At 72.2% G+C, this 57,497-nt stretch carries 50 protein-coding genes, 1 tRNA gene and 1 pseudogene (1 of these 52 cut by a window edge); 22 read left to right on the top strand and 30 right to left on the bottom strand.

Annotation, left to right across the window (positions count from 1 at the left end; genetic code table 11):
* The 3 genes from AB0B86_RS05535 to AB0B86_RS05525 all read right to left on the bottom strand — a co-directional run.
* Positions 1–11,066 (bottom strand): SDR family NAD(P)-dependent oxidoreductase (locus tag AB0B86_RS05535; RefSeq protein ID WP_357415582.1); only part of this gene is annotated, 11,066 nt, incomplete at its 3' end.
* Positions 11,067–11,462: 396 nt separating this feature from the next.
* Positions 11,463–12,224 (bottom strand): alpha/beta fold hydrolase, encoded by a 762-nt coding sequence (locus AB0B86_RS05530; protein WP_357415576.1) that lies wholly within the window; start codon positions 12,222–12,224, stop codon positions 11,463–11,465.
* 36 nt (positions 12,225–12,260) lie between these two features.
* Positions 12,261–12,497 carry a hypothetical protein gene (locus AB0B86_RS05525; protein WP_357413405.1) on the bottom strand — a complete coding sequence of 79 codons (237 nt, stop codon included), beginning with the start codon at positions 12,495–12,497 and terminating at the stop codon, positions 12,261–12,263.
* Positions 12,498–12,944: 447 nt separating this feature from the next.
* On the opposite strand from AB0B86_RS05525, the gene dpgA reads away from it, so the two are divergent.
* The 6 genes from dpgA to dpgD are packed head-to-tail and all read left to right on the top strand — an operon-like array spanning position 12,945 to position 20,118.
* Positions 12,945–14,060, top strand: a complete 1,116-nt coding sequence (dpgA, locus tag AB0B86_RS05520) for a 3,5-dihydroxyphenylacetyl-CoA synthase DpgA (RefSeq protein ID WP_357413406.1) — start codon at positions 12,945–12,947, stop codon at positions 14,058–14,060.
* Positions 14,061–14,093: 33 nt separating this feature from the next.
* Positions 14,094–14,807 carry an enoyl-CoA-hydratase DpgB gene (gene dpgB / locus AB0B86_RS05515; RefSeq protein ID WP_357413408.1) on the top strand — a complete coding sequence of 238 codons (714 nt, stop codon included), beginning with the start codon at positions 14,094–14,096 and terminating at the stop codon, positions 14,805–14,807.
* 5 nt (positions 14,808–14,812) lie between these two features.
* Positions 14,813–16,168, top strand: a complete 1,356-nt coding sequence (gene dpgC, locus AB0B86_RS05510) for a (3,5-dihydroxyphenyl)acetyl-CoA 1,2-dioxygenase DpgC (protein WP_357413410.1) — start codon at positions 14,813–14,815, stop codon at positions 16,166–16,168.
* Entirely contained in the window at positions 16,165–17,823 is a 1,659-nt protein-coding gene (locus AB0B86_RS05505; RefSeq protein WP_357413412.1) for a thiamine pyrophosphate-binding protein, read from the top strand. Before dpgC ends, AB0B86_RS05505 begins: the two co-directional genes overlap by 4 nt.
* A gap of 22 nt (positions 17,824–17,845) precedes the next feature.
* Positions 17,846–19,303 (top strand): benzaldehyde dehydrogenase, encoded by a 1,458-nt coding sequence (locus tag AB0B86_RS05500; RefSeq protein ID WP_357413414.1) that lies wholly within the window; start codon positions 17,846–17,848, stop codon positions 19,301–19,303.
* Entirely contained in the window at positions 19,285–20,118 is an 834-nt protein-coding gene (dpgD, locus tag AB0B86_RS05495) for an enoyl-CoA-hydratase DpgD (protein ID WP_357415559.1), read from the top strand. Before AB0B86_RS05500 ends, dpgD begins: the two co-directional genes overlap by 19 nt.
* A gap of 6 nt (positions 20,119–20,124) precedes the next feature.
* Here dpgD and AB0B86_RS05490 read toward each other — a convergent pair whose 3' ends face one another.
* From AB0B86_RS05490 to AB0B86_RS05460, 7 genes are all read right to left on the bottom strand, one after another.
* A complete protein-coding gene (locus AB0B86_RS05490) occupies positions 20,125–22,806 on the bottom strand; it encodes a LuxR C-terminal-related transcriptional regulator (protein ID WP_357415555.1) in 2,682 nt (893 codons plus the stop codon).
* 1,167 nt (positions 22,807–23,973) lie between these two features.
* Positions 23,974–24,047: transfer RNA gene (locus AB0B86_RS05485), tRNA-Ala, on the bottom strand.
* Between the two features lie 270 nt (positions 24,048–24,317).
* Complete coding sequence (locus tag AB0B86_RS05480; RefSeq protein WP_357415552.1) at positions 24,318–25,100, bottom strand: hypothetical protein; 783 nt, start codon at positions 25,098–25,100, stop codon at positions 24,318–24,320.
* Positions 25,101–25,280: 180 nt separating this feature from the next.
* Entirely contained in the window at positions 25,281–25,931 is a 651-nt protein-coding gene (locus AB0B86_RS05475; RefSeq protein WP_357411629.1) for a GNAT family protein, read from the bottom strand.
* Positions 25,932–26,028: 97 nt separating this feature from the next.
* Positions 26,029–27,342, bottom strand: a complete 1,314-nt coding sequence (gene glp, locus AB0B86_RS05470; protein WP_089017844.1) for a gephyrin-like molybdotransferase Glp — start codon at positions 27,340–27,342, stop codon at positions 26,029–26,031.
* On the bottom strand, positions 27,339–28,301 hold the full coding sequence (locus AB0B86_RS05465) for a UTP--glucose-1-phosphate uridylyltransferase (protein WP_357411630.1): 963 nt from the start codon (positions 28,299–28,301) through the stop codon (positions 27,339–27,341). Before AB0B86_RS05465 ends, glp begins: the two co-directional genes overlap by 4 nt.
* Before the next feature lie 9 nt (positions 28,302–28,310).
* Complete coding sequence (locus tag AB0B86_RS05460; protein ID WP_357415546.1) at positions 28,311–30,623, bottom strand: diguanylate cyclase; 2,313 nt, start codon at positions 30,621–30,623, stop codon at positions 28,311–28,313.
* Positions 30,624–30,708: 85 nt separating this feature from the next.
* On the opposite strand from AB0B86_RS05460, the gene AB0B86_RS05455 reads away from it, so the two are divergent.
* Positions 30,709–31,386, top strand: a complete 678-nt coding sequence (locus tag AB0B86_RS05455; RefSeq protein ID WP_357415541.1) for a 5-formyltetrahydrofolate cyclo-ligase — start codon at positions 30,709–30,711, stop codon at positions 31,384–31,386.
* Positions 31,383–31,589: pseudogene (locus AB0B86_RS05450) on the top strand (FmdB family zinc ribbon protein); the annotation flags it as partial. The gene AB0B86_RS05455 and the pseudogene AB0B86_RS05450, both read left to right, overlap by 4 nt.
* Before the next feature lie 14 nt (positions 31,590–31,603).
* Here the strand turns inward: AB0B86_RS05450 and AB0B86_RS05445 are convergent.
* Complete coding sequence (locus AB0B86_RS05445) at positions 31,604–31,828, bottom strand: hypothetical protein (RefSeq protein ID WP_357415658.1); 225 nt, start codon at positions 31,826–31,828, stop codon at positions 31,604–31,606.
* Between the two features lie 238 nt (positions 31,829–32,066).
* On the opposite strand from AB0B86_RS05445, the gene AB0B86_RS05440 reads away from it, so the two are divergent.
* Positions 32,067–32,615 (top strand): flagellar biosynthesis protein FlgA, encoded by a 549-nt coding sequence (locus AB0B86_RS05440; RefSeq protein ID WP_357415537.1) that lies wholly within the window; start codon positions 32,067–32,069, stop codon positions 32,613–32,615.
* 83 nt (positions 32,616–32,698) lie between these two features.
* On the opposite strand, the gene AB0B86_RS05435 is transcribed toward AB0B86_RS05440, so the two are convergent.
* Positions 32,699–32,878 carry a hypothetical protein gene (locus tag AB0B86_RS05435; RefSeq protein WP_357411634.1) on the bottom strand — a complete coding sequence of 60 codons (180 nt, stop codon included), beginning with the start codon at positions 32,876–32,878 and terminating at the stop codon, positions 32,699–32,701.
* 106 nt (positions 32,879–32,984) lie between these two features.
* Between AB0B86_RS05435 and AB0B86_RS05430 the strand changes: the two genes are divergently transcribed.
* The gene (locus tag AB0B86_RS05430) at positions 32,985–33,317 is read left to right on the top strand and encodes a hypothetical protein (RefSeq protein WP_357411635.1); all 333 of its coding nucleotides are present in this window, start codon (positions 32,985–32,987) and stop codon (positions 33,315–33,317) included.
* A gap of 17 nt (positions 33,318–33,334) precedes the next feature.
* Here the strand turns inward: AB0B86_RS05430 and AB0B86_RS05425 are convergent, their stop codons facing one another.
* The gene (locus AB0B86_RS05425; protein ID WP_357415656.1) at positions 33,335–33,817 is read right to left on the bottom strand and encodes a DUF2231 domain-containing protein; all 483 of its coding nucleotides are present in this window, start codon (positions 33,815–33,817) and stop codon (positions 33,335–33,337) included.
* Between the two features lie 203 nt (positions 33,818–34,020).
* Between AB0B86_RS05425 and AB0B86_RS05420 the strand changes: the two genes are divergently transcribed.
* Both AB0B86_RS05420 and AB0B86_RS05415 read left to right on the top strand, forming a co-directional pair.
* Complete coding sequence (locus AB0B86_RS05420; RefSeq protein ID WP_357411636.1) at positions 34,021–34,449, top strand: Fur family transcriptional regulator; 429 nt, start codon at positions 34,021–34,023, stop codon at positions 34,447–34,449.
* Positions 34,450–34,509: 60 nt separating this feature from the next.
* Positions 34,510–35,373: an oxygenase MpaB family protein gene (locus AB0B86_RS05415; protein ID WP_357415532.1), complete on the top strand. Its 864-nt coding sequence runs from the start codon at positions 34,510–34,512 to the stop codon at positions 35,371–35,373.
* A 20-nt stretch (positions 35,374–35,393) separates the two neighbouring features.
* Here the strand turns inward: AB0B86_RS05415 and AB0B86_RS05410 are convergent, their stop codons facing one another.
* The 11 genes from AB0B86_RS05410 to AB0B86_RS05360 form a co-directional block, all read right to left on the bottom strand.
* Positions 35,394–36,221 (bottom strand): PD-(D/E)XK nuclease family protein, encoded by an 828-nt coding sequence (locus AB0B86_RS05410; protein ID WP_357411691.1) that lies wholly within the window; start codon positions 36,219–36,221, stop codon positions 35,394–35,396.
* A gap of 136 nt (positions 36,222–36,357) precedes the next feature.
* Positions 36,358–36,972: a MarC family protein gene (locus AB0B86_RS05405; RefSeq protein ID WP_357415528.1), complete on the bottom strand. Its 615-nt coding sequence runs from the start codon at positions 36,970–36,972 to the stop codon at positions 36,358–36,360.
* A 41-nt stretch (positions 36,973–37,013) separates the two neighbouring features.
* Positions 37,014–37,886 (bottom strand): PHP domain-containing protein, encoded by an 873-nt coding sequence (locus AB0B86_RS05400; protein WP_357411639.1) that lies wholly within the window; start codon positions 37,884–37,886, stop codon positions 37,014–37,016.
* A 62-nt stretch (positions 37,887–37,948) separates the two neighbouring features.
* Positions 37,949–39,205, bottom strand: coding sequence for a hypothetical protein (locus AB0B86_RS05395; RefSeq protein WP_357415515.1), 1,257 nt, complete (start codon positions 39,203–39,205; stop codon positions 37,949–37,951).
* Entirely contained in the window at positions 39,202–39,984 is a 783-nt protein-coding gene (locus tag AB0B86_RS05390; protein WP_357411641.1) for a SigE family RNA polymerase sigma factor, read from the bottom strand. The genes AB0B86_RS05395 and AB0B86_RS05390 overlap by 4 nt, the downstream gene beginning before the upstream one ends.
* A gap of 103 nt (positions 39,985–40,087) precedes the next feature.
* The gene (locus tag AB0B86_RS05385; RefSeq protein ID WP_357411642.1) at positions 40,088–40,963 is read right to left on the bottom strand and encodes a PH domain-containing protein; all 876 of its coding nucleotides are present in this window, start codon (positions 40,961–40,963) and stop codon (positions 40,088–40,090) included.
* Positions 40,964–40,969: 6 nt separating this feature from the next.
* Positions 40,970–41,128, bottom strand: a complete 159-nt coding sequence (locus AB0B86_RS05380; protein ID WP_007455302.1) for a hypothetical protein — start codon at positions 41,126–41,128, stop codon at positions 40,970–40,972.
* Positions 41,129–41,244: 116 nt separating this feature from the next.
* On the bottom strand, positions 41,245–41,922 hold the full coding sequence (locus tag AB0B86_RS05375; RefSeq protein ID WP_357415507.1) for a DUF6758 family protein: 678 nt from the start codon (positions 41,920–41,922) through the stop codon (positions 41,245–41,247).
* 80 nt (positions 41,923–42,002) lie between these two features.
* The gene (locus AB0B86_RS05370; RefSeq protein ID WP_357411644.1) at positions 42,003–42,626 is read right to left on the bottom strand and encodes an RNA methyltransferase; all 624 of its coding nucleotides are present in this window, start codon (positions 42,624–42,626) and stop codon (positions 42,003–42,005) included.
* A gap of 51 nt (positions 42,627–42,677) precedes the next feature.
* Positions 42,678–43,193: a hypothetical protein gene (locus tag AB0B86_RS05365; protein WP_357415503.1), complete on the bottom strand. Its 516-nt coding sequence runs from the start codon at positions 43,191–43,193 to the stop codon at positions 42,678–42,680.
* Between the two features lie 110 nt (positions 43,194–43,303).
* Positions 43,304–43,819, bottom strand: a complete 516-nt coding sequence (locus AB0B86_RS05360; RefSeq protein WP_357411646.1) for a MaoC family dehydratase — start codon at positions 43,817–43,819, stop codon at positions 43,304–43,306.
* Positions 43,820–44,366: 547 nt separating this feature from the next.
* Between AB0B86_RS05360 and trxA the strand changes: the two genes are divergently transcribed.
* The 3 genes from trxA to AB0B86_RS05345 all read left to right on the top strand — a co-directional run bounded on the left by trxA (position 44,367) and on the right by AB0B86_RS05345 (position 46,244).
* Positions 44,367–44,729 carry a thioredoxin gene (gene trxA / locus AB0B86_RS05355; RefSeq protein WP_074316526.1) on the top strand — a complete coding sequence of 121 codons (363 nt, stop codon included), beginning with the start codon at positions 44,367–44,369 and terminating at the stop codon, positions 44,727–44,729.
* 148 nt (positions 44,730–44,877) lie between these two features.
* The gene (locus AB0B86_RS05350) at positions 44,878–45,318 is read left to right on the top strand and encodes a hypothetical protein (protein ID WP_357411647.1); all 441 of its coding nucleotides are present in this window, start codon (positions 44,878–44,880) and stop codon (positions 45,316–45,318) included.
* Positions 45,315–46,244, top strand: coding sequence for an HTTM domain-containing protein (locus tag AB0B86_RS05345; protein WP_357415496.1), 930 nt, complete (start codon positions 45,315–45,317; stop codon positions 46,242–46,244). The genes AB0B86_RS05350 and AB0B86_RS05345 overlap by 4 nt, the downstream gene beginning before the upstream one ends.
* Here AB0B86_RS05345 and AB0B86_RS05340 read toward each other — a convergent pair.
* Positions 46,208–46,627: a DUF393 domain-containing protein gene (locus AB0B86_RS05340; protein WP_357411649.1), complete on the bottom strand. Its 420-nt coding sequence runs from the start codon at positions 46,625–46,627 to the stop codon at positions 46,208–46,210. The two genes, AB0B86_RS05345 and AB0B86_RS05340, sit on opposite strands and share 37 nt — an antisense overlap.
* A gap of 92 nt (positions 46,628–46,719) precedes the next feature.
* On the opposite strand from AB0B86_RS05340, the gene AB0B86_RS05335 reads away from it, so the two are divergent.
* Together AB0B86_RS05335 and AB0B86_RS05330 are read left to right on the top strand one after the other, a co-directional pair.
* Positions 46,720–48,786 carry an intein-containing Rv2578c family radical SAM protein gene (locus AB0B86_RS05335; protein WP_357411650.1) on the top strand — a complete coding sequence of 689 codons (2,067 nt, stop codon included), beginning with the start codon at positions 46,720–46,722 and terminating at the stop codon, positions 48,784–48,786.
* Positions 48,787–48,805: 19 nt separating this feature from the next.
* Positions 48,806–49,213, top strand: a complete 408-nt coding sequence (locus AB0B86_RS05330; protein WP_357411651.1) for a CoA-binding protein — start codon at positions 48,806–48,808, stop codon at positions 49,211–49,213.
* 157 nt (positions 49,214–49,370) lie between these two features.
* Here AB0B86_RS05330 and AB0B86_RS05325 read toward each other — a convergent pair whose 3' ends face one another.
* Positions 49,371–50,567, bottom strand: a complete 1,197-nt coding sequence (locus AB0B86_RS05325; protein WP_357411652.1) for an acyl-CoA dehydrogenase family protein — start codon at positions 50,565–50,567, stop codon at positions 49,371–49,373.
* Positions 50,568–50,745: 178 nt separating this feature from the next.
* Here AB0B86_RS05325 and AB0B86_RS05320 point away from each other — a divergent pair, with 178 nt between their 5' ends.
* Positions 50,746–51,228, top strand: coding sequence for a DUF4190 domain-containing protein (locus AB0B86_RS05320; protein ID WP_357411653.1), 483 nt, complete (start codon positions 50,746–50,748; stop codon positions 51,226–51,228).
* Between the two features lie 13 nt (positions 51,229–51,241).
* Here the strand turns inward: AB0B86_RS05320 and AB0B86_RS05315 are convergent, their stop codons facing one another.
* On the bottom strand, positions 51,242–52,147 hold the full coding sequence (locus AB0B86_RS05315) for an SDR family NAD(P)-dependent oxidoreductase (RefSeq protein WP_357411654.1): 906 nt from the start codon (positions 52,145–52,147) through the stop codon (positions 51,242–51,244).
* A 119-nt stretch (positions 52,148–52,266) separates the two neighbouring features.
* Here AB0B86_RS05315 and AB0B86_RS05310 point away from each other — a divergent pair, with 119 nt between their 5' ends.
* Positions 52,267–52,794: a DUF4190 domain-containing protein gene (locus AB0B86_RS05310; protein ID WP_357415483.1), complete on the top strand. Its 528-nt coding sequence runs from the start codon at positions 52,267–52,269 to the stop codon at positions 52,792–52,794.
* Positions 52,795–52,870: 76 nt separating this feature from the next.
* Here AB0B86_RS05310 and AB0B86_RS05305 read toward each other — a convergent pair whose 3' ends face one another.
* The gene (locus AB0B86_RS05305) at positions 52,871–53,827 is read right to left on the bottom strand and encodes a CoA ester lyase (RefSeq protein WP_357411656.1); all 957 of its coding nucleotides are present in this window, start codon (positions 53,825–53,827) and stop codon (positions 52,871–52,873) included.
* A 125-nt stretch (positions 53,828–53,952) separates the two neighbouring features.
* Here AB0B86_RS05305 and AB0B86_RS05300 point away from each other — a divergent pair, with 125 nt between their 5' ends.
* Positions 53,953–54,777, top strand: a complete 825-nt coding sequence (locus tag AB0B86_RS05300; RefSeq protein ID WP_357411692.1) for an SDR family NAD(P)-dependent oxidoreductase — start codon at positions 53,953–53,955, stop codon at positions 54,775–54,777.
* 11 nt (positions 54,778–54,788) lie between these two features.
* Entirely contained in the window at positions 54,789–55,094 is a 306-nt protein-coding gene (locus AB0B86_RS05295) for a hypothetical protein (protein ID WP_357415479.1), read from the top strand.
* 8 nt (positions 55,095–55,102) lie between these two features.
* Here AB0B86_RS05295 and AB0B86_RS05290 read toward each other — a convergent pair whose 3' ends face one another.
* Both AB0B86_RS05290 and AB0B86_RS05285 read right to left on the bottom strand, forming a co-directional pair.
* Entirely contained in the window at positions 55,103–56,479 is a 1,377-nt protein-coding gene (locus tag AB0B86_RS05290) for a hypothetical protein (protein ID WP_357411658.1), read from the bottom strand.
* Positions 56,476–57,003 (bottom strand): SigE family RNA polymerase sigma factor, encoded by a 528-nt coding sequence (locus AB0B86_RS05285; protein ID WP_357411659.1) that lies wholly within the window; start codon positions 57,001–57,003, stop codon positions 56,476–56,478. Before AB0B86_RS05285 ends, AB0B86_RS05290 begins: the two co-directional genes overlap by 4 nt.
* Positions 57,004–57,238: 235 nt before the next feature.
* Between AB0B86_RS05285 and AB0B86_RS05280 the strand changes: the two genes are divergently transcribed.
* Positions 57,239–57,497 carry the 5' end (the start) of a hypothetical protein gene (locus AB0B86_RS05280; protein ID WP_357415475.1) on the top strand. It continues 386 nt past the right edge of the window, so the window shows 259 of its 645 coding nt (coding positions 1–259); the start codon lies at positions 57,239–57,241; its stop codon lies off the right edge, out of view.

The raw sequence follows: 57,497 nt of genomic DNA, 5'->3' as shown, positions 1-57,497 counted from the left end.
ACCGGAAAAACCCCATACAACTCCCGACCCATCCCCAACCGCTGCGCACCCTGACCCGCAAACAACACACCCAACCGACCACCCACCACACGACCCGACACAGCCGGCCTGACCAAACCAGCCTTCAACTCAGCGACATCCCGACCAACCACCGCCGCCCGAAACTCAAACCCCGCCCGCCGCGTCACCAACGCCCGACCCACAGCGGCCGCAGACACCGGGCCGAAATCGGCGGCGGTCAGGCGCGCGGCCTGGTCGGCGACGGCCTGCTCAGTGCGCCCGGAGAACACCCACGGCACCGGCATGCCCGCCGGGCCGGGATCGGGCAGGAACCGCTCCGGCGCGGGCGCCTCCAAAACGACATGCGCGTTAGTGCCACTGATACCGAACGACGACACCGCCGCCCGACGCGGACGGTCGAGTTCCGGCCACTCCCGCGCCGAAGTCAACAACTGCACCGCACCCGCCGACCAATCCACAAACGGCGACGGCTCATCCACATGCAACGTCCGCGGCAACACACCATGCCGCATCGCCATCACCATCTTGATCACACCACCGACCCCAGCAGCCGCCTGAGTATGACCAACATTCGACTTCAACGACCCGACGAACAACGGACCTTCGACGGGTCGGTCACCGTAGACAGCGATCAACGCCTGCGCCTCGATCGGATCACCCAACCGCGTACCAGTGCCGTGGGCTTCCACCACGTCCACGTCAGCCGCCGTCAGACCCGCACTGTCCAACGCGGACCGAATCACTCGCTGCTGCGACGGACCACTCGGCGCCGTCAATCCATTGCTGGCACCGTCCTGGTTGACCGCACTACCGGCGATCACCGCGAGCACCCGGTGGCCGTGCCGACGGGCGTCGGACAGGCGCTCCAGCAGCACCATTCCGACGCCCTCACCCCAACCCGTGCCATCGGCGGCGGCGGAGAACGCCTTGCACCGGCCGTCGACCGACAAGCCCCGCTGCCGGCTGAACTCCACAAACGTCAACGGCGTCGCCATCACCGTCACACCACCAGCCAAGGCCAACGAACACTCACCCCGCCGCAACGCCTGCCCCGCAAGATGCATCGCCACCAACGACGACGAACACGCCGTATCAACCGTGACCGCCGGACCCTCCAACCCGAACACGTACGACACCCGACCCGACGCGACGGAGGTCGCCACGCCGGTGAGCAGGTGGCCCTCGACGCCTTCGCCGCTGGTCGCTGTGGCACGCAGGCCGAAGGCGTAGTCGTTGCTGATGACCCCGGCGAAGACAGCGGTGTCGGTGCCGCGCACCGACACCGGGTCGATCCCGGCATGCTCGAACGTCTCCCACGCCGTCTCAAGCAGCAGCCGATGCTGCGGGTCGACGGTCAGCGCCTCCCGGGGCGGCATGCCGAAGAACGCAGCGTCGAAGTCGGGGGCATCGTGCAGGAAGCCGCCCCGCATCGCGTACGTAGTGCCCAGGTGGTCCGGGTCGGGATGGTAGAGGCGGTCGAGGTCCCAGCCGCGGTCGGTCGGCATCGCGGTGGTGGCGTCCACGCCGTCGGCAACCAGTCGCCACAGCTGTTCGGGTGAGGCGACGCCGCCCGGATAGCGGCAGCTCATGCCGATGATGGCGATCGGGTCGTCGGAGGCGGGCGCGGCCACCGATCCGGTCGGCGCGGCGGCCGGCGGCCCGCCGAGCAGGCTGAGCACGTGCTCGGTCACCGAGTCCGGGCTGGGATAGTCGAACACGAGCGTGGCGGGCAGCCCTACGCCGAGGTCGCTGGCGAGCGCGTTGCGCAGTTCGACGGCGGTGAGCGAGTCGACACCGAGCGCTTTGAAGGTCAAATGCGGTTTGATCTCGGCTGCGGAGCCGTAGCCGAGCACGGTGGCGGTCGCGACGCAGACCGCCTCGGCGACGGCGTCGCGGCGGTCTGCCTCGGGCAGCCGTGCGGCGAGCACAGACAGGTCGGCGCTGGCGGCGGCCCGCCGCGACGGCACCCGGACCAGGCCGCGCAGCAGCGGCGGGACATCGGCGCGCCCCGCAAGCGTGCCCAGCTGCAGGTTCGCCGCGACGACCACGGGCTCGGCCCCGGCGAGGACGCGGTCGAGGGCGGCGAGGGCGGCGTCGGTGGCCAGCGGCGCCATGCCGGTACGCCGGTCGACGGCGCTCGGTGTGAGCCCGGCGGTCATGCCGCTGGCCTCGGCCCACAGCCCCCATGCCAGCGACGTGGTGGGACGGCCGTGGACGGCGCGGGCGTGCGCCAAGGCGTCGAGCGCGGCATTGGCTGCGGCGTAGTTGGCCTGGCCCGGGTTGCCGAAGGTCGCCGCTGCGGAGGAGAAGAGGATCAGCGGCGCGTCCCCGGCCACGGTGGCGAGGTGCCGCGCCGCGTCGATCTTCGGACGGAGCACCGTGTCGAGCCGCGCGGGCGTCTGTGCGGCGAGGATGCCGTCGTCAACGACCCCGGCGGTGTGGATAATCGCGGCGAATCGGCCGCCGCTGCGGGCGACCAGGTCGCGTACGGCGTCGGCGTCGGCGACGTCGCAGGCGATGACCTCGACGCGAGCGTCGAGGTCGTCCAGCTCGGCGACGAGGGCGGCGGCGGTGTCGGCGGCCGGGCCGCGGCGGCTGGCCAGCACCAGATGCCGCACCCCGTAGGCGGTGGCGAGGTGGCGGGCGACGATGCCGGCGAGGGTGCCGGTGCCGCCGGTGATCAGGACCGGGCCGTCCTCGATCGGGGCGGGCATGGTCAGCACGAGCTTGCCGGTGTGCCGGGCCTGCTGCATGTATCGGAACGCCTCGGGGGCGCGGCGGATGTCCCACGCCGTGACTGGCGGCGGGGTCAGGACGCCCTGCCCGGCGAGGTCGACCAGGCGCGCGAGCAGTTTGTCGATCCGGTCGGGTCCGGCGTCGGCGAGGTCGAGCGCCTGATACGCGATTCCGGGGTGTGCGGCGGCGATCTGCTCCGGGTCCCGGATGTCCGCCTTGCCCATCTCCAGGAACCGGCCGCCGCGCGGCAGCAGCCGCAGGGTGGCGTCGACGAACTCTCCGGCGAGGGAGTCCAGCACGACGTCGACGCCCACGCCGCCGGTCGCGGCGAGGAAGCGGTCGGCGAAGCCAGTGTCGCGGGTGTTGCCGATGCGCTCGTCGGCCAGGCCCATCCCGCGGAGCACTTCCCACTTGCCGGGGCTGGCGGTGCCGAACACGTCGGCGCCGAGGTGACGGGCGATGCTGACGGCGGGCATACCGACACCACCGGCGGCCGAGTGCACCAGCACGCGTTCCCCCGGCTGGACCGCGGCGAGGTCGGTCAGGGCGTACAGGGCGGTGAGCATGCCGACGGGTGCCGCCGCGGCCTGCGCGAACGACCAACCGGCCGGAATCGGGGCGACCACGCGGTGGTCGGCCACGGCGACGGGCGCGAACGCGGCCGGGAACAGGCCCATCACCCGGTCGCCAGGGGTGAACCCGGTGACGGCAGCGCCGACTTCGACCACCACACCGGCGGCCTCGCCGCCGAGGGCGAGCCGGTCCGGGTACACGCCGAGGGCGAGCAGCACGTCGCGGAAGTTGAGCCCGGCGGCCCGTACGGCGATGCGGACCTCGTGCGGCGCCAGTGGCCGCAGCCCGTCCGGGTGCTCGACGAGGTCGAGCCGGTCGAGGGTGCCGGTGGCCAGCGACTCCAGCCGCCAGGACGCTGCGGCGGGCAGGGTCAGCGTGGCATTGGCAGAGGTGCGAATGAGCCGGGGTACGAGCAGGCGCCCGGAGCGCAGCGCGATCTGCGGTTCGCCGCTGCCGAGGGCGGCACCGAGCGCGACCGTTGACAGGGGTGCGTCGTCGGTGTCGACGAGGACCAGGAGGCCGGGGTGCTCGGACTGGGCGGAGCGGATCAGGCCCCAGACCGCGGCGCCGCCGACAGTGGCGGGCGGTTCGGCGTGGTGCGTGCCGACTGCGGCCCGGGTGAGCAGCACCAGCCGCGCGCCGTCCAGGGCATCAGCGGCGAGGAACTGCTGCGTGAGCGCGAGCGCGTGGGTCGTCGCGGCGCGGACGCCGTCAGCGGTACGCAGGTCGGCGACGACGGCGTCGGCGGCTGTCACGGCGGCCAGGTCGGCGTGCCCGGTGACCCGGTCACCGCCCTCCGCCTCCAGGCGGGTGTCGCCGAGCACCGCCCAGGTCCGGACGGTGTGCCCGCCCGTCTGCACGACGCTCCACTCGGTTCGGTAGGTGGTGTCGGCGGCCGCGGTCGAGCGGCCGCCGGTCTCGACGGCGCGCAGGGTCAGCGACGCGATCACGGCGACGGGCTGCCCGGCGGGGTCGGTCACGTCGACGGCGACCGTATCCGGACCGAGCGGGGTGATCCGGACCCGGCAGGTCGTGGCACCGGTGGCGGCCAGGCTGACGCCGCTGAACACGAACGGCATCCGTGCCTGCCGGGCCCCTGCGGCGGGGGCGAGGTCCAGGGCGTGCAGCACGGCGTCGAGCAGCGCGGGGTGGATGCCGTACCCGGTGTGGTCGAGCCCATCGGGCAGGACGACCTCGGCGAGCACGTCGTCGCCGTGGTGCCACGCGGCGCGCAGGCCCTGGAGCCGAGGGCCGTAGGCCAGCCCGTCGGCCACGCGCGCGGCGTAGAAGCCGTCGACGGCGATCGGCTCCGCGCCGTAGGGCGGCCATGCCTCGGCGGCGCGGGCCGGCTGCGGGCGGTCAGGCACGACGTTTCCGGTGGCGTGCCGGGTCCAGCCCGCCTCGTCCGAACCGGACGGGCGTGTGTGCAGGCTGATCTGGCGGCTGCCGGAGTTGTCGGCGGGGCCGGTCCACAGCTGCAGGTCGAGGTCGGCGACGACGTCGACCGGCGTTTCGATGACCAGTTCCTCGAGCCGCCCGCAGCCGGCCCGGTCACCGGCGTGCAGCGCCAGCTCGACGATCGCGGTGCCGGGTAGCAGGGTGCGGCCGGATACGACGTGGTCGGCCAGCCACGGCTGGGTACCGGCCGACAGTCGGCCGGTGAGCAGCAGCCCGTCCGGTGCGGCGACGGTGGCACCCGCGCGGAGCAGCGGATGCGTCGCGGCGGTCAGGCCCAGGTCGACGGGGTCGCCGAGGGCTGCCCCGGCCTCGGTGCGCAGCCAGTAACGGCGACGCTCGAAGGGGTAGGTCGGCAGCGTGAACCGGTGCCGGGGGCCGCCGCCGAGCAGCGATGCCCAATCGGGCGTTACCCCTCGGGTGTACGCGGCCGCGACCGCCCCAAGCAGCGTGCGCACCTCCGACCGCCCCTTGCGCAGCCCGGCGATCAGGTCCGCCTGGTCTGGGGTGACGCTGTCGCGCCCCATGGCGGTCAGTACCCCGTCGGGGCCAAGTTCCAGCACTGTCGCGGCACCGGTCCCGACCGCCGTACGCAGCCCGTCGGCGAACCGTACCGCGTCGTGCACGTGCCGCACCCAGTAGTCGGGCGAGCCCAGCTGCTCGGGGGTGGCCAGGTGCCCGGTCACGTTGGACACGACCGGAATCTGCGGTGCACGGTAGGTCACCGAGGCAGCGACCTTCCGGAACTCGGCGAGCATCGGCTGCATGTGCGGAGAGTGGAACGCGTGGCTGACACGAAGCCGGGTGGTCCTGCGGCCCTGCGAGGCGAACTCGGCCGCCACCGCCTCCGCCGCGTCGGCGTCGCCGGAGACGACCACAGCCTGCGGGCCGTTGACGGCCGCGATCGCCAGCGCCCCGGCGACCCCGGCCAGGGCGGCCCGGACCTCCGCCTGCGTGGCGGCGATCGCGATCATGGCGCCGCCGGGCGTCAGCTGCCCCATGAGCCGGCCCCGGGTCGCGACCAGCAGCGCGGCGTCGGGCAGCGACAGCACCTGCGCCAGGTGCGCCGCGGTCAGCTCGCCGATCGAGTGCCCGATCAGGACGTCGGGGACGATGCCCCACGCCTCGACCTGCCGGAACAGCGCCACTCCCAGCGCGAACAGCGCCGCCTGGGTGAAGTCGGTCCGGTCGAGCAGCGCCGCCTCGGCCGATCCCTCCTCAGCCCACATGACCTCGCGCAGCGGCCGGGGCAGGTGCCGGTCCAACTCGGCACAGACCTCGGCGAGCGCCGCCGCGAACAGCGGGAACCGCTCGGCCAGCTCCCGGCCCATCCCTGGACGCTGGCTGCCCTGGCCGGTGAAGGCGATGGCCAGGCCGCCTGCGGCGGTCGTGCCGCGGACCAGTCCGGTGGCAGCGGTCTGCTCGGCCAGCGCGGTGAGCCCGGCGACCAGCTCGTCCCGGTCGGCGGCGACGACGGCGGCGCGGTGTTCGAAGGCGGTACGCCCGACGGCGAGCGCGGCGGCGAGGTCGGCCAGCGGGAACTCGGCGCCGGACCCCGCCCCGGCCGAAGCGGCCGCACTGCCGCCAACGGCACCAGCGTCGACACACAAGTCGGCGGCGAGCAGGTCGAGCAGCCGCCGGGCCTGCTCCCGCAGTGCGGTCTCACTGCGTGCCGACACGGGAGCCACCACGGTGGACGGACGGGCGGTCGGTGCGGCGGCGGTCTCCGGCGGCGCCTGCTCGAGGATAAGGTGGGCGTTGGTCCCACTGACCCCGAACGAGGAGATTCCGGCGCGGCGGGGACGCTGGACCGGCGGCCATGGCGTGTGCTCGTGCAGCAGTTCCACCGCGCCCGCCGACCAGTCCACGGCCGTGGTCGGCGCGTCGACGTGCAGCGTCTTCGGCAGCTGCGCGTACTGGATCGCCTGGACCATCTTGATGACCGCGCCGACACCCGCCGACGCCTGCGCGTGCCCGATGTTCGACTTAATCGAGCCGAGCAGCAGCGGCCGCGCCCGGTCCTGCCCGTAGGTCGCCAGCAGCGCACCGGCCTCGATCGGGTCGCCGAGGGTGGTGCCGGTGCCGTGCGCCTCGACCGCATCCACGTCGGCGGTGCGCAGACCCGCGTCGGCCAGGGCTTGCCGGATCACGCGCTGCTGGGCGGGGCCGCTCGGGGCGGTCAGGCCATTGCTGGCCCCGTCGGAGTTGACCGCGCTGCCCCGCACCACCGCGAGCACCTGGTGGCCCTGGCTGCGGGCGTCGGACAGCCGCTCCAGCACGATCAGCCCGGCGCCCTCGGACCAGCCGGTGCCGTCGGCGGCGTCGGCGAATGCCTTGCAGCGGCCGTCGGCGGCAAGCCCGCTCTGGCGGCTGAACTCGATGAACGTCTCCGGGGTGGCCATCACGGCGACGCCGCCGGCCACCGCCAGTGTGCACTCGCCACGCCGCAGCGCCTGCACGGCCAGGTGGATGGCGACAAGCGACGACGAGCAGGCCGTGTCGACGGTGATCGCGGGCCCGGCCAGCCCCAGCGTGTACGCGATCCGCCCGGACGCGACGCTGCCCGCGTTGCCCGTGCCGAGGTATCCCTCCAGTTCGTCGGGGATGGCGCCGAGCCCGGTGGCGTAGTCGTGAAACATCAACCCGGCGTAGACGCCAGTGTCGGTGCCGCGCAGCGAGGCGGGGTCGATCCCGGCCCGTTCCAGCGCCTCCCAGCCGATCTCCAGCAGCAGCCGCTGCTGCGGATCCATGGCCAGGGCCTCGCGGGGACTGATGCCGAAGAACGCCGCGTCGAAGTCGCCGGGGGCGTCGAGGAAACCCGCGTGCCGGGTGGAGATGGTGCCGGGGGCGCTGCCGTCTCCGGCGAACAGACGGCCGAGGTCCCAGCCGCGGTCGGCCGGGAAGTCGCCGACCGCGTCTACGCCGTCGGCGACCAGCCGCCACAGCTGCTCAGGCGTGTGCACGCCGCCCGGGTAACGGCAGGCCATACCGACGATGACGATCGGGTCGTCGTCGGCGGCGCGGGGCCGCAGCACCACGTCGGGCCGGGTTGCGGCGCCGAACAGGGCATCCTCGAGGTGGCGGGCGACGGCGGCCGGGGTCGGATGGTCGAAGGCGAGCGTCGCCGGCAGCCTCAGCCCGGTCGCGGCCACCAGGCGGGCGCGCAGCGCCACTGCGGTCACCGAGGTGAAGCCGAGGTGCGTGAACGCCCGGTCGGCGGCGATGGCTGCCGGGTCGGCGTCGAGCAGGGCGGCGGCGTGCGCGCCGACCAACTCGGTCAGGGCGCGCAGCCGGGCGCGGGGCGGCAGGCCGGACAGGCTCGCCCGCAGTTCGACGGCGGCTTGAGGGTCGGCCGGGTCGGCGGCGGAGCGGTCGCGCAGCAGCGGTCGCAGCGGTGCCGCCTGCGGATCGGTGCCGAGCGCAGGGTCGGGACGCAGCGCGAGCAGGCCTGTCTGTCCGGACCAGAGCACGTCGGCGGCCGTCTCCACGTCCCGATCGGTGAGACCGGCGAGTCCGGGCACGGCCGGTTCGCTCTCGGCGAGCGGGGCGAACCCGGCGACGCGCACGTGCGGCGGCAGCCCGGCGACCGCGTACGCGATCGAGGCGGCGTCCCGTGGCGCGACCGGCATGCCGGGCAGACCCACCGGCGGCGTGCACAGGGTCACCGCGATCCCGGTGTCGCGGGTGAGTTCGGTCAGGTGCCCAGCCAGCTCGGCGTCGACGGCAGTCCGGACCACGTGCACGATCCCGGCAAGCGGGGCGTCGGTGCCGGCTTCGGCGAGCAGGCGGGCGGCGCCGACCGCGGACGCGGGCACGGCAGCGTGGACCCGTACCTCGGCGCCGAGACCGGCCAGTTCAGCGGCCAGAGCACGCGGGCTCTCGAGCAGGTCCTCGGTGGATGGTCCGCCGACGCAGAGCGCGAGCGACCGCAGCCGATGCCCGGCGACGAGGTGTCGGGCGAGCACCCGGCCCAGCCCGCTCGCCGCCCCGATGACCAGCACGGTGCCGTCAGCAGTCCGGGTGCCGGAAGCACGAACATCCGGCGCGCCACTGTCCACCCCGGCCGTGCCGGAGCCGACAGCGTCCGAGCCGACGGCGTCCGGGTCAACCTCGATGGAGGCGGGTACCGGCCCGAGCAGAGGTGTGAGCAGGCGGCCCGCGCGCAGTGCGAACTCCCGCGCGTCCGGTGTGGATCCGGGCACGACGGCCGGGTCGCCTCCGGTCGCCCGCCGCGGCACCTCGGCGAGCACCCGGGTCCAGGCCGCGACGTCGGCCTCGGCGGTGTTCGCCGTGTGGCCCGCCGCGCTCGCCGAGCCCTGGGGTGTCGCGGGCAATGCAAGATCAACGGTGAGCGCCGTGTGGTCCCGGTGGCGCAGCCAGGCACGGACAGCGGCAGCGGCCGGCTCGACCCGCTCGCCGGGCGCCGCCGCAGTGCCGCCGCGGGTGACCACGACGACCGGGGCGGGCAGCTCAGGCAGGCCGTCGGCGGCGAGCAGGGCCAGTGTGGTGGGCAGGTCAGGGGTTTCGGGCAGGCTGAGGGCGTACCCGTCGAAGGTGCCCGCCGCCAGCGCGGCCGCGACGGTCGGCACGGCCGTGACGATGCCCCCGGCCCGGCGCACCGCCTCGGTCAGCGCGGGCTCGGCTGCGCCGATCACGGCCCAGCGGCCGCCGGCCGGGGCCGCCGCAGCGGGTGCTGCAGGTGCTGCGGGTGCCCAGCGCAGCCGCCACAACTGCTCGTGATGGCTCGCGCCGCTGCCGCGCAGCCGGGACGGAGTGTCCAGCAGCAGGCGCCGGCTCACCTTCCCCGACCCGGTACGCGGGATCGTCTCGATCTCGCGGACCTCGTCGGGCACCTTGAAGTAGGCGAGGCGCTCACGGCAGGCCGCGACGGCGGCGGCCGGTGACCAGCCCTCGGCGGCGGGGACGACGTAGGCGACGGGCACCTCTCCGAGCACGTCGTGTGGGCGACCGGCGACCGCGACGTCGGCGACGCCCGCGACGGTACGCAGCACCGCCTCGATCTCGCCCGGGTGGATGTTCTCCCCGGCCCGGATGATCAGCTCCTTGAGCCGGCCGGTGATGGTCAGGCGGCCTTCGGCGTCACGCCGGGCCAGGTCCCCGGTGTGGTACCAGCCGTCGCGCAGCGCCTGCTCGGTCTCGCGCGGCCGGCCGTGGTAGCCGAGCATCAGCGCGGGCCCGGCGACCAGCACTTCGCCCTCGTCGCCGTCGGGCACGTCGCGGCCGGTCCGCGGGTCGGCAAGCCGCACGGTCACCCCGGGTACGGCGGTGCCGCAGGTCCCGGCGGCCAGGGTGGCGTCGGGGTGGCTCATGGTGATCGCGCCGCAGGTCTCGGTGCTGCCGTAGGTGTCGACCACGGGCACGCCGAAGGCCGCCGCCATGGCCGCGCCGAGCGACGGTGTGGTGACCGCGCCGGTGACCAGGCAAGCCCGCAGCGCGGGCACGCGCAGCCCGGTCTCGCGCACCGCCGCCAGCAGGTGGTGGTACATCGCGGGGACGCCGACGAGCAGGGAAAACGGCTCGGCACGGACGGCGTCGAGCACGTCCTGCGCGGCGAAGCCTGTCAGAATGCGTGCGGTGGCGCCGGTGGCGGTGACACCGAGGACGCAGAGGATGTGCGCGAGGCTGTGGAACAGCGGCAGCGGCCACAGCAGCCGGTCTTCGGCATGCAGCCCGAGCACGCCCTGGTAGGACGAGCGCACTGACCACAGGCAGGCTGCCTGGGTGGAGACGACGCCCTTGGGTAGGCCGGTGGTCCCGGAGGTGTAGAGCATCCAGGCGGGCTCGTCCAGGCGCAGATCGTCGCGGGCGGGGCGGGGCGGTTCGGTCGTGGCCAGGCACTCGAAGGAGGCGGTGCCAGCGACCGGGGCGCCGACGAGCACGACAGTGCAGCCGGGGCGGGCGGCGACCAGGTCGAGGTGCGCGGGGTCGGTGACGACGACGCGGGCACCACTGTCGTCGAGGATGTGGGTGATCTCGGCGGGCGCGGCCTGCGGGTTGATCGGAACGCCCACCCCTGCGGCCCGGGTGACGGCGAGGTACGCCTCGACGGTCTCGACGCGGTTGCCGAGCAGGATCGCGGCGCGTTCGCCCCGCTGGAGTCCGGCGGCGGCCAAATGCCCAGCGATGCGGCCGGTCCGGGCGGCCAGGTGGGCGTAGGACACCGCGCGATCGGCGTCGGCGTAGGCGATCCGTCCCGGTCGGTCCAACGCGTGGCCGAGTAGTAGCTCGACTAGCGGTCGGCTGTCCTCGACATGCGCCACACCCACACTCCTCGCCTAGACGGATCGTTGCGTCGGTCGGCCCGGACACGGTTCATCGATTTCGGTTGCCGATCCGACAAGCTCGCTCGTGCGGGCGTTGCCCTGACTTCTGGTCGGAACGTAGACACCGCAAATGCGCAGCTACAACCCCTAGCCGTCCCCTAGTCCAGAGCCCTTAGGCGAAGCCCCTTACACCCTTGCGACGCGCCGTCAATCGAGAGAAATCAATGCGCCATGGAGGGCGAGGTTCATCTACGCGTTACCTGAGTCGTGTGATTTACGTCAGATGCTCCTTCGCGGAGCATCCCGGTACCGGCCCAGCGCCGGGGACCCGCAGGGCACACCCGACCAGGGCTGTGGGTATGGGTAGCCGCAGAGTTGCGGCGGCCGTACTGCTCACCTCTCGGGGAGCAGGACGTTCGAGATGAGGTCGACGACCTTCGTCGGCTGGTCGGACATGAAGAAGTGACCGCCGGTGAAGACCCGCACGTCGCAGGCACCGGTGGTGTGGGCCTGCCAGGCGTACGCATCCTCGATGCCGGTCGTCGGATCGGCGTCGCCGACCAGCACCGTGATCGGACAGCCGAGCACAGGCCCCTCCAGGTGCCGATAGGTCTCGATCGCCCGGTAGTCGGCCCGCAGCGCGGGCAGGATCGAGCGCAGCATGTCCTGGTCGGCCAGCAGCCGGGAGTGGGTGCCGTTGAGGCGCTGCAGCTCGGCGACGATGCCCTCGTTGGTCAGCCGGTGCACGTGCTCCTGGCGCCAGTTGGCCGGCGGGCGCCGCCCGGAGGCGAACAGGCGCACCGGCGCGATGCCGGCGCCCGTCTCCAGCCGCCGGGCCAGCTCGTACCCGACGATTGCGCCCATGCTGTGCCCGAAGATCGCGATGGGATGCTCGCCCAGGCTCGGCTCCAGCGCGGCGAAGACGCCGTCGGCCAGGTCGGCGATGCTTGCCAGGCACGGTTCGAAGCGGCGGTCCTGGCGCCCTGGGTACTGCACCGCGAGCACCTCGATGGTCGGGCTGAGCGCCTCGGAGGCCGGGAAGTAGAAGCTCGCCGAGCCACCGGCGTGCGGCAGGCAGATCAGGCGCAGGCGGCTGTCGGCCGACGGGTGAAACCGGCGGATCCACTGCGCTTGGCTGATGAGGTCCTGGCTCATGGGTGCGGTCTTCCTCCAAGGCCCCTGACGGGAGGCCTACGACGGGTCGCCGACGACGTTCGGATCGACGGATTCGGGCAGCAGACGGTCGCAGATTAGGTTTACGAAGCGGGTGTGGTGTTCGTCGATGAGGAAGTGCGGGAAGCAGACCAGTCTGATCCGGCACCCCTCGGCGGGGTGGAAGCGCCGCAGCCACCGAGCATGGTCGCTCTCGACCGGGCCGGCGGTCGACCCGAGCAACAGCGACAGGTGGGCACCGCGCGGCGCCGCCACGGTGCGGTGGGTTCCAACCGTCTCATGATCACCTCGCTGAAGAGCACCCGGTGGCGGGCGGCACCCGACCCGTCCGCAAACCGGGACAACGTCCGTTGTGGAGTGCAAGGCCGAACATGTCCATTGCCTACCGGATCAGCATGGCGATTCCACAGCTTCAATCAAGCCCCTAGCCATCCCCTACCTCCTGGCGGCCCGCTGCTCCGGGTCGCAGAGGGGGGCCCGGCCGGCGCCTCGTTCCGGCCTTCTCCCCTAGACCCCCTATCCGGCGGTGCGGAACAGCTCTCACCACAACAATGGTGTCGCTGCCCGGAAATGCTGCGGTAGCGTGCCGTCAGCGGCCGCAGGAATGCGCCGGATCCCTTTCCCATTCCTTTGCCGGGCCCCGATTCGCCGGCCGCGGAAAAGGCTGAACCCACGGACGGCGACGAGCGACAGGGCGGTCACATGACACTGGACGAGCAGCTGGCACACGTCGGAGCCCCCTTCCGCAAGGGCACCGCCCCGGCCGGTGAACTGACCGGTCCCAGCCTGTTGAGCGTCGCCACGGCGGTGCCCGAGAACTCCTATTCCCAGCGCGATCTTCTCGACCTTTTCGGCATCGAGGACCAGCGAATCCGCGGGGTCTTCCTGAACAGCGCGATCGACCGGCGATACCTCACGGTGCCGCCGATCGGCGCGGACGGCCGTCCTCGGATGGAGAGCCAGGGCGAGTTGCTGGCCAAGCACAAGCGGCAGGGTGTCGAGATGGGCGCCCGCGCCCTGCAGTCCTGCTTGAAGCAGATCAACGCCGCGGTCACCGACCTGGGATACCTGGTCTGCGTCTCGTCGACCGGCCTGCTCACGCCCGGGTTCAGCGCCCTGCTGATCCGAGAGCTGGGCATCCCGGCCGAGTGCAGCCGGCTCGACGTGGTCGGGATGGGCTGCAACGCCGGGCTCAACGCGCTGAACGCGACCACCGGCTGGGCGTCGGCCAATCCGGGCGGCCTGGCCGTGATGGTCTGCATCGAGGCGTGCTCGGCCGCATACGTCTTCGACGGCACAATGCGCACCTCCGTGGTGAACAGCCTCTTCGGCGACGGCGCGGCTGCCCTGGCGGTCTGCCGGGATCCGGGCCGCGACGGGCCGCAGGTGCTCAAGTACGCCAGCTGCGTCATCCCGGAGGCGGTCGACGCGATGCGCTTCGACTGGGACGACAGTCAGGGCAGGTTCAGCTTCTACCTCGATCGCGACATCCCGTACGTGGTAGGCGCGCACGCCGAGAAGGTGGTGGCCGACCTGCTACGCGGCACGGGTCTGCGGCGCAGCTCGATCGCCCACTGGCTGATCCACTCCGGCGGCAAGAAGGTGATCGATTCGGTGGCCGTGAACCTCGGCCTCACCCGTCACGACGTCCGCCACACCACCAGCGTGCTGCGCGATTTCGGCAACCTCTCCAGTGGATCGTTGCTCTTCTCCTACCGCCGGCTCCTGGACGAAGGCGTGATTCGCACCGGCGACTACGGCGTGCTGATGACCATGGGTCCCGGATCGACCATCGAGACCGCCCTCGTCCGCTACTGATCCTCTCGACGTGCACACGGATTGGACTTGAACATGTCAGTCACGGATTTGGCTCCGGAGGCCACCGCCGAGGAGTTCGCACTGACGATCGACAGCGGGCAGCCGTTGTCGGGGACGCTCATCGCGGACCTGGCCGGGCTCTGCGACCAGGTGGAGGATGCCGGCGGCGACGCGACGGTGACGATCCGGCTGACCGGCAACGGCAGGCCCGGCGACTGGCCGGGGCCGGTCGGGATCGACCTAGTGAGCCGCTGGGAGAAGGTGTTGCGCCGGCTGGAGCGCTCGCCCGCCGCTGTCGTCGTGGTCGCCGACGGGCCCTGCGCCGGCAGTGCTCTGGAAGTGCTGCTGATCGCCGACCATCGGGCGGCGACCCCACAGTTCCGGATCGTTCCGCCGATGACCGACGGCAGCCCGTGGGCCGGCATGTTCCTGTACCGGCTGGTGAACCACCTCGGCGGGGCGCACGCCCGACGGATCGTGCTGTTCGGCGCGGGCCTGTCCGCCGTCGAGGCGCTGGACCTGGGCCTGCTGGACGAGATCGTCACGGACCCGGCCACCCCGGCCGTGGAGCACCTGGACGGTGTGGCCCGCAGCGAGCTGGCCGTGCGCCGGCGGCTGCTCCTCGATGCTGGATCCACCAGCTTCGACGAGGCCCTCGGCATGCATCTGGCGGCCTGTGAGCGCGCGCTGCGCCGCGCTACCCGTGAAGCCGACACGCCGGCAGCGGCGGCACGGGAAGGGGCGTGACGGCGATGACGACGGGTCTCTCCACCGCGTGGCGGGCGGTGCCGCCGATGTTCACCGGCTCGCTGTTGACCGACGCCGCGGCGCTGGCGGAGTTCACCGCCGAAGCGGATCAGGCGCTGGCCGCGCTTCCCTCCCGCCCGGACCGCCACCCGGACCAACACCAGCTCGCCGCCGACATTTTCACCGACCAGCGCCGCGCCCGCACCACGTTCCTGCGCTGGCACGCCGAGCAGGTGTACCGGGAGCTGACCGGCGGCATGCGCGAACATCGCCGGATCACCGAGTTGGTCTTCGCGGCCGCCGACGCGTTCCCCGGGCTGGTGCCGACGCGAACGCAGATGGCCGCCGAGCGGGAATTGGGACAGGGCGACAAGGACGGCCGGGAAATCGATCAGGGCATCTTCCTCGCCGCGCTGCTGCGCAGCCCAGCCGCCGGGCGGCATCTACTGGAGGCGATGCGGCGGCCCACCGTACGGGCCCGCACCCTGCTCAGCCAGTTCACCCGTACCGGGACCGCCGAGATTGGCAGTGTCCGGCTGGAGCGGATCGGCGGGGTCGCGCACCTGACGATGGCCAACGGCCGGTTCCTCAATGCCGAGGATGACCAGCTCGTCGCGGACATGGAGATCGCCATCGACCTGGTCTTGCTGGACGACCGGGTCCAGGTCGGCGTGCTGCGCGGCGGCAAGATGACGCATCCGCGCTACCAGGGCCGGCGGGTGTTCTCGGCCGGCATCAATCTCGTCGACCTGCACCAGGGCCGGATCACCTACCTCGACTTCCTGATGGGCCGGGAGCTGGGCCTACTGCAGAAGCTGATCCGTGGGCTCTTCGTCGACGAGGTGTGGCCGCGGCCGCAGGCGGAGAAGCCGTGGGTCGCCGGGGTGGACGCCTTTGCCATCGGCGGCGGCATGCAGCTGTTGTTCGCGGTGGACCATGTGGTCGCGGCGGCGGACGCGTTCTTCAGCTTGCCGGCGGCGCAGGAGGGCATCGTGCCGGGCATGGCCAACCTGCGGTTGACCCGGCTCGCCGGTGGCCGCCTCTCCCGGCAGGTGATTCTCTCCGGCCGCCGGATCTGGGCGCACGAGCCGCAGGCCGCGCTGGTCTGTGACGAGGTGGTGGACCCGCACCGGATGGACGAGGCGGTTCGCGTCGCCGCCGCCAAGCTCGCCAGCCCGGCCGTGGTGGCGAACCGTCACATGATCAGCATCGCCGAGGAGCCGGTCGACGTCTTCCGCGCGTACGCCGCGGAGTTCGCGCTGGAACAGGCGCTGCGGTTGTACAGCGACGACGTGATCGGCAAGGTGGGGCGATTCTCGGCCGGCACGTCCGGTGCAGCGGCCGCCCGGCACGACTCATGAGACCCGTCGACGCCATGCTCGACGTCCTCGCCGACGAGGGGGTCACCACCGTCTTCGGCAATCCAGGAACGACGGAGCTGCCGTTCACCGAGGCGCTCGCCCGGCGGGATGGCTTCTCCTACGTACTCGGGTTGCAGGAGGGCTCGGTCGTCGCGATGGCCGACGGCTACGCCCGGGCCACCCGACGGCCGGCGTTCGTCAGCCTGCACGTCGCGGCGGGGCTTGCCAACGGCTTGGTCGGCCTGCTCAATGCGAGTCGATCGCGTACCCCTCTGGTGGTGACCGCCGGGCAGCAGGACCGGCGGCACCTGGCCAGTGACCCGATGCTCTCCGGCGACCTGGTCGGACTGGCACGGTCGGCGGTGAAACAGACCTTCGACGTGCAGCACGCGCATGACCTGCCGCTGCTGCTGCGGCGCGCGTTCGCCATGGCCGTGCGGCCCCCGGCCGGCCCGGTCTTCCTCTCCATCCCGATGGACCTGCTCGAGGAAGAGGGGCCGATCGAGCCGCCCGCACCGCGTTCCCGGCTGGCAGGGCTCGGTGTCGCCGCCGGGGTCGCCGAGGCGGCGCAACTGCTGGCCGGGGCCCGGCGGCCCGCGATCGTCGCCGGCGACGGGGTGAGCCGCGACGACGCGGTCGCCGAGATGGTCGCCGTCGCCGAGGCGCTCGGCGCGGTCACCTTTCACCAGCCGATGCACGACCGCGTCGACTTCCCCACCACCCACGACCTGTACGACGGCATGCTCGACGCCCGACACAGTGCGATCCGGCACCGCTTGACCGGCCACGACGTGGTGTTGATCGTCGGCACACACGCGTTCATGGCGCACCACTACACGCCCGGTTCCCCGATCCCGCCGGACACATCGGTCGTGCAGCTCGACTGCGACCCCGCGGAGCCGGGCCGCAACTTTCCCGTCGCCCTCGGCATGGTCGGCGGCATCCGGGCGACGCTGGCCGAACTGGCCCGTGAGCTGCGCGGCCGGGTACCGGTGGCCGCCGAGCGACGGGCCGAGATCGGGAGGCGCACCGCCGCGCACCGCGATCGGGTACGCGCCGAGGCGCTGGCCGGATACGGCAAGGCACCACTGGACCCGCTCGCGGCCGTGCACGCCATCACCACCGGGCTGCCGGCGGACGCCGTGGTGGTCGAGGAGGCGATCACCTCGGGAATCCTGCTGCGCTCGGTGCTGCCGCTGGAGCGGCCCGGATCGTACGTACACACGGCCGGCGGCGGCCTCGGCTCCGGAATCGGCGCGGCGATCGGCACGCGGATGGGCGACCCCGGCCGACCGGTGGTGGCGGTGCTCGGCGACGGCTGCACCATGTTCGGCCTCCAGGGCCTCTGGAGCGCCGCTCGCTACGGCGTGCCGGTCACGTTCGTCGTCATGAACAACGGCGAGTACCGCACGCTCAAGGAGACGATCGACCGGCGCGGCCACCTCACCGGTGCCGCCGACCCGTACCTAGGCCTCGACCTGGGCCCGCCCGAGCTGGACTTCACCCGGGCGGCCGAGTTCTTCGGCATCCGTGCGCTGCGCGTGCACAGCGCCGACCACCTCGCCGAAGCGGTGGCCAAGGCCGCCGTGGGCGACGAGGCCGTCCTGATTGACGTACCCGTCACGCGGCACCGCACCAGCCGGTTAGCGCCGTGACGTCTGATCGGAGAGGAAGACGATGACTACCCTCGTCGATGTCGGCGCGCTCGCCGGCACCGTGTTCAGCGGCGGCTGGCACGCCGCCGCACAGACCGCGACGGTCCGCGAGCCCGCGACCGGTGCCTCACTCGGCACCGTGGGCGTGGCCGACGCCGCCGACATCACCCGTGCCACAACGCTGGCCGCGGCGGCACAGCCGGCGTGGGCCGCTGTGCCCCCGGCCGAGCGGGCCGCGCTGCTGCGCCGCGCCGCGACGGTGCTGGAGGCGCACCGCGGCGAGATCGAGCAGTGGTTGGTACGCGAGGGGGGCGCCGTCGTTCCCAAGGCCCAGAGCGAAGTGGCGGCTGCGCGGGACGAGCTGTGGGAGGCAGCGGCGCTGCCCACCCAGCCGCACGGCACGCTGCTGCCCACGCCGGCCGGCCGGGCCAGCGTGGCCCGGCGGGTCCCGCTCGGCGTGGTCGGTGTGATCAGCCCGTGGAACTTCCCGCTGCTGCTGAGCCTGCGCGCGGTCGCCCCCGCGCTGGCGCTGGGCAACGCGGTGGTGCTCAAGCCGGACGTGCAGACCGCGGTGAGCGGCGGTTACGTCGTGGCCCGCATCTTCGAGGAGGCCGGGCTCCCCGGCGACGTGCTGCACGTGCTCGCCGGAGATGCCGAGCCGGGTCGGGCGCTCACCGAGGACCCGCGGACCGCCATGATCGCCTTCACCGGTTCCACCGCTGTCGGCCGTGAGGTGGGTGCCGCCGCCGGACGGGCCCTCAAGCGCGTCTCTCTGGAACTGGGTGGCAACAACGCCTTCATCGTGCTCGACGACGCGGACCTCGAGGCCGCGGCGTCGGCCGGCGCGTTCGGCTCGTTCTTCCACCAGGGTCAGGTCTGCATGACGGCGGGCCGGCACATCGTCGCCGAGCAGGTGGCCGGCCGGTACGTCGAGCTGCTCGCGGAGCGGGCCCGGCGGATGACCGTGGGCGACCCGTGGACTGAGCAGGTCCAACTCGGACCGATGATCAACGATGCGCAGCGGGACCGCGTCCACCGCATCGTCACCGACACCGTGGCGGTCGGTGCGGTGCTGCACTGTGGCGGCACATTCGAGGGTCGGTTCTACCGCCCGACGGTACTGGGCGGGGTCACCGCGAAGATGCCGGCGTTCACCGAGGAGATCTTCGGGCCGGTCGCGCCGGTCATCGTGGTGCGCGACGATCAGGAGGCCGTGGCGGTCGCCAACGACACCGAGTACGGCCTGGTCGCGGCGATCCAGACCGGCTCGGTGCCGCGGGCGCTGGCCCTGGCCGAGCGGCTCGCCACCGGCATCGTGCACGTCAACGACCAGACCATAAACGACGAGGCCACCGTGCCGTTCGGCGGCCGGGGTGCCTCCGGTAACGGCACCCGGTTCGGCTCGCAGCACAGCTGGGACGAGTTCACCCAGTGGCAGTGGGTCACCGCGCGGAGCACTCCGTGTCCGTACCCGGTGTGACGCCCGGCGCGGGCCCCGCGGAGGAGCGCCGGGTTCTGTGCACCCGGCGCGATCGGGTGGCGTACGTGACGCTCAACCGTCCTGCGGTGCTCAACGCGATGGACGTGCGGACCCACGAGGAGCTGGGCGCCGTCCTGGACGACATCGAGGCCGACGACGACGTGTGGGTGGTGGTGCTCACCGGCGCGGGCGACCGATCGTTCTCGGTCGGACAGGATCTCAAGGAGCTGGTCCAGCGCACCGAGGCGGGCGTGCCGCCGTCCACGTTCGGCGCCCGCGACCTGCCGGGGCACCCCCGGCTGACCGAGCGGTTCGGCTTCGCCAAGCCGATCGTCGCGCGCGTCAACGGGTACGCGTTCGGCGGCGGCTTCGAGCTGGCCCTGGCCTGCGACGTCGTGGTGGCTGCCGAGCACGCCGCCTTCGCGCTGCCGGAGGCACGGTTGGGCCTGATCCCCGGCGCGGGCGGGGTGTTTCGGTTGACGCGTCAGGTGCCGTACCGGATCGCTCTGGGGCACCTGATGACCGGGCGGCGGATGCCGGCCGCCCGGGCCCGGGAGCTGGGTCTGGTCAACGACGTGGTGCCGACCGCCGAGCTGGACGCCTGCGTCGACGGCTGGGTCCAGGACATCCTGGCCTGTGCCCCGCTCTCGGTACGCGCGATCAAGGAGGCCGCGCAGCGCTCCGCCACCATGCCCCTGGAACAGGCCTTCGGCACCCGCTTCGGGTGGGAGGAGCGGCGCCTGCGCAGCGCGGACGCACAGGAGGGCGCCCGCTCCTTCACCGAGAAGCGCACGCCCCGTTGGACCGGCACCTGATGCTCGTCAGCCGCCCGACGCGCTCGCCAACTCGCCCAATGGACCGATCTGCAGACTGGTCGGCAGATCGGTCCGGCTCTTCACGCCGAGCTTGCGGTACACCCGGGTGAGGTGCTGCTCCACAGTGCTCGTCGTGATGTGCAGCATTTCGGCGATCTGCCGGTTGGGGAGGCCCTGCGCGGCCAGCTCGCCGACCCGGCGTTCGGCTTCGCTGAGGGCGGTGGGGCCGCCGCGGTCCGGGCCGAGGGCCGCCGACCAATTTCCCGCGTCCGGGTACAGGCCCTGGGCAAGAGGGCTGGCCTGACATTCCTGCGCGACGCGACCGGCTCGGCGCATGGTGATCCTGGCTCGGCTGGAATCGCCGATGCTCTTGTAGGTGGAGCCGAGATCGGCCAGAGCGTGCGCCAGCTCCAGCCGGTCCCCCGCCGTCTGCAACGCCCGGACCGCGTCGGCCAGCAGCCGCGGACGCTCGCGGACGTCGGCGGTGGCGGCCAGGTGGCGCAGGGCCCGGCCGAAGACCCGGCCGTCGTGGCTGTCCAGGCGGCTGACCTGCTGGTCGAGCAGCTCGCGGGCCTCACCCTGGCGGCCCAGCCTGAGCAGGGTCTGGGCCGCGTCCAGCCGCCACGGCACCGCGGCCGGCGTGTCCGCGTCCCAGAGACGAAGCGTCTCCCCCAGCGTCTGGAAGTCGCTCAGAGCCGCGTACGGACGGCTGAGCGCCAGTTGCAGGTGACCGCGGGCCCGTAGATAGCGCAGGCCGAAGGGGGTCTGCAGCAGCGCGTCGGGCATGGGAGGGCTCAGGTGCGCGGCGGCCTCCTCGAAGCGGCCCATCTCGGCGCTGGCGGTCAGCAGGCAGGCCAACGGGGCTCCGACCACCACACCCCAGCTCATCGGGGACAGCTCGGTGAGCGCGGTGGCGGCGAGGCCGGCGGCCGCGGGCAGGTCGCCCTGCAACAGCGCCTGGTCGGCGCGAACGGCGGCGTGCAAGCCGCGCCAGACGCCAGCGCCGCGACCGGCCGCCTCGGCCAGCATCGGCATCCAACTCGCCGAGGTCGCCTCGGCGCGCTCCGGGTCGACGAGCGCCCACAGTGCCACAGTCATCGGTGCCAGGGGGGAATCGTCGAGCTGTTCGCCAGAGCGCAGGTGCTCGCCGAGGATCAGCGTCTGCTGATCGGCCTCCGGACCGGGCCGCGCGGCGTCACCGTGGCGCAGCATGGGATAGCACCGTTCCAGGTAGTCACGCAGGGTCCGCAGGTCGGCGGCGGTGTTCGCGTCCGGTTGCGGTTCGCCGGCGAGCTGGTCGAGGATCTGCGCCGCCTCATCCACGCGCCCGTGCCAGAGAAGTTGCTGCACCGGCGCCACGACGTGCCGCCCGGTCAGGCGGCCCTCGGTGATGGCGATGGTGAGGTGCCCCAGATGCCGGACGGCCCGGGCCGGGTCGACGCGCCATTCAGCCTGGGCGAGCACGGAACGGGTGACCGCCCGCTGGGTGTCGTCTACGGACGCGCGGTGGGCGAGTTCGAGACAGTCGAGCGCGAAGCCCAGCTGGCCGCTGGTGCGGGCGCTGTCCGCCGACTCCTGCAGGATCGCGGTCTCCCACGGCTCCTTGCTGTCGCCCGCGGCCACCAGATGGTGAGCGACCGCCGTGGGTTGCCCGCCCTGATGGTGCAGTGCCTGGGCCGCCCGGCGGTGCAGGTGCTCCAGGTGTTCCGGGGGCATGTCGTCGAGCACGGCCTGGCGGGCGATCGGGTGCCGGCACTGCCCGTGCAGCAGGATGCCGGCTTCTTCGAGCAGGTCCAGGACGGTCTTCACGGCACCGGCCCGGGCGTCCGAGAGCTGGGCCAGGACCGCCACGGAGGCGGGTTCCCGCATTATCGCGACGGCCCGCGCGACCGCCAGCACCTCCTCGCCGCAGCGGTACAGGTAGGACACCACAGCATCGGCATAGGTCTCCCCGACCGCGAGGCGCGAGGGCTGCCCGGTGGCGGTCGCGAGGTCCGACGCCTGCCAGTCCTCGGCAAGGGCCTGGGCGAGCAGCGGGTTGCCGCCGGTGACCGCGTAGGCGCCAGCCGCGATGCTGTGGGCCACGTGCGGGTCGAGCTCGTGGGCGAGCAGCGCCGCCACGCCCTCCTCGGACAGCATCGGCAGGCGTAGCTGGCGGCAGTCCGGCTGGCGCAGCATCTCCGTGCGAGCCTGTGCGTATTCATGGCCGCCCGCCCGCGTCCGATTGTTGAGGACGAGCATGATCGGGAAGTTGCGCACCCGGCGGGCGATGAAGAGCAGGCATTGCAGCGACACGGAGTCCGCGAGGTGCACGTCGTCCACGCCGATGAGCAGCGGCAGAGAGGCGGCGTTGGTATGCACGATCCGCCACACGGTGGTCAGGATCTCCGGCAGCGCTTGTGGATCGGACGCCATCTGCCTGGCCCGTTCCCGCTCCTGTGGATCGACGTCGACACCTTGCAGGATCTGGTCGACCACACCGAGCGGAAGGTGCTGCTCCGCGGGGGACCCGGCGGCGCTGACGAAGCGGGACCGCGACCCGACCCGGTCCGCGAAGGCGTACAGCAACGCGGTCTTGCCGGTAGCCGCGAGACCTCTGATGATCGCAAGGCCGCCCGTTCCCTGGCTGCATCGATCGAACTGCTCCGACAGCTCGGCCATCTGGACGTCACGCTCGATCATCACCATCTCGCACCATTCCCCCGAATTATGCGTATCTGTCAATGCAGCAGGGACCATGCCTGACTTCGGGCTGCCACACCTCTGCGGAGATGTGTGACGGGAAACTGCTCATGCACCATCACCGCACCAGCGAAATGTCTCCCTGCCGTGCACAGCTTGCCATGCCGGTCATTGCGGAGGGGAACACCTTAAAGGGGGACACCTTAAAGCGCACGAAGTTGTCCTTGGCCACGGAAACGGTGCCCATCGTCCGAGACTCCCATGCAAGATGATCTACATATGCTGGCAGAAGCCCCGGCGGCACACCAGCCAAACGGCCAGGTAGCCGCACCAATCGGCGCAGCACAAGTTTTCACGCGGCGTCGACAAGAGGACGCATCCGAGGCTGTCGGGGTGGCCGGATTTGAACCGACGGCCTCTTCTTGACGACCATTGCCCTCGCGGTTGTCAACGATGAGCTGCAACAACGCAGCGTGATTGATCGTGCGCTGCCTGGAAACCACCTTCACGCTCAAATTGATTCCGGACTGAAGGTCCGCCAGGGGCCTGGCGATGTTCGAGGCGTTGCTTGAGGGGACGCCAGATTGTTCGGCATCTCCTTGCAGACCTGGGGCCGGACCAGTAACGGGACGAGGAGTTGCCGATGCCGTGACCCTCGGAGTCGACGTTGATGGTCAAACGGGACCGGTCCCGCGCCGACAGGCTCGACGGTGACGTCGACGACGGCCCGGATCGGTCCGTCAATTCCTCGGACGCCCCACGTACGCGGCGGGTCGAAGTGCGCGACTTCGGAGCTGCGCGCCCGGTCGGCGCCGCCGATGCGCCAGGTGGTCGTGCACCGTGCTCCCACCGCCGGGACGCCGGGACAGGTACAGCAGCCAGCCTTCGTCGTGGGCGACGCCGTCACGTACGGACTCCGTGTCGGTCGAGGTGGTGATGTTCGAGCTCGAGCCGTGCGGCCGCTCAGCTCGGACACGGCAGCAAGGAGCTCACCGGGAAGCACTACATCCAAAGTCCGCGCTCGCCCGGGACAGCCCTCCTCGCGTGGACAGGCCGCCCGACGCGCGTGGCCGTCCCGGGCGTTTGTGGGGGGCCGGGGGTGATGCAAACCGCATAGACAAACGCAAGGCCCTGACCGGCATTCCCGCTGGCCAGGGCCTTGCATAAGAAATGTGGAGCTGAGGGGATTTGAACCCCTGACCCCCTCGATGCGAACGAGGTGCGCTACCAGTCTGCGCCACAGCCCCCCACCGGCGAACCGGCTTCGGTCCCACCCGGCTTACACCGGGCGGGCCGGCAGCAAGGCTAACAGGTCACCGGCCCTCACCGCGAATCCGCCCCCGGCACGGCGCCCCACCCAGGGCGAAGATCCACTCGGGTTCCCGGAAATCGGGGCATCCAGGACGCCGCGACACCCCACCTTGCAGAAAGCCGTGTCGATCAAGCCGCACGACAGAGCACGGCCCGCACGGCAGAGCCCACACGCCCGGCACGGGCCCGGGCTCGCCTGGTGGTGGTCAGGCGCCTCGGCCGGCCTCGTAGGGGCGCCCGCGGAGTCCGCCGGCCCGGCGGTACGAGACCGAGCCTCCGTTGACGGCCGCCGGCAGGTCACCTGGCCGGTCGAGACCCATGGCGGCTCGGCGTACCCCCTCGCGCTGGGCGGCCAGGCGGCGCTGCGCCTCCCGGCGGGCCGCGGCGCGGCGGGCCTGCTCCCGGCGCACCTCGGCCTGCCGGGCGGCCAGCCAGGCGGCTTCCCGGGCGCGGGCGCGGCGGCGGCGGCGTCCCGCGAGGGCCTGGCCGCGCAGGTGGACGACGTACAGGGCGAGGAGGAGGAAGGTGACCGCGAAGCCGATCCAGAAGCCGGGGCTGGCGAACAGCACGCCGATCAGCTCGACGACGTTGAGCAGCAGCAGCGCGGCGAGCACCCGCCGACGCCGGTACACCGCCGGGGTGTGCTGGCGGCGGGGCGGCGAGCGGCGGCGGGACCGCTTCGGCGCGGGTGGCACGGCGCGTAGGCGACCGGAGCGACGGCCCGCCGGAGGCGCGGAGACCGGTGCGGTCAACGCTCCCGTAGTCGCATCCTCGCTCAGTGTGACGACAAGCGAGCGCGGCGGGTGTACCGGTCGCCGCCCCGGGACAGTACGGCGCCGCCGGCGGCGCTGGAGCACCCGCGCCGTCGACTGCGCCCGCTCCGCCACCAACCGCTCGGTGGCGTCGTACCGGCGAACCAACGCCGGGGCCAGTGCGAGCAGGCCGGCGGCGGCGAGGACGGCGAGGAGCACCGAGGTCGGCACCCTCACCCCTCCCGTCGCCGAATTCGAAGCAACCGCTCTCCGACCGCAGGATCTTCCACCGATCACGCCTAGGTGCGTGGATCGTCCGGCCGGAGAGCGTTCGCCGCAACTTGCAGTTACTTGAGGTTACGGCGCACCGACCAGGAAGCCGGCGCGCCGCGCCGATCCCGTCCGTGGGACAGCAGCTCAGCGCGCGGCGGCGCGTACCCGATGCCAGCGGGCCAGCAGGCCGCCCTCGGCGGCGATCTCCTCACTCGTCATCGCGTATCCGATGTGGTCCCGCCAGGCGCCGTCGATGTGCATGTAGCGCACGTGGTACGACTCCTCACGGAAGCCCAGCTTTTCCACCACCCGCCGCGACGGCCGGTTCTCCGGACGGATGTTGACCTCCACCCGGTGCAGCCCGCCCGGACCGAACGCGTGGTCCACGGCGAGAGCGAGCGCCGTCGGGATCACCCCCTGACCGGCGACCCGGGCGTCCACCCAGTAGCCGACATAGCCGGAGCAGAGCGCCCGCCGCACGATGCTGCCCACGTTGATGTGCCCGACCAACCGGTCCCGGTCGGCCTCGCGCAGGCAGACCGCGAACGGCATGCCGTCACCCTCACGGGCCGAGCGCCGCTGGTCACGGAGCACCCAGCGGAACGCCGCCGGTGAGTTCAGCTCGTCCCAACCGCCGGGCAGTGACGACTCCCAGGGCGCCAACCAGGCCCGGTTGGCCCGCCGGATCTCCGACCACGGCACCGCGTCGGAGCGCCGGTAGGGGCGCAGCAACACCGGGCCGTCCGCCAACTCCACCGGCCAGCCCGGCGCCCGCGGGGGTCCGAAGAGACTCACAGGCACAGTCTCCCGCGCGCGACCGTGTCGCGCGCAAGTGGACCCACCGCGACGACCGGACGGCTGTGCGACGCCCGAATGGCCGGTCGGGACACCGTCACCGGCGGCGGTCCAGCAGCAGCACGTCCACCGTGGATCCGGCCGCCGCGGTGGTGACCCGCTCACCGAGCACCAGCAGCCCGTTCGCCTCGGCCAGCCCGGAGAGGGTGAAGGGCCCACCGCTGAGTGGCTGCACCGTGTACCCGCCGCCGCGCCGCTCGGCGACGTGCGCGGGCCGGAACTCGCGCAGCCCGCCCGGCGACGACACGGTCTCCAGCAGGTGCGCCCGCACGCTGGGTCGGAACACCGGCTCGGCGCCGGCGAGCAGTTGGATGGCGGGGCGGGCCAGCACCTCGAAGCCGATCAACGCGGCGCCCGGGTCGCCGGGCAGGCAGACCACCGGCACCTCCTCGGCGCCGACGGTGCCGAACCCGAGCGCGGTGCCGGGATAGAGCGCCACGTCGGTGAACGTGACAGGCCCGGCCCGGCCGCCCTCGCGGCGGGACAGGATCCGGCGCACCATGTCCCCGGGGCCGGTGCCGGTGCCCCCGGTGGTGATGATCAGGTCGGCGCGCAGGGTCTGGTCCTCCAGCAGCCCGCGCAGCCCCTCCGGGTCGTCGTCGCAGATCCCCACCCGGTACGCGAGTGCGCCCACCTCGGCGGCGGCTGCGGTCAACGCGTGCGAGTTGGCGTCCACCACCTGACCGGGCTGGCTGCCCCGGCCCACGTCGACGAGTTCGTCGCCGGTGGCCACGATGACCACCCGCGGGCTGGGCCGGACCACCACGTGCCCGATGCCGGTGGCGGCGAAGACCGCGACGAGCGCCGGGGAGACGTACGTGCCGGCGCGGGCGAGCAGGGTGCCGGCGGGCAGTTCCTCACCGGCGCGGCGTACCCCGTACCCCCGTTTGGGGGTGCGGAAGATCTCCACGGCGGCCATGCCCTGGTCGGTCCACTCGACCGGGACCACCACGTCGGCGGCGACCGGCAGCGGCGCCCCGGCGGCCACCGAGAAGCACGAGCCCGGGGTGAGGCGGACCGGCCGCCAGCTCGCCGCCCCGAGATCGCCGACGACGTTGAGCCGGATCGTCCGCCCACCGGGCGTGCCGGAGGGGGCCGGGACGTAACTCGGGCCCCGGCCCCCTCCGGAAATGTCCTCCCAGCGGGCCGCGTAACCGTCCACGGCAGCCTGGTCGAAGGCCGGGAAGGCGTGCGGCGCGACGACGTCCTCGGCGAGGACGTTGCCGTGCGCCTGGGTGAGGTCGAGGTCGAGTGGCGGCAGCGCGCGTAACCTGCGCAGCACGCTGCCCAGGTAGTCGGCGAGCGGCGTCAACTCGTTCGCGGCCGCCTCGGCGTCGGCCGTCGCTGTCATGTACCAGATCCGCCTGCCGCGTCGGCCTTGACGAAGTCGGCAAGCCAGGACCGGAACTCGCTGCCCAGGTCCTCACGCTCGGCGGCGATCTGCACCACCGTCTGGAGGTAGCCCAGCGGCATGCCGGTGTCGTAACGGGTGCCCCGGTAGACGATCGCGTGCACCGGGGTGCCCTCGGTGCGCAGCAGCTCCATCGCGTCGGTCAGCTGGATCTCGCCGCCGCTGCCCGGCTTGGTCCGCCGGATCGCGTCGAAGATCTTGCCGGGCAGGACGTACCGGCCGAGCACCGCGAGGTTGCTCGGGGCGTCCTCGGGCTGGGGCTTCTCCACCATCCCGGTCACCTTGACCACCTCACCGATGTCGGTCAGCTCGGCCTCGGCGGGCTCGACGGAGGCGATACCGTACCGCTTGGTCTCGGCCGGGTCGACCTCGAAGAAGGCGAGCACCACACCGCCGGTGCGGGCCTGCAACTCGAGCATCGCCGGCAGCAGCGGCTCCGCCGGCTTGACGAACTCGTCGCCGAGCAGCACCGCGAAGGGCTGGTCGCCGACGTGCGACTCGGCGTACCCGACGGCGTGGCCGAGCCCGAGCTGCTCGGGCTGCCGCACTGTGTAGATCTCGGCCAGCTCGCTGGGCCCACGCACGGCGGCCAGCCGCTCGGTGTCGCCCTTCTCCGCCAGCCTGGCCTCCAGGTCCGGACGACGATCGAAGTGGTCCACCATCGATGTCTTACCCCGTCCGGTGATCAGCAACACGTCGCCGATGCCAGCCTGGGTGGCTTCCTCGACGATGTACTGCAACACCGGCCGGTCCACCACCGGCAGCAACTCCTTGGGCACCGCCTTGGTGGCCGGCAGGAACCGGGTGGCCAGTCCGGCGGCCGGGATGACGGCCTTGACCGCCAGGGGACGGCCGGTTGCGGCGGCCGTCGATGAGGGGTTCGCTGAGTGCTCCGACATGCCGCGAGACTATCGGCCACGGCTCTGCCGCGGCGGGTGTGGCCCAGAAGACGCGCCGCCACCCGACCCCGGCCGGGCGGCATCCGGGCCGGCGCGGGCCGCCTCCGCGTCGATGTCCGCCGGGTCGTCGGCCGGGTCGGACCGGGCGTGCCCGGGCGACCCTTCCGGTACGCCCGCCACCGGCTCCGACCGGGCGGGCCCGCCCGGCTCCCGGTTGACCTGCACCGGCTGACCGGCGCGCGGCAGCCCGTCGGGTGGGCTCACGGCACCGGCGAGCACAGGTATCTCCCGGGTGGCCACGTCCGGGCGTACCTCGGCGACCCGGTAGGTGTCGCGGCCGGCCGCCTTGGCGGCGTAGAGCGCGTCGTCGGCGGCTTCCAGCACCTCCCGCCCGGTGCTGCCGTTGTCCGGATAGACGGCGATGCCCACCGACACCGTCACCACCACCGGCCCGGCGTACGCCTCGACGGCGATCGGCGTCTCGCGGACCGCCGCGCCGAGCCGCTCGGCCACGATCGCCGCGCCCCGCGCGTCGGTCTCCGGCAGCAGCAACACGAACTCCTCACCGCCCTGGCGGAAGGCGAGGTCCACCTCACGGATCTCGCCGCGCACCCGCCGGGCGAACTCGGCGAGCACGGTGTCCCCCGCGGCGTGCCCGTACGTGTCGTTGACGTCCTTGAACCGGTCGAGGTCCAGGGCGAGGACGCTGAGCATCCGCCCGAAGCGGCTGGCCCGCTCCACCTCACGCCGGATCGACTCGCGCAGGTAGCGGTAGTTCCACAGCCCGGTGAGCGGGTCGGTGAGGGAGAGCCGCTGGGCCTCCTCGTGCACCCGGACGTTGTCGACCGCCACCGCCGCGTGGCTGGCGAAGGTGCGCAGGGTGGCCAGGTCGTCGTCGTCGAACTCGTCGGCGCCCAGCCGGTCGTAGAGGGCCAGCACACCGAGCGCCACCGCCACGCCGGCCTCGTCGGTCGGGCCGGCGGATCCGCTGAGGGTGGTCGCGCCCGGGGTGGCGAACGGGACAGCGACGTAGGTGCGGCAGCGCGGCTCGATGGACGGGGTGTCGGTCGGCTCCGCCGTACCCCGTTGTGGTTCCCCGGTGGCGGCGACGGCACCGACCACACCGACCCCGACCGGCACCCGGAGTGTCGGCGGCCCGTCCGCGTCCGTCTCGGGCCAGCGCCCGGCCAACCCCTCGGTGCACTGCGCGACGAGCATCCCGCCGGTCTCCACGAGCAGCACCGCGCCGGCCCGCGCGCCGGTGGCGCCGATGGCGCTGTGCAGGATCACCCGGAGGATGCGTTGCAGGTCGTGGGTGCTGGCCAGAGTGTCGCCAAGCACGGCGAGGTGACCGCGGAGCTGGTCGCGGTTGCTGGTGAGCGCCGCGACGTAGGCACCGGTCTCCCGGGTCATCCGGTTGAACGCGGCGGCCAGCCGGCCCAACTCGTCGCGGCTGCGAACCGGCACCCGGGCGGTCAGGTCGCCGTGTGCCACCCGGTCGACCGCGCCGGCCAACTCCATGAGCGGCCGGGTGGTCATCCGGGCCAGCCGCCAGGCGGTCAGTACGGCGAGCAGCGCGGCCACCACGACCACCCCGATCAGCGTGGCGTGCAGCCCCGCGGGGCGCTCGCTGGGCACGGAGACCACGAGTGGCAGCGGCTGCGCGTCGGAGGGCCCGATCCTGCGCACGTACCGGCCCTGGCTGGTCTCGGTCACCCGCTCACCGTTGACGGCGCTGGCGGCGGCGAGCACCGCGTCGCGTACCTCGCGGGACTCGGTCGTGTGGGTGACCCGGGCGGCGCTGGCGCTGCCGTCGAGCAGGGTGACCGCCACTCCGGTCACCGCCGCCAGCCGGGCCACGAAGGCCGGGTCGACAAGTTGCCCGGCGGTCACCGTGCCCAGCAGCGCACCGGCACGGTCGTGCAGGTCGACGTGGGCGGCCAGCGCGCGGACCGGGCTTGTCGCCGACGTGGTGGGGCCGGAGCAGTCCCGCCACGGGGTCGACGGCGCCCCGGGCGAGAGGTAGCTGACCTGGCCGTGCACATCACTGATCAGAACCGCGGCGACCAGGCCCCGGCCGATCAGTTGGGCCGCCGCGACTGCCGGATCGGCGCTGAGAGCCACCACGTCGGCGGTGGCGCGCAACTGCTGGCACAGCGCGTCGATCGAGGTACGCACTGTGGACGCCGCCACCGCCAGGCGCTCGGTGGAGCGGCTGCGGTCGACGGCACTGACTGTGGAGGCGACGAAGAGCGCGCCGAGCAGGACCGGGCCGAGCACCACCACGAGGAAGGCTGCCGTCAACCGCCCGCGTAGCGTCACTCGGTCCCCCCGGAAGTTCCGCCTCCGTTGCTTGCGATGCTGACACAGTGCAACCGCTAGAGAGGCGTTGCGTCAGGAGTGTTGCGTGGCGGAATTTTCTGATGAAGCAGAAGTGACCCGGGAGGCGAAGCGGAACGCCCGCGTCGAACTGCTCGCCCGCCGCCGGTCACTGAGCGGCCCCACCCGGGCCGTCGCCGCCGGGCGCGTGCAGGCCGAGCTGGTCACGCTGGTACGCCGGCTGCGCCCAGGCCGGATGGCGGCGTACGTGCCGGTCGGCTCGGAACCCGGCGGCGCGGATCTGCCGGAGGTGCTGCGTGCGGCCCTCCCGGTCGACGCCGAACTGCTGCTGCCGGTCCTGCGCACCGACCTGGATCTGGACTGGGCGGCGTATTCCGGGCCCGGAGCCTTGATCGCCGCCGGTCGGGGTATCCGGGAGCCGGCCGGTGCCCGGCTCGGGGTGGCCGCCGTGGCGGAGGTGGATCTGGTGCTCGTACCGGCTCTCGCTGTCGACCGCCTCGGCCGGCGGCTCGGGCGTGGCGGCGGCTCGTACGACCGGGCCCTCGCCCGGGTGCCCGAGTCGACGCTGACGGTGGTGCCCCTGCACGACGGCGAGCTGGTCGAGGTGCTGCCCGTGGAACCGCACGACCGTCGGGTCCGCGCGGTCGTCACCCCCGCCGACGGGATGCGTACGCTTGACGCCGGCCCGGGTGCGCCGCACGGTGTCGCGCCCCACACGTCCGCTGGACGAACCCGGGGCGAATGACGCACCATTGGCACTCGAATAGGTCGAGTGCCAACTGGCTGAGCCCAGATCCGGAGGAGAACGTGCCCACGTACCAGTACGCCTGCACCACGTGCGGTCACCAGCTCGAGGCGGTGCAGTCCTTCTCTGACGAGCCGCTGACCGAGTGCCCGGCGTGTCAGGGGCGGCTGCGCAAGGTCTTCAACTCGGTCGGCATCGTCTTCAAGGGTTCGGGCTTCTACCGCACCGACTCGCGGGCGTCCGGCTCCGAGGTCACGGCCGGCGGCACCACCGGCAAGTCCGCCAAGTCCGAGTCATCGTCCTCAGGCGCGGACTCCGGGTCGTCCTCCTCGTCGTCCTCGTCCTCGTCGTCGGGCTCGTCCTCGTCGTCGGGCTCGTCCTCGTCGTCGGGCTCGTCCTCGGCCGGGTCGTCGGGCTCGTCCGGCGGGTCGAGCGGTGGCAAGGCCCCGGCGGCCAGCTCCGCGTCCTGACCGGCAGGCGCCGACCAGCCGGCGGCCCGCCCCGGTGGGCCCGGCGCGGCCCGCAGGCCTAGCAGATCGAGGCGGCCGGCGGGCGTTGTCCACAGGCCGTCCGGTTATCCACAGGCAGCGGCGAACGGCCGGCTGAGCAGGGCGTGAGCCGCCTAGTCTGCCGCCCACGGGTCGTCAGTGCGACGCCCGTAGGTGGGAGGCGGCAGAGCGATGGGCGATCCGGACTCCGCGCGGGCGTTACGTCCGCTGCGTCGACCCAGGCTGCCTGCCAGGCCTGCCCTGTTCCGGGCCGGCCTGGTCGCCGCCCTGCTCGGCCTGGCCGCCGCCGTGCTGCACACCCCTCCCGGATGCCCGCCAGCCGCCGCGCCCGGGCCCGCCGCCGTGCCGACGAGAGCAACCGCCACCGCGGGACAGCCCGCCGACGGCAGAGCAACCACCGACGGCAGACCGGACGGGAGCGGCACGGGTGGCCCGTTGCCGCTGCCGAGCGGCGCGGTCGGGGTGCCGGTCCGGTTGGCCGAGCCGGCCACCCTGGCGGTGGTCCGCCGGGGATCCCGGGTCGACCTGCTCGCGGCGGCACCCGGCGGGGCGAGCCCGGACGCGGCGTTACTCGCTCCCGCGGCGCTGGTGTTGGACGTGTTGGGCGCCGACGTGGCCGACGGCTCCGCGGCGCTCTACCTGGCGCTCCGCCCGGACCAGGCGCAACGCACCGTCGGGCTGCCGGAGGGCACCCGCTTCGCAGTTGTCGTACGCAACTGAATCACGCGGTCGAGGCGGGCGGCACCACCGTCTCGCAGGGTTCCTGTTCGAGATGATCGACGAGGGCTGGGCCGCGCCGGGCGTCAGTCCCAGTGCGGGGGGCGTTCGGCGAGCAGCCAGTCGTCGTTGCCGGCGGCCCGTTCGCCCCAGCCCTGGTCCGTGTCGTCGGAGGTCTGCTCGGGCAGCACCACGAAGTCTTCGCTCAGGTCGACGGTGCGGTCGTCGTCGGGCGCGGCCTGGGTGCCGGGGTCCATGGTGCTCACGAGCGGCAAGACTAGCGCAGCGGGATCGGCTGCCGGCCGGTCGCCAGCGGTGGCGCGTCGTGCAGAAGCGGACGGGCCGCCGGCCGCGTTGGTAGCGTCGGACGGCGTGACGACCCCCAGCGGTGGCAGTACCCCGGACGACTACTGGCGACGGCCCGGCACCGGTGACGAAGCGGCGACGGTGCAGCCCCCGGCCGCGTCCACAGACGCCGCCGCGGGTGGCTACGCCGGTCCGCCGCCGACCGTGCCGCCGCCGACCGGTTGGCGTCCACCGGTACATCTTCAGCCGGCACCGCCCCGACGACTGCCACCGCAGGACATGACCGAACTCGACGTGGTCGAGCAACGCGCACAGCGGGTCACGTACGGCTTCGCCGCGGGGGCCGGTGTGGTGCTGCTCGTCGTGGTCTGCCTGCTCTGCTCGCGAATCATCTTCTGAGCGGCCGGCAGAGCAGATCAGAGGGTGGTGCCCCAGACGGCCTCGGCGCCGCTGTGGCCGGTCAGGTAGACGTAGACCAGGGCGGCGATGGACAGGGCCACGACCGCCACCGCCAGCACGGGGGTGACCAGCGCCGGCAGCCGCGGCACCCGGGGGTGCCCACTTGTCACCACCAGCAGCAGGATGGCCGCGATCCCGAGCGGCACCACGATCCGGAACAGGATGTCGCCGTAGCGGGAGTGGTCGAAGATCTGATCGAGGATCGGCCCCTGGAAACCCCTGGCGACGAGCGCGTCGGTGAACGCCTCGCCCGACTCGACGGCCACGAACGCGGTCACCGGCGCCACCACGGCGAGCAGGCCCAGGGCCCAGTCCAGCCGGTGCCGCCACCGCGGCAGCCCCACGTACGCCATGGCCAGCACCGCCAGCAGCGGCACGAACACGACAACCGCGTGGACCACCAGGACGTGCCCCGGCAGACCCAGGATCTCCTCGAACATCGAACCCTCCAGGTGGATCATGGTCAGGAGAGGGCCAGCGTACGGTCCGCCGGCCGTACGCAGGCTCTCGACCGGTCACACGCGCCACGCGTCGATCGGGTTCACCGGCTCGGGCGACGGACCTGATCTTCCCGGGCTGTGTCGGTGACCACCCGGACCGGGCGACGGTTGTCGATGCCGGTCGCGCGTGCTGTCATTGGCGCATGTCCGCCGCCGAGGAGTTGCTGCGATCGAAGGGCCTGCGGGTCACGCGGCCCCGCCTCGCCGTGCTCGACGTGCTGGCCGGCGGCGGCCACCTGGAGGTCGACGAGATCAGCCGGCGCGTTCGGGAACGCCTCGACTCGGTCTCCACCCAGGCGGTGTACGACGTGCTCGGCGCGCTGTCCCGGGCCGGGTTGTCCCGCCGGATCGAGCCGGCCGGCGGTCCCGCCCGCTACGAGGCACGTGTCGGCGACAACCACCACCACGTTGTCTGCCGGGGCTGCGGCGAGATCGCCGACATCGACTGCGCGGTGGGCAGCGCACCGTGTCTGGAGCCGAACGTGTCGCACGGGTTCGAGGTGGACGAGGCGGAAGTGACCTTCTGGGGTCTCTGCCCGGCCTGCCGGGCACGCCGCTCCGCCGACGGGTGACCCGACGGCATCGACGGGACGTGTCCCACGGGGTCGGCGCGGGCGTGGCACTCTTGGGCGGTGGACTCCGATGACCTCGGCCTCTTCGGTCCAGGTTCGGTCACGTGGAAGGTGCACGAGGAGCCGATCCTGATCGTCGCCGGCCTGCGCTCGCTCTACCTCCAGGCGTTGCACCCCCGGGCGATGGCCGGGGTCGCGCAGAACAGCAACTACCGCACCGACGCCTGGGGCCGCCTGGTCCGCACCGCCACCTACGTCGCGACAACCGTCTACGGGACCACTGCCGAGGTGGAGACGGCCGGAGCCCGGCTCCGTCGGCTGCACGGCCGGCTGCGGGCCACCGACCCGCAGACCGGTGAGGAGTTCCGGATCGACGAGCCCGACCTGCTGCGCTGGGTGCATGTCACCGAGGTCGAGTCGTTCCTCAGCACCGCCCGGCGGGCCGGACTGCCGCTGACCGACGACGAGGTGGACGGCTACTACACCGAACAGCGTCGTTCGGCCGCCCTTGTCGGTCTGGACCCGGCCTCCGTGCCGGGCACCGCGGCCGAGGTCACTGACTACTACCGGGCCGTGCGCCCGCAGTTGCGGATGACCAGGGAGGCCGCCGAGACGGCGCTCTTCCTCACCGCCCCGCCGCTGCCGTGGAAGCTCAGCCTGCCGGCCCGGTTGGGGCTCACTCTCGGCCCGCCACGCTGGGCGTACCTGGGGATCGCCGGCACCGCCTTCGCACTGCTGCCGGCCTGGGCCCGCCGGATGTACGGCGGGCTCGGTCTGCCCACCACCGCGGTGTCGGCGGACCTGAGCGTGCGGGCGTTGCGGCTCGCGCTCGCCGCAGTGCCCCGTCGCTATCTGGAGGGGCCGTTGATCCAGGCTGCCAAGGAGCGGGCCGCGCGTCGCGCCGCCACCCCGCTGGCCGGCTGACCGGCCGCCGCGACCGGAGGTCAGCCGTCGACGTGCCGCTCCATGGCCGCCCACGGCTCCTTGCCCGGCACCTGTGCCCCGGTCGGGCAGTGTCGCCGGAAGTCGCACCACCCGCAGCGCGGGCCGGGTGCCACGGGAAAGGTCTCGTCCGCGTCGGCACCGTCCGCCACCGCCCGTTCGGCGGCCATGATGTCGCGGGCCGTCTGCTCCGCGCGGGTCAACTGCCGGGCCAGCGAGTCGACGGTGTGGTCGTGGCTGGCGACCGTGCCGGTCGGCAGGTGGTGCAGCTCCACCCGCCGGCAGGGCCGGCGGAACACCCGCTCGGCGGCGTACGCGTAGAGCGCCAACGCCTGCGAACCGCGGGCGTCGTCGCTGTCCAGCCCGGTGCGGCCGGTCTTGTAGTCGACGATGACCAGCTCGGGCCCGTCCGGCCCGGGACGCGAGTCGATCCGGTCGGCTCGACCGTTGAACGCCAGCACGGCGGTCTTGACCGCCACCACCCGCTCCACGCCGATCGGGTCGGAGTCGGCCTCAAGCGTGTCGACGTACGCCTCCAACCAGCCCAACGCCCGCCGGTAGGCGGCCCGCTCCTGCTCGTCGTCGCGGTAACCCTCCCGCACCCAGGTGCCCTTGAGCAGGGTGGCCAGCGCTTCGGGTCGACGCCGGTCGGTGGGCAGCGCGTACCAGTTCTTCAGGGCGGTGTGCACGCTCGCACCGAGCGAGTTGTGCGCCCACGGCGGGCCCTTGGGCGGGGCCGGCCGGTCGACGTAGGAGTAGCGGTAGCGGCGCGGGCAGTCCGCGTACGCACCGAGTCGGCTCGGTGTGCAGACGAACAGGCGCTCCGGCATGCCCTCGAAGCCGAGCTGCTCGGCACCGCCGGCACGCTGTCGGGGAGCCCGGCCACCGGCCGCCGGCCGTCCCGCTGAGGAGGATGGTCGCACCCCGTGATCCTGCCACCCACCCCCGACATCGGGCGTACGCCGGTCAGGTCATGTTCACGTACTGCGTGACGAAGGCGAACACCGCGTCGGCGATCAACTGGACGGCGATCGCGGCAAGCAGCAGGCCGGCGATCCTGGTCAGCACCTCGATCCCGCCCGGTCGGAGGATCTTCACGATGCCGCCGGAGAAGCGCAGGACGATCCAGACCGCGAGCATCACGGCGAGGATCGCCACGGCGATGGCCGTGAAGTCGCCCCACCCGTCGGCCTGCTGAACGAAGAGCATGGTCGCCACGATCGCGCCCGGACCGGCGAGCAGTGGGGTGCCCAGTGGCACCAGGGCAATGTTCGAGGTGGCCTCCGAGCTCGGGCCGTCGGTCTTTCCGGTGAGCAGTTCCAGGGCGACGAGCACGAGCAGCAGCCCACCGGCCGCCTGCAACGCCGGTAGGTCGACGTGTAGGTAGTCGAGCAGGGTCTGCCCCGCCACCGCGAAGACCACGATCACGCCCAACGCCAGCGTGACGGCCTGCCAGGCGGCCCGGTTACGGTCCCGGGCGGGCAGCGGGCCGGTCAACGCCAGGAAGATCGGCATCATGCCCGGCGGGTCAGTGATCACCAGCAGGGTCACGAAAACCTCGCCGAACAGCTTGAGATCCACGTGATCAACCTAGCCGCGGCACAGTGGGCGAAATACCCGGATCAGCCCGAAGCGACCTCGGTCACCCCAGCGGCCACGATCCGCTCGTACGCTTCGACGCTCGTGGTGAAGGCACCGAGTTGGACGGTCTTGTGGGTGCCGTGGAAGTCCGACGAACCGGTGACGAACAGGCCCAACTCGGCGGCGAGCGCCCGCACGTGCTCCCGCTCGGCCGGGCTGTGGTCCTCGTGGTCGGCCTCAAGCCCGGCCAGCCCTGCGACGGCCAGCTCGGCGATCAACTCGTCGGGCACCACCCGACCGCGCCGACTGGCCCGGGGATGGGCGAAGACCGGCACTCCGCCGGCCGACCGGACCAGGTCGATCGCCCGGAACACGTCGATGTCGTCCTTGGGCAGCCGGTAGCGTTCGCCCAGCCAGTCCGGGCCGAACGCCTCCCGGGTGCTATCGACCAGGCCGGCCCGGATCAATGCCTGCGCGATGTGCGGGCGGCCCACAGTGCCGCCGCCGGCACCGGCCAGGATCTCCGGCCAGCTCACGTCGATGCCGTCGGCGCGCAGCAACCCGACGATCCGTTCGCCGCGCTCCTCCCGGGCGGCCCGCACCCGCCCCAGCTCGGCCACCAGTTCCGGGTGCTCCGGGTCGAACAGGTACGCGAGCAGGTGCAACGGCACCGCCGGCCGGGTGCCGGACCATCGACAGGACAGCTCCGCCCCGCGGATCAGGCGCAGTCCCGGCGGCAGCGCCCGCACGGCCGGCGCCCAGCCGGCGGTGGTGTCGTGGTCGGTGATCGCCAGCACGTCCAGCCCCGCCTCGGCGGCAGCCCGAACCAGCTCGGCCGGGGGCAGGGTGCCGTCGCTGGCCGTCGAGTGGGTGTGCAGGTCGATGCGCGGCGCGGAGCCGGTACGCGAGGTCACCGTCCGACGCTACCGAGGAACACCCGAGCCCGGCTCACGAAGGTCACCTCGACCGGGGTGGGTCAGAAGCCGGCCACCAGGATCGGACGGTCCCCGGCCGGCACACCGGAGACCGCGGCGGGGCTGGCGGGTATTCCGGCCCGCACCCGGCCGACGTCGACCCGGACCAGCTCGCCTGCCGGGTCGAGGTAGGCGGCGTGGGACTCGTCGGTCCAGACGACAGCGCCGGTGATCGGTGGCCCGGCCGAGACGGCGGTCGGGTTCGACCCGAGCCGCCGGAGGTCGATCAGCAGCGCCTGCCTGGCCTTGCCGACCAGCCCGTTCACCAGCAGCCACCGCCCGTCGGCGGAGATCTCGCCGGCTCCGTCCTGGCTGAGCTGCGGCCCGCAACCGGTCTCGACCGGGTTCAGCCGGGTCGGGTCGAGCGCGGCCAGGCAGGTCCGACCCGTGCCGGTGGAGATCTGCCCGACGAGCCGCCCGTCGGGCAGCCCCCCGTAGAAGTTGAGGGTCTTCTGCTCGACGGCCCCGGTCAACGGCCCTGCGGCGGGCCGCCAGAGAGTGTGGCCGGCGTCCGCCGGGTCGGGTCGGACCAGCACGCTGTCGCCGACGAACCGGACGGGCACCGCGCCGGCGGGCGCCGCGGTGCGCGCCGCACCGATGAGCTGACCGCCGACCACCCCAGCCACCAGCAGGTCGCCGCCGTCCCGCCAGGCGACCTGGCGGCTGTCCGGGGCCAGGACGATCGGGCCCGCTCCGGCCAGCAGCACCTGCACCAAGCCGTCGTTCTGCACCATCCAGAGCGAACGGCCTGCGGTCTTCTGCGTGCTGACCACCAGCCAACCGCCGCCGCCGGGTAGGAGCTGGGCCCGTTCGGCAGGCCCGACGTCGGACAGCACCAGTCGTCGTCCGTCCGCGTTGACAAGGATCTCGCTGCCGAGCGCGGCGAGCGACGGCGCGGGCGAGGGAACGGCGCCCGGAACGCTTGCCGTCGGCATCGGCCGACCGGACGGATCCGGATCACCAATCACCACGATGGGCGCCCCGTCGCGCCCGGTTTCGGCACCGAGCTGTGCCATGCCGGCGCTGAGCAGGACGGTGACGACCGCCGCGACGGCGAGGCCGGCAGCGGTACGCCGACGCCGGATCCGGTTCGCCCGGCGGATGGCCTGGCCGGCCGGGTCGACGCCCAGTGGGCGGGCAAGGGCGACCTGGTGCGAGAGAGTCTCCCGCACCGCACCTTCCAGTTCGTCAGGCGGCACCTGGTAAGAACGCCGCGGCCCGTCCGTCAGGTTGTCGGACTGACCTGGCAATGCGCTCACTGCTGCTCCCCGGGGCCGGTGCCGACGGGCACGACCACCGGGGCGGCGGGAAGCACGACCTGCGGACCGGTCGGTCTCGGCGCGGCCGGGCGGACGGCGGGGCGGGGCACGGGTCGACCGGCCGGCTGCCGGCCGCTGGACGGGGCGGTGGCACCGGTGGCCGGGACCGGTCCGCTCGGTGCCCCCGGGCCGCCGCGCCGGGCAGCACCGGCAGCAGCCGGCCGACCGGCAGCGCCAGCGCCAGCCGAGCGACCGGCGGCACCGGGAGTGGCGGTCAGGTCCGGTGCGTCGGCGCCCATCCGACGACGCAGCGTGGCAAGCGCCCGGGATGCCTGGCTCTTCACGGTGCCGGGTGAGATGTCCAGCATCGCGGCGGTCTGCGCCTCCGACATGTCCTCGTAGTAGCGGAGCACCAGCACCGCCCGCTGCCGACCGGGCAACTCCCGGAGGTGCCGCCAGAGCAGGTCCCGGTCGAGTTGCTGCGAGATCTCGTCGACGCCGGCCCGTTCCGGCAGCACCTCGGTGGGGCGTTCACCGTGCCAGCGTCGCCGCCACCAGCTTGTCGATGTGTTGACCATCACACGCCTGGCGTACGACTCGACGGCCTCGATTCCGCCGAGCCGCTTCCACGCCAGGTAGGTCTTGGTCAACGCCGTCTGGAGCAGATCCTCGGCAGTGGCCCAGTCTCCGGTGAGCAGATAGGCGGTGCGTAGGAGCGCGGCGGAGCGGGCCGCGACGAACTCGCGGAACTGCTCCTCCAACGGGTCCCTGCTCGCCACCGCCCACCTCCGCACCCCAGCCGTCCTGGCAGAGTGCCACGTCAGAGGCGTTCCGGTCCATGACGAAAGGTGCGCACTTACTCCGATGTTCGGTCGGAAACCTTCACGCCCCGTCGTCGGCCTTGGCCTCGTCGGCCTCCTTGCCGAGCCGAGCCTCGACCGCCTGCGGCTCGTACATCTCCTCGACCACACGCAGGTAGAGCTCGTTCGGGTTGGGCAGATTCTTGACCTCGCGGAGCGCCTGCTCCTGGCCGGCGGACTCCAGCACGAAGGTGCCGTAGTTGAGGGCGCGACCCGTCGGCGTCTGCTCGTACTTCATGTCGGTGACCCGGACCAGCGGCATCATCGCCACCTTGCGGGTGACGATGCCGTTGACCACCATGACCCGCTTGTTGGTCAGGATGAAACGGTCATACCACCAGTCGGCGACCTTCCACGCCACCCACCCCATCACCGCGAACCAGAGCAGCACGGCGATTGTGGTCAACGCGCCCACGCCGTTTCCGGCGAGGAAGCCGGAGAGGTAGCCGAGCACGAAGGTCGCCGCGACGCCGATGAGCAGCGGGTTGGTGAGGTGGATCCAGTGCCGCTTCCACTCGCCCCGGTAGCGCTCGGTGGGGAAGAGGTAGCGGGCGACAAGCGAGCTGGGCTCGTCCTCCAGGGGCAGCACCCGCCGGGGAGTCGCGCCTGTCGCGTCGGCCCGCAACCCGGCCAGCTCGTCCTCGGAGATCTGCGGCTGCTGGTAGCCGGCCTCCGGGTCACGAATCCACGATCGACCCGAACGACCCTGGCCGGCATAGCCAGGCCCGTCGCCGTAGCCGACGTCGTCCGAAAGGGACGGACCGTCGGACAGGCCGGGACCGGCCCCGTAGTCCGGGCCGTCATCAGGCCCGATCCGCGGGATCGGCTCAGTGTCGCGCTCGCGACGCTCCCGGTCGGGGTCGTCCGGGTCGAAGGGTGGACCGGAAGGGCTGCCCATCGGCGGTTAAGCGACGAGACTGGTGAAGAAGTCGCCGAACCCCTGAGCGATATCCATGATCCCGCCGCCGAGCGACTTGAACACGTCCGCCGCAGAGTTTGGCCGGTAGGCGACGAAGAAGATCAAGAATGCGATTCCGGCCCAGGTGAGGACCTTCTTGACCATGGCGGGCCATCCTCTCGCGCGGCGCCGGGTCCCATTACCGCAGCGGCACCCAGAGTATCAGTGTGGTGTCGTACAGTGAATATCTGCGTCCGTTCTCCGTCAATCCGGGAGACTTGTCAAGCCCTCCCGGGTAGGTACGGAGACGGTGCGCCGTACACGAGCTCGGGCGGAGTCCACTCGGTCAGGTCGTGTAACACGACATCTTCCGCGAGCAGATGACCCGCACTCGCCGGCCAGGCTATCGCATGGAGCCACATTCCCCGAGCTTCGCCGGCGTACGCGCTTCGATCCGTTGGAGAATTCACCAACCACAGTGGAGTCGGATGACCGCCGACCCGGATCCTGGCCTGGCCCACGTGGTCGGGATGACCTGGCCCCGGGTCGGTGAGCGCGCCGGCCAACTGCGGTCCCGGATCCGGCCCGGCCAGTCCGGCGAGCCGGGTGCCCAGGCCGACGCCCGGCTCCTCGGCCACGAAGACCAGGTCCGCCGGGCCACCGCCGAGTGGCGCCGGGCCCGCACAGGCCACCGCTGTCGCCCGCACGCCCGTCCGCTCGTCCCCGGCGTACGCCACGCCGGTGAGCGTCCAGCCGGGCGGCAGCGGCCACGGGCACCACAACGGGGTCGCCGGCGGGTCCGCGGTCGCGGTGATCCGCTCCACCACGCTCGCCACGATCTCCGCTCCGATGTGCTCAGGCACGTGCAACGGCGGCACCGGGCCGCAGCGCAGACACCTCGAGTCGGTGTGCATCAGATCCGGCGCCCGCACCGGGCTCCCGCATCTCGGACAACTCACCGCGACACTCACATCTCCACCGTCGTCCTCGACCGACGGCACGTCAAGCCGGAACGTCCGATTCGGCCCCCGGGTGCGACTCAGTCCGGGGGCGTGCCAGCGTGCGCACGAATCCAGGCGTGCATCGCGATGCCGCTGGCCACGCCCGCGTTGATCGACCTCGTCGAGCCGTACTGGGCGATGGAATAGAGCCTGTCGCACGCGGCGCGGGCCGGCGCGGAGAGACCGGGCCCCTCCTGGCCGAACAGCAGCACACAGGCGCGGGGCAGGGTGCCGGTCTCCAGCGGGAGCGAGCCGGGCAGGTTGTCGATGCCGAACACCGGCAGCCGCCGACCGGCCGCCCAGGCGACGAACTCCTCGATCGTCTCGTGGTGCCGCACGTGCTGGTAGCGATCGGTCACCATGGCGCCGCGCCGGTTCCACCGGCGCCGCCCGACGATGTGCACCTCGGCGGCGTTGAACGCGTTGGCGTTGCGGACCACAGTGCCGATGTTGAAGTCGTGCTGCCAGTTCTCGATCGCCACGTGGAAGCCGTGCCGGTGCCGGTCCAGGTCGGCGACGATCGCCTCGTGCCGCCAGTAGCGGTAGCGGTCGACGACGTTGCGCCGGTCCCCCTCCGCAAGCAACTGCGGGTCGTAACGCGGGTCGTCCGGTGGGTCCCCCGGCCAGGGGCCCACGCCCACCTCAAGCTGGTCGTCGGTCACGGTCATCAGAGGGTACGGACCGGGTCGGCGCTCGGCGCGACGGCCTGCCGGTCAGCCCAGCCCGAGCGCGGCACCGAGTCGGTCCAGGAAGCGCCGGTCCGCCGGGGTGGCGTGTTGGTCCACCCGGCGTTCGCCGGGGCCGGGCACCGCGCGGCAAACCCGGCCCGCGACCGACTGCACCCACTGGCGGTACGCGGCCGAGTCCGCCGGGTCGGCGCGTCGCCCGAGCACCCGGCTCGCGGCCCGACAGGTGGCCAGCAGGTCCACCGGGTCGGCGAGGCGTTCGGTGGGCGGCGAGGTGCCGTCGTGCCGGGCGTAGATGGCGGCGACCACCGCCCGGACCAGGTCGCTGTCCGAGGCTCGACCCGCGGCCACGGCGTCCAGGCCGGCCAGCCCCGCCCTGACCCCCCGCTCCGGGCGACCGGGGCCGGGAGCCGCGGTGGCCACGAGAACCCGGCCGGGAAGGCTGACGAGCAGATCCCACTCGGCGGCGGAGTAGACAGCGGTGGTCAGGGGTGCGGCTCGACGGCCGGCAGAGGGCGGCTCTCCGGCGACGGAGTGGCTCATCGGAACCTCCGGCGTCAGCATATGTCCCCCGCCACCCGGGCAGCGCCTCTTCCGCGCAGAACAAACTGTCGGCAGCGGCGGCCCGGGGGCGGCGGCCGGCCGCCGCCCGTTCAGCGAGGCTCGGGGAAGCTCGGCCGCTCCGGGTCCACTCCCTCGGGGACGGCGGTCTCCGCGTACTCCCGTTTGGGGACCATGACCCTGCGCCGGAAGACGCAGACCATGGTGCCGTCCTGGTTGTAGCCGCGGGTCTCCACCGACACCACGCCCCGGTCGGGCTTGGAGCCGGACTCGCGCTTGTCCAGCACCGTGGTCTCGCCGTAGATGGTGTCGCCGTGGAAGGTCGGCGCCACGTGCCGCAGCGACTCCACCTCGAGGTTGGCGATCGCCTTCCCGCTCACGTCCGGCACCGACATGCCGAGCAGCAGGGAGTAGACGTAGTTGCCGACCACCACGTTGCGCTTGAACTGGCTGGCTGTCGCGGCGTAGTGCGCGTCCAGGTGCAACGGGTGGTGGTTCATCGTGAGCAGGCAGAAGAGGTGGTCGTCGTACTCGGTCACCGTCTTGCCCGGCCAGTGCCGGTAGACCGCGCCGACCTCGAACTCCTCGTAGTAGCGGCCGAACTGCATCCTGGTCCCCTTCCACGGGCGGCGATGGAGTTCGGCACAGCATGCCTTACCGCTGGTTAAGGAGACCGACCGGGAGGGACCGTGGCGGAAATGTCACACCGGTCACTCGCACGGGGGGAGACGCAATGAGCGGCGGGGCCCTCCCCGGCACCCGCCGCCCACGCTCTGATGCGGAGAATTCTGCCCTACGGAAGCGTAGGTCCAACAGAGATCGAGGTCACATTTATCTTTTTGTAACACTACTCTCGGTGACGACGGGAGAGTTGATCGGCGATCTCCCCAGGCCGGATACCTCCTTGTCAGGCACCAAGTTACCGATTCGTAGCGCTCAATCGGGTGGATCTCCCTGGAAACGCTCCCATCACGGCAGGTCACGCAAGTGCGTCATGCATTTGCGTTCCGCAGGAAAGAGATGAACAGACGTGGGTCGATGACCCCCGGTGCCCCCACCAGGAGGTACACGTTTCGGGCCCGACCGCCCGGGAATTCGATACGGTCAGCCCTGGTTCTACGGGACGTAGACAAACCGCGGTGATCGGAGAGTGCAATGGCAACCGTTGAGCTGACCTCGGCGAACTTCGACGAGGTGACCGGCAACGACGGCATCGTCCTGGTCGACTTCTGGGCCGACTGGTGTGGTCCGTGCAAGCGGTTCGCCCCGGTCTACGAGCGCTCCTCGGAGAAGCACCAGAACATCGTCTTCGGCAAGGTCGACACCGAGGCTCAGCAGGAGCTGGGCGCGAAGTTCGACATCCGGTCGATCCCGACGATCATGGCGATCCGTGACGGCGTGATCGTCTTCGCCCAGCCGGGTGCCCTTCCGGAGTCCGCCCTGGAAAACCTGATCGAGCAGGTCGAGGCCCTGGACATGGACGACGTCCGCAAGCAGCTGGCCGAGCACAAGCACTGAGTCGTCCCCACGACGACATCCGCAGGCCGGGCCCGGTGCGGGCCCGGCCTTCGTCGTGTCCCCCTTCCGTGATCACCTGCCTGGGCAGGCCCAACTGACCGTCGGAGGGACCCGAGGCGGCCGGTAGATCCCGTATCGTCACGACCTGATGGAGACCCTGACCACCCGCGGGCGCGTGACCCGGCTGGGCGCGACCGCACTCGGTCTAGTCCTGCTGCTGGCCGGCACCTTCTGGGGCAGCGACGACGATTTCCCGTTCGGCCCGTTCCGGATGTACTCCACCTCCAACCCGCCGAACGCACCCGCGCCGGACACCCGGGTCGAGGGGGTGACCAGCAGCGGCGTCGTGGTCGACCTCGGCCAGGACGCGACAGGCATCCGGCGGGCCGAGATCGAGGGGCAGCAGGACCGGTACGCGGCCGACCCGGCGTTGCTCGCCGAGATCGCCGATGCGTACGCCGAACGCCATCCGGATGCCGACGCGCTTGTCGAGATCCGCATCGTGATCCGCTGGCACGGCATCCGGGCCGGCCGGCCGACCGGCGGACACACCGACGAGACGGTGGTCAGTTGGCAGGCCCCCCGATGAGCCGCTGGCTGACCGAGGCCGTGCCGCGTGGTCGCATCGCCGCGTTCCGGACCGTGATCTACCTCTTCGTCGCCGCCGACCTGGTGATCTTCACCCCCTGGGTGCGCACCCGGGTCAGCGTGCCCGGCGAGCTGTACCAGCCGCTGCTGGTCGGCCGCGTGCTCCCCCTACCGACGCCGACCCCGGCGCTGGTGGCGGTCATCTTCTGGTCGCTGCTGCTGCTCGCGCTCCTCGCCGCGACCGGGCGGGCACCCCGACTGCTCGGCTGGGCGGTGTGCGCGCTGTACCTGGAGTGGATGATCATCGCGATGAGCTACGGCAAGGTCGACCACGACCGGTTCGGGCTGCTCATCGCACTTGCCGTCCTCCCCACCGCCGGCCGGGCCCGGCACGGCGACACCACCCGCACCGAGGCCGGTGGGTGGGCGCTGCGCGTCACCCAGATCGCGGTGATCTGCACGTACTTCCTGGCCGCCTTCGCCAAGCTGCGCTTCGGCGGCCTGGACTGGCTGACCGGCTCGGTCCTGGCCCGCGCGATCATCCGGCGCGGCACCGACCTGGCCGACCTCATCGCCCAGGTGCCCTACCTGCTGATCATCGCCCAGTTCGGCATCGTCGCCTTCGAGCTGTTCAGCCCTGTGGTCTTCCTGCTGCCGCCCCGCTGGCGGCTGGCCATGGTCGGCTTCTTCTACTCGTTCCACGTGGTCACCATCGCGACCATCACCATCTCGTTCGCGCCGCACCTGGCCGCGATGACCAGCTTCCTGCCGCTGGAGCGGGTCCGCCCGGTGGTCTGGGCCCGCCGGCTCGTCGGCCGCGGCCCGGCCACGCCCACACCGCCGGAGCAGACCCCGGCCGAACCAGACGCGGAGTCGGTGCCGCTCGACGATCAGGCACCGGTCGTGGGGCGTCCAGCCGGGCCGTAAAGCCGCTCGCGGGCCTCCTGGGGCAGGGAGCAGGCAGCCGTGCCGCCGGGCAGGCGGTGCCGGTTGCGCGCCACCCACCGGTACACCGGCCAGGCCGCCGCGCGCACCGGCGGGAACCGCAGGCCCGCCCCGGCCACCCGCCAGACCGGCCCGCTGTCGGCGAGCAGCTTCGCTATGGCGTCCGGACCCGCCGCGCGGGAGCCGTCCGCGCCGACCCACTGCACGGCCTCCTCGCACTCGGCAACGGTGAGACCGAGCGCGTCCAGGTCGGCGAACTGCCAGGGCACCACGCGCGCCGTGGTGGGGATCCGGCGCTCGATGAACTCCGCACAGGTCGTGCAGAACGCGCAGTCACCGTCGTAGACGAAGGTCGACGTCTCCATGCCGTCCATCCTCCCCCGCCGGACCGCCGATCACGCACGGGTGTCCGGCGGGTCACTTGCGCAGTGCTCGTACACGTGTTCGAATAGTGCCCATGCGCTGGGACAACCTCACCGCTCCCCCGGTCGAGGGAGACCCCGAGCGGGCAGCGCCGGCGACGCCACCCCTGCCGCTGGCGCTGCCCGGCGCCGTCGTCCGCACGTTCGACACCCCGGAGTTCGCCGGGATGACGTTCTACGAGGTGCAGGCCAAGTCCATCCTCAACCGGGTGCCCGGGCAGTCCCGCGTGCCCTTCGAGTGGACGATCAACCCGTACCGGGGATGCAGTCATGCTTGTGTTTACTGCCTGAGCGGTGACACCCCGATCCTGATGGCGGACGGGCGTACGAAGCCGATCAGCGAGCTTGAGCCCGGCGACCGCATCTACGGCACCGAACGACGCGGCGCCTACCGCCGATATGTGATCACCACCGTCGTCGACAAGTGGTCCACGGTGAAACCCGCATACCGGGTCACATTGGCGGACGGCACCACGCTCATCGCCAGCGGCGACCACCGGTTCCTCTCAGACCGTGGCTGGAAGTACGTCACCGGCGCCATGCAGGGCGCCGGCGAACGCCCCTACCTGACGACGAACAACCGCCTCATCGGCACGGGCCGTTTCGCGGCCGGGCCCAAGGAGTCACTCGACTACCGCCGGGGCTACCTCTGCGGGATGGTGCGGGGTGACGCTCACCTCGGCACCCATTCGTACTCCTACGGAACAGTGCATCGCTTCCGTCTGGCGCTGATCGATGACGAGGCGTTGAGTAGAAGTGCGCGCTACCTCGCTCAGGAGGGCATCGAGACGAGGCTCTTCTCATTCACACCGGCCAGCGCCACGCGCCGACCGCTGTCGGCCATCCGCACCTCCAAGCAGCGGGACATCGAGAGGATCACCGAGTTGATCCAATGGCCGGGCAGCCCCAGCGACGAGTGGCGACTCGGCTTCCTGGCCGGCATCTTCGACGCCGAGGGCAGCTGCAGCGGGGGAATCCTGCGCATCAGCAACAGCGACGACGCAATCCTCGACCAGGCAACGGAGGCTCTGCGCCATCTCGGGTTCACCTCCGTGCGGGAAGACCCCGGTCGGCCCAACCGGGTGCGGCAGATCAGACTGACCGGAGGTCTCGCCGCCCGGTTTCGGTTCTTCCACCTGACCGACCCGGCCATCACCAGGAAGCGCTCGATCGAGGGCGCCGCACTGAAGTGCAGGGCGGACCTCAGGGTTGTCGACATCCAGGCGCTCGGGCTGGAGCTGCCGCTCTGGGACATCACCACTGGCACCGGGGACTTCATCGCCAATGGAGTGGTCAGCCACAACTGTTTCGCAAGAAATACTCACACTTACCTCGACCTCGATGCCGGCGCGGACTTCGACCGGAAGGTGATCGTCAAGGTCAACGCCGGTGAGCTGGTCCGGCGGGAGCTGGCCGCACCGAGGTGGCGGGGCGCGCACGTGGCGATGGGCACCAACGTGGACTGCTACCAGCGCGCCGAGGGCCGTTACCGGCTGATGCCCCAGATCATCGGTGCCCTGCGAGACTTCGCCAACCCGTTCTCGATCCTCACCAAGGGCACGCTGATCCTTCGTGACCTGCCGCTGCTGCGCCAGGCCGCCGAGGTGACCACGGTGGGCATCTCCTTCTCCGTGGGGTTCGTCGACGAGCAACTCTGGCGCACCGTCGAGCCGGGCACACCGCACCCACGCCGCCGGCTCGACGCCGTCCGGGCGCTCACCGACGCCGGCTTCTCCGTCGGGGTGCTGATGGCCCCGATCCTGCCCGGCCTCAGCGACAGCGACGAGTCGATCGACGCCACCGTGTCGGCGATCGCCGCCGCCGGCGCGACAAGCGTGACAGCTCTGCCGCTGCACCTGCGTCCCGGCGCCCGGGAGTGGTACGCGCCCTGGCTCGCCCGGGAGCACCCGCACCTCGTGCCCCGCTACCGCGAGCTGTACCGGGCGGGTGCGTACGCCCCGCAGACGTACCAGCGGGAGGTGACCGCGCGGGTGCGGATCGCGGCCCGCCGGCACGGGCTGCACCGCGGCGAGCGGGGCGACAACCGCAGCCTGCCTGAGCCGCCGACACCAGCAGTGGCCGAGCAGCTGACGCTGCTCTAGTCGGAGCTACAGTCGGCGGGTGCGTACCGCTTCGCAGATCCTCGCCGACTCCGCCGTGATCGCCGTCGTGGGCGCGTCCCGCGACCCGTTGAAGGCCGCGCACCGCGTGCCGTTGCAGATGCAGCAGCACGGCTGGCGCATCATCCCGGTCAACCCGACAGTCGACGAACTGTTCGGGGAACGGGCGTACAAGACCCTCGCCGACATCCCGCACCCCGTTGACCTGGTGGACGTGTTCCGGCCGGCGGCCGACGCCGTGCAGGTGGTCCGGGACGCGGCGGCGATCGGCGCTCCGGCGGTCTGGCTGCAACTGGGCATCGTCTCGGCCGAGGCGCGGCGGATCGCCGAGAAGGCCGGCATGGACTACGTCGAAGACCGCTGCCTCATCGTCGAACGCGCCGCCGCCAACCTGACCCGCTTGGCCTAACGCGAACTCCGTCCCGCCCCGCCGATCATGCAGTTGTGGTGCCAGGTTGGGGGGCCTTTGCCGCTTCTATTCCGCACCACGACTCCTTGATCGACGAGGTTGGGGTGAGTGCGGGAGGGCTGGTGGGGTGAGGGCGGGTCACCGGCCTGGGCGCGGGTCAGAGCTTGTATTCCTTCAGCAGGCCACGGCTGATGATTGTCTTCTGGATCTCCGAGGTGCCCTCGCCGATGAGCAGGAACGGGGCCTCCCGCATCAGCCGCTCGATCTCGTACTCCTTGGAGTAGCCGTAGCCGCCGTGGATGCGGAACGCCTCCTGGACGACCTCGGCGCAGTATTCGGAGGCGAGCAGCTTGGCCATCCCGGCCTCGACGTCGTTGCGTTGGCCGGCGTCCTTGAGGCGGGCGGCGTTGACCATGAGGGCGTGCGCGGCCTCGATCTTGGTGCCCATCTCGGCGAGCTTGAACGCGATCGCCTGGTGCTTGGCGAGCGGCTGGCCGAAGGTCTTGCGCTGCTGGGCGTACGCGACGGCCAACTCGAAGGCGCGGATGGAGATGCCGCAGGCGCGGGCGGCCACGTTGACCCGGCCCACCTCGATGCCGTCCATCATCTGATAGAAGCCGCGGCCCACCTGGTCGGCGCCGCCGAGGATCGCGGAGTCGGGCACCGTCACCCCGTCGAGCACCATCTCGGTGGTCTCGACGCCCTTGTAGCCCATCTTCTCGATCTTGCCGGGGATGGTGAGGCCGGGGGCGGTCTCGCCGAAGCCCGGCTCCTTCTCCAGCAGGAAGGTGCTCATGTTGCCGTACACCGAGTCGGCGCCGGTGTCGGTCTTGACGAGGGTGGCCACCACCGAGGAGTACGCCCCGTTGGTCAGCCACATCTTCTGTCCGTTGAGCACGTAGTTGTCGCCCTCCCGGACGGCCCTGGACCCGATCGCCGCGACGTCCGAACCGCAACCCGGTTCTGACATCGAGAACGCGCCGCGCACCTCGCCGGTGGCCATCTTCGGCAGCAGGCGGGCCTGCTGCTCGGCGGAGCCGTGCTGGGAGATCAGGTACGCCACGATGAAGTGGGTGTTGACGATGCCGGAGATCGACATCCAGCCCCGGGACAACTGCTCCACGACGAGCGCATAGGTGAGCAGCGACTCGCCGAGCCCACCATGCTCCTCCGCGATGGTGAGGCCGAACAGCCCCATCTCGCGCATGCCGTCGAGGATGTCGGTGGGGTACTCGTCGGCGTGCTCCAGCCGCTGGGCGTGCGGGATGATCTCCTTGTCGGCGAAGTCCCGAACGGTCTCCAGGATCGACTGCTGCACATCGGTCAGGCCGGGCGTCTGGGCGAGTCGAGCCATCTCAGCCTCCGGGGATCCGCGCACTACTCGTGGGTAACTGAACGCTGGGTCAGTATCGGTCGCGCGGGCCGACGAGGCCAAGGTGACCAGTCCACACAACCACTGTGAAAAGGTTCACCGCTACGGGTAGCGTCCGGCAAGAGGGACTTTTCCGGCACCGGCAGGAGGAGGACAGCGCGTGAGCCACCCGCCGCCGTCGGGACCACCATCAGACGAGCAACCGCCGTCACCCTACGAGCCACCCCGGGACCAGTCACCCTACGCGCCGCCGCCGGCCGGCCAGTCACCGTACGGGCCGCCAGCGGACGAGCCATCGCCGTACGGGCAGCAGGGGCCGCACCAGTCGGGGCACTGGAGTCAGCAGCCGCCGTATCCCCCGCAGGGCCCCTACGCCCAGTACGGCCCGCCGACCGGACCGGGTCGAGGCACAAATGTGCTGGCGATCCTGTCGCTCATCTTCGCCTTCGTCTTTCCGCCGGCCGGCGCCGTGCTCGGGCACCTGGCGAAGCGGCAGATCCGCACCAGCGGCGAGGAGGGCGACCAGCTCGCCACCTGGGGGCTGATCCTCGGGTACGTGTTCACCGGGCTCACCGTGCTGGCCTGCTGTGGCTGGCTGGCTCTGGTGGCCTTCGGCAACACCGGCGACAGCGGCGGCTACTGATCCGCCGCGCCGGTCACCGGAACCGGGCCTCGCGGACGCTGTTACCGCCGTCCACCACGAGCATCTGACCGGTGATGTACGAGGCGGCCGGCGAGCAGAGGAAGCTGATCGCGGCGGCGACCTCGTCCGGGGTGCCCGGTCGACCGACCGGTGTGCCCAGCCCCTGCTTGATCTCGGCCACGGTGGACGCGGCGGTGTGGATGGTGCCGGGCGCCACCGCGTTGACAGTCACCCCGTCCGCGATCATCTCCATGGCCAGCGCCCGGGTCAGCCCGACGACCCCGGCCTTCGCCGCCGCGTACGCGGCCTCGGTGGGTAGGGCGTTGACCGGGCCCGCCGTGGCCGCCAGGTTGACGATCCGACCCCAGCCCCGCTCGGCCATCCCACCGATGAACGCCCGGCTGCACAGAAACGCGGTGGACAGGTTGCGGTCGATCTCGCCGCGCCACTCGTCGTAGCTCAGCTGCGCGACCGGCCGCAACACCCCCTGACTGGCCCGACTGGCGAGGCCGGCGTTGTTGACGAGCACCTCGACGTCGCCCAGTTGCTCGGCGACCGCGTCGGCAAGCGCGCCGACCTCGGACTCGTCGGTCAGGTCCGCGACGAAGCCGGTCACCCCCAGCTCACCGGCCCGCTCGTGGATGCGCCGGGTGGTGGAGACGACGGCCACCCGCGCGCCCAGGTCGGCGAGCCGCCGGGCGGTGGCGTACCCGATGCCGTCCGGGCTGCCCGCCCCGGTCACCAGGGCGACCCGCCCGTCGAGGCGCATGGTCACCGGGTCGGCGAGCGCGACCGGCTCGTCCGGACCCGGGCTGCCCGCCGGCGTGGCCGCGCGGGCCCGCCGGGCCCCGCCCGGGCGGCTGACGTCCCGTCTGGGTCGGCTGCCGGAACGGTCCGCGGCGCGCGCGTCGAATGCCATGCCAGGATCCTGCCCGTTAGGACCGGTCCGAGCAACGCGGCACCCGGTGGTGGGGGCGTCGGGTTTGGGCTGTGCTGACTACCCTGACAGCGCAAACCGACCTGACGAAGAGAGTTCGCATGACCACTCCCCCGCCGCCCGGAAACTGGTCCGATCCCACCTGGTCGGCTCAGCCGTCGAGCCCCGCACCGGACCCGACTCTCGTGGCGGGTCATCCGGTGCCCGCCCAACCCGGCCCCGTCGACCCGTACGCGCCGGTCGACCCGTACGCCGGAGGGCAACCGCCGGTGGGCCAGCCGATGCCCGGTTACGCCCAGCCCGGTTACGCCCAGCCCGGCTACCCGCAACCCGGTTACCCGCCGCAGTACCCCGGCTACGGCTACCCACCGCAGAAGACGAACGGGATGGCGATCGCCGCGCTGGTGCTCGCGCTTGTCGGCTTCGCGTCCTGCATCACCGCTCCGGTCGGCGCGATCCTCGGGCACGTGGCGCAGAAACAGATCCTGCTCAGCGGCGAAGGCGGTGCGGGGATGGCGAAGGCCGCCATCATCATCGGCTGGATCCTCACCGGGCTGCTCGGGCTGCTGCTCGCCTTCTACGCCGTCGCGATCATCATCGCGATCACCACGGGCAACAGCAGCTCCTGACCGACGCGCGAGGTCGGCGTACCGCCGGTCGGCGGGCTGGGACGACGGCCGGCGGCGGTCGTCCCAGCCCGACCGGTCAGCCGGCCGGTGGGGTGAACGACGAGGTACGACTCATCCCGGCGGCCCGACCCTTGGCGGCGATCACCAGCGCCATCTTGCGGGACGCCTCGTCGATCATCTCGTCGCCGAGCATCACCGCGCCCAGCTTGCCGCCGGCCTCCGACGTGTAGTGCTCGTACGCGTCGAGGATCAACTCGGCGTGGTCGTAGTCGGCCTGCGCCGGCTGGTAGACCTCGTTCGCCGCGTCGATCTGGCCGGGGTGCAGCACCCACTTGCCGTCGAAGCCCAGCGCCGCCGAGCGCTTGGCCACCTCGCGGAACCCGTCGACGTCCCGGATCTGCAGGAAGGGGCCGTCGATGGCCTGCTTGTCGTGCATCCGGGCGGCCATCAGGATCCGCATCAGGATGTAGTGGTACGGGTCGCCGGGGTAGTCCGGGATCAGGCCGCCGACCACCATCGACCTCATGTTGATCGACGCCATGAAGTCGGCCGGGCCGAAGATGATGGTCTCCACCCGCGGCGAGGCGGCGGCGATCGCGTCCACGTTGACCAGACCTGCGGCGTTCTCGATCTGCGCCTCGATGCCGATCCGGCCGACCTCCAGGCCGAGCGTCTTCTCGATCTGGGTGAGCAGCAGGTCCAGCCAGTGCACCTGCTCGGCGGTCTGGACCTTCGGCAGCATCACGCAGTCCAGGTTCGCGCCGGCGCCCTCGACCACCTCGATGACGTCCCGGTAGGTCCACGGCGTGGTCAGGTCGTTGACCCGTACCACCCGGGTCTTGCCGGCCCAGTCGCCCTCGTTGAGCGCGGCCACGATGTTCTTGCGCGCGTCCGGCTTGGCCAGCGGCGCGACGGCGTCCTCCAGGTCCAGGAAGACCTGGTCGGCCGGCAGCCCTTGCGCCTTGCCGAGCATCTTCACGCTGGAACCGGGCACGGCGAGGCACGACCGGCGGGGACGACCGACTGCGGCCATTGATGCGCTCCTTCCAGCGTCCGGCGGACATGCCGACGCCACCTGACTGCGACGAAAACTTAACGATCCCAAAGGGCGTGGTGACGCCACGGTAACCTCGCGCCATGACCGGGGTGAATGGACCTGTGGAAGATCTCACTGGGCGTCGACTGGTGGTGGTGACCGGGGCCAGCTCCGGCATCGGCCTGGCAGCCGCCGTGCAACTGGCCTGCCGAGGGGACCGGGTGGCGCTGGTCGGGCGGGACCCGGCACGCCTACAGGCCGCGGCCGAACGGGTACGGGAGACCTCGGGCGAGCGCCCGGAGCTGTTCCGGGCCGACTTCGCGATCCTCGACGACGTACGCCGACTGGCCGAGCAGCTCCGGGCCGCGTACGACCGGATCGACGTGCTCGCCAACAACGCCGGCGCTATCGCGTTGCAACCCCTGAGCACCGTCGACGGCTTCGAGATGTCGATCCAGGCCAACCACCTGGCCCCGTTCCTGCTCACCAACCTGCTCGCCGACCGGCTGGGCCGGATCGTGGTGACCGCCTCCGGCGCGCACCGCTTCGGCACCCTCGACCCCGACGACCTGAACGCCCCGCTGCGCGGCTACCGCCCGCTGGGCGCGTACGGCACCAGCAAGCAGGCGAACATCCTGTTCACCGCCGAGGCGGCGCGGCGCTGGCCGGACATTCCCGCGTACAGCTTCCACCCCGGGGTGGTGCGCACCCGGTTCGCGAACGACAGCAGGCTTGTGGCGTTCGGCATGCGGGTCGTGCCGTTCCGCAGCCCGGAGAAGGCCGCCGAGACCCTTGTGTGGCTGGCGAACCAGGAGCGCTCCCGGCTGATAAACGGCGGCTACTACGTGGACCGTCGGCCGCGCCGGCCCCGCCGCAAGGCGGCCGATCCGCAACTCGCCGCCCGGCTCTGGGCGGCGAGCGCCAAGGCCGTCGGGCTCGACAGCTAGGGCGGGCCGGCATGCTGACACTTGTCGCGATCGTCGAGTTCGCCGTCGGGGCCGAGGGGGCCGGGCAGCGCTACGAGGACGCGGTGCTGGCCCTGCTCGGGCGGCACGGCGGCCACCTGGACCGGAGGCTGCGGGGCACCGACGGGCGAACCGAGGTGCACGTGATCCGCTTCGACGACCGGGGCGGCTACGAGTCGTTCCTCGTCGACCCGGAGCGGATGGCCATGCGGAGCGCCCTCGGCGACTCCGCGCCGACCACCCGGGTCATCGAGGTGCAGGAGGTCCAGAACCCCCCGCAGGCCGGCCAGCTCTTATGAAGCAGACCCTAGGCCCGAGCCCGTCGCCGGTCGCGCCAGCGGTGCAGCATCGACAGCACGGGCCGGGCGACGAGCACGACCACTACTAGCCCCACCGCGAGCGCCCAGAACGGCGGCGGCCCGTAGTGGGGACGGCCGGACTCGCGTACCGCCCCGCTGATCGCGAGGTCGGCGGCGACCGACAGGTCGGTGATGCCCTCCGGGGTCCGGAAGAGCACGTCCGGCGCGGCGGCCCCCCGACGTAGCACCACGAGTTCCACAGCCTGCGTGCCGACCTCGTGATACGGCCCCCAGGCGATGTCGTGCTCCTCCGGGAGATCCTCCGCCGTCGGACCCGGCACGCCGACCAACGCCACAGCCTCGTCCGGCGAGCGCCAGCCGAGCAGTTGCACGAACGAGCGGGAGCGCAGCGGCGGGAACGCCGCCGCTGCCAACGGGGCACCATCGACAGTCGACCGGACGGTCAGTGTCCAGGTGCGCCGGTAGGACGGCACCGGGCAGTCGGTGCAGGTGGACCGGCCGAGGACGGCCACCGAACGGCCGTCCGGCAGCCAGGACCCGGCCCCGGCGAGCCGCCCACCCAGCAGCGGCAGCTTCCGGTACGGCTCGGCGACCTGATCCGCGCCCGCGTCGTCCACCCGGGTCAGCCAGACCTCGTCGCGGACCTGGAGGGCGAGGTCGCCGCCGTCCGGCGACAGCGCGGCCGTGCGCCCCGGCGGGATCCAGCCGGTGCCGACCCGCACCCGCAGCACGTCCGATCCGCGCTCCCGGTCGTAGACCCCCACGTACGGGGTGTGGTAGGTGTTCGGGGCCGTGAACGTGGTGTCGTCGGTGGCGTAGACCAGGCGTTTCCCGTCCGGCGCGAAGGCGAGCGGGTAGCCGTCCGGGCGGTCTCGAAGGGTCCGACCGGACGTCAGGTCGAGCAGCGACGCGCCCACCCAGGCGTACCGGCCGTCCGGGGAGAGCAGCGCCTCGAAACCCGCGACGGCCGGATCGCCGTCGAACACCCGGTAGCGGTCGTCGGCGGCGGCCACCACACCCACCCGGGTTTCGAACCAGTTGGTGCGCACAGCGGGACCGCCGAAGAGCATCGCCGCCGCGCCCGGCGCCGAGTAGCCGATCGAGGCGGTCCGCAGCGGCGGGTCGACGAGCCTGGTGGGCAGGCCCGCCCGCTCGTGACGCGGGCCGGCGGGCAGCGGCAGGGTCACCGGGTGCAGCGCGTACCCGGTGCCGAGGAGAAGGACCAGGACGGCGAGGGTGCCGGCGACGACGGCCCGGCGACGACGGTGCCGGGTCCGCGCCGCGTCGAAGAGCCCGTCCGGTACGCGCGCGGCCGGCACGTCGGCGGCGAGGCGGTGCAGCGCCTCGGAGAGTCGGGCGGTCATCGGGAGGTCACCTCCTGCGGGCTCTGACCGACGAGTTCGGCCAACTCGGGGGCGAGCACCCGCAGCCGGCCCAGGGCGTGCCGGGTCTGGCTCTTCACGGTGCCGACCCGGCAGCCGAGCAGCGCGGCCGTCTCGGTCTCGGTGCGGTCCTCGTAGTAACGCAACACGAGAACCGCACGCTGCCGCACGGTGAGCCGGGCCAACGCTGTCCACAGCACCAGGCGGACGTCGGCGTCGTCACCCGGATGGGGTAGTTCCGGCACCACCCCGTCCAGCCGCTCCGGTGGGCGGGCCCGTCGCCAACGCCACCAACTGGCCGCCTGGGTGCAGAGCACCCGACGCAGGTAGGCGTGCGGCTCCGCGACCCGCTCCCAGCGCACCGCGACCCGGGCCAGGGCAACCTGGACGAGGTCCTCGGCGTGGTGCCGGTCACCTGTCAACAGGTACGCGAGCCGGGTCAGCCCGGCGGTCTCGGCCCGGACGAAGTCGGCGAAGCCGTCCCGGGTGCGGTCCTCAGTCGTCAACGGATCGCCCTCCTCGCCGGGATAGACGCCGGGCGGACCTGCTGCGGAGGGAACCAGGCGGCGAATGTGTTCCTCGCCGACGGGGAACAGGGCACGTTGGGCGCCACTTCCGGCGACTCCGCGCCGACCACCCGGGTCATCGAGGTGCGGGACGTGCCTTCTACCTCTACTTCATCATCCTCAACCCGCGAGAACAAGACTTGATCTTGGCTTAGCCGAGGGTCAGGGTGAGTAGGTGAATTTCGATGCGATGGCCACCGCGCGACGGGCCCTCTGGATCGGCGGCGGGCAGTGGGCCGGCAAGTCCACAGTCGCCGTCAACCTGGCGCTGCGGCACGGACTGACCGCGTACCTCTACGACCGGCACGACGCCCGCGGCCACGACGACCGGCGCGTGGCCGACCGCGTCCGGCGTGGTGAGCCGCCTGCCGGTCCCGACCCGGACGCCACCTGGGTGCACACCGATCCGGCGCGGATGGCGGCTGAGACACTTG

Source organism: Micromonospora sp. NPDC049047, assembly GCF_040649135.1.
Taxonomy (GTDB): Bacteria; Actinomycetota; Actinomycetes; order Mycobacteriales; family Micromonosporaceae; genus Micromonospora.
Note: the sequence above shows the minus strand (reverse complement) of the source record. Positions and strands in the feature narration are given on the sequence as shown.

What these genes read in the sequence shown, in the direction of transcription:
- AB0B86_RS05420 (WP_357411636.1), top strand. Translation starts at nt 34,021, where the DNA reads ATGTCCGCCGCCGAGGAGTTGCTGCGATCGAAGGGCCTGCGGGTCACG.
- AB0B86_RS05425 (WP_357415656.1), bottom strand. Translation starts at nt 33,817, where the DNA reads ATGTTCGAGGAGATCCTGGGTCTGCCGGGGCACGTCCTGGTGGTCCAC.
- trxA (WP_074316526.1), top strand. Translation starts at nt 44,367, where the DNA reads ATGGCAACCGTTGAGCTGACCTCGGCGAACTTCGACGAGGTGACCGGC.
- AB0B86_RS05530 (WP_357415576.1), bottom strand. Translation starts at nt 12,224, where the DNA reads ATGAGCCAGGACCTCATCAGCCAAGCGCAGTGGATCCGCCGGTTTCAC.
- AB0B86_RS05295 (WP_357415479.1), top strand. Translation starts at nt 54,789, where the DNA reads ATGCTGACACTTGTCGCGATCGTCGAGTTCGCCGTCGGGGCCGAGGGG.
- AB0B86_RS05360 (WP_357411646.1), bottom strand. Translation starts at nt 43,819, where the DNA reads ATGCAGTTCGGCCGCTACTACGAGGAGTTCGAGGTCGGCGCGGTCTAC.
- AB0B86_RS05385 (WP_357411642.1), bottom strand. Translation starts at nt 40,963, where the DNA reads ATGGGCAGCCCTTCCGGTCCACCCTTCGACCCGGACGACCCCGACCGG.
- AB0B86_RS05290 (WP_357411658.1), bottom strand. Translation starts at nt 56,479, where the DNA reads ATGACCGCCCGACTCTCCGAGGCGCTGCACCGCCTCGCCGCCGACGTG.
- AB0B86_RS05345 (WP_357415496.1), top strand. Translation starts at nt 45,315, where the DNA reads ATGAGCCGCTGGCTGACCGAGGCCGTGCCGCGTGGTCGCATCGCCGCG.
- dpgC (WP_357413410.1), top strand. Translation starts at nt 14,813, where the DNA reads ATGACGACGGGTCTCTCCACCGCGTGGCGGGCGGTGCCGCCGATGTTC.
- AB0B86_RS05305 (WP_357411656.1), bottom strand. Translation starts at nt 53,827, where the DNA reads ATGGCCGCAGTCGGTCGTCCCCGCCGGTCGTGCCTCGCCGTGCCCGGT.
- AB0B86_RS05490 (WP_357415555.1), bottom strand. Translation starts at nt 22,806, where the DNA reads ATGGTGATGATCGAGCGTGACGTCCAGATGGCCGAGCTGTCGGAGCAG.
- dpgA (WP_357413406.1), top strand. Translation starts at nt 12,945, where the DNA reads ATGACACTGGACGAGCAGCTGGCACACGTCGGAGCCCCCTTCCGCAAG.
- AB0B86_RS05440 (WP_357415537.1), top strand. Translation starts at nt 32,067, where the DNA reads ATGGGCGATCCGGACTCCGCGCGGGCGTTACGTCCGCTGCGTCGACCC.
- AB0B86_RS05505 (WP_357413412.1), top strand. Translation starts at nt 16,165, where the DNA reads ATGAGACCCGTCGACGCCATGCTCGACGTCCTCGCCGACGAGGGGGTC.
- AB0B86_RS05340 (WP_357411649.1), bottom strand. Translation starts at nt 46,627, where the DNA reads ATGGAGACGTCGACCTTCGTCTACGACGGTGACTGCGCGTTCTGCACG.
- AB0B86_RS05315 (WP_357411654.1), bottom strand. Translation starts at nt 52,147, where the DNA reads ATGGCATTCGACGCGCGCGCCGCGGACCGTTCCGGCAGCCGACCCAGA.
- dpgB (WP_357413408.1), top strand. Translation starts at nt 14,094, where the DNA reads ATGTCAGTCACGGATTTGGCTCCGGAGGCCACCGCCGAGGAGTTCGCA.
- AB0B86_RS05465 (WP_357411630.1), bottom strand. Translation starts at nt 28,301, where the DNA reads ATGTCGGAGCACTCAGCGAACCCCTCATCGACGGCCGCCGCAACCGGC.
- AB0B86_RS05500 (WP_357413414.1), top strand. Translation starts at nt 17,846, where the DNA reads ATGACTACCCTCGTCGATGTCGGCGCGCTCGCCGGCACCGTGTTCAGC.
- AB0B86_RS05410 (WP_357411691.1), bottom strand. Translation starts at nt 36,221, where the DNA reads ATGCCGGAGCGCCTGTTCGTCTGCACACCGAGCCGACTCGGTGCGTAC.
- AB0B86_RS05310 (WP_357415483.1), top strand. Translation starts at nt 52,267, where the DNA reads ATGACCACTCCCCCGCCGCCCGGAAACTGGTCCGATCCCACCTGGTCG.
- AB0B86_RS05380 (WP_007455302.1), bottom strand. Translation starts at nt 41,128, where the DNA reads ATGGTCAAGAAGGTCCTCACCTGGGCCGGAATCGCATTCTTGATCTTC.
- AB0B86_RS05325 (WP_357411652.1), bottom strand. Translation starts at nt 50,567, where the DNA reads ATGGCTCGACTCGCCCAGACGCCCGGCCTGACCGATGTGCAGCAGTCG.
- AB0B86_RS05350 (WP_357411647.1), top strand. Translation starts at nt 44,878, where the DNA reads ATGGAGACCCTGACCACCCGCGGGCGCGTGACCCGGCTGGGCGCGACC.
- AB0B86_RS05335 (WP_357411650.1), top strand. Translation starts at nt 46,720, where the DNA reads ATGCGCTGGGACAACCTCACCGCTCCCCCGGTCGAGGGAGACCCCGAG.
- glp (WP_089017844.1), bottom strand. Translation starts at nt 27,342, where the DNA reads ATGACAGCGACGGCCGACGCCGAGGCGGCCGCGAACGAGTTGACGCCG.
- AB0B86_RS05365 (WP_357415503.1), bottom strand. Translation starts at nt 43,193, where the DNA reads ATGAGCCACTCCGTCGCCGGAGAGCCGCCCTCTGCCGGCCGTCGAGCC.